At 65.8% G+C, this 57671-nt stretch carries 55 protein-coding genes and 1 pseudogene (1 of these 56 running past the window's edge); 36 read left to right on the forward strand and 20 right to left on the reverse strand.

From position 1 onward, the window contains the following. Positions 1–47 precede the first annotated feature (47 nt). Together A5740_RS28325 and A5740_RS28735 are read right to left on the reverse strand one after the other, a co-directional pair. The gene (locus A5740_RS28325) at positions 48–998 is read right to left on the reverse strand and encodes a hypothetical protein (RefSeq protein WP_076194470.1); all 951 of its coding nucleotides are present in this window, start codon (positions 996–998) and stop codon (positions 48–50) included. Between the two features lie 677 nt (positions 999–1675). Next, positions 1676–1849, reverse strand: a complete 174-nt coding sequence (locus tag A5740_RS28735) for a hypothetical protein (RefSeq protein WP_175616232.1) — start codon at positions 1847–1849, stop codon at positions 1676–1678. A 253-nt stretch (positions 1850–2102) separates the two neighbouring features. Between A5740_RS28735 and A5740_RS12525 the strand changes: the two genes are divergently transcribed. Further along, positions 2103–2330, forward strand: coding sequence for a hypothetical protein (locus A5740_RS12525; protein ID WP_076194473.1), 228 nt, complete (start codon positions 2103–2105; stop codon positions 2328–2330). Between the two features lie 166 nt (positions 2331–2496). On the opposite strand, the gene A5740_RS12530 is transcribed toward A5740_RS12525, so the two are convergent. From A5740_RS12530 to A5740_RS12550, 5 genes are all read right to left on the reverse strand, one after another. Further along, positions 2497–3012 (reverse strand): hypothetical protein, encoded by a 516-nt coding sequence (locus A5740_RS12530; protein WP_076194475.1) that lies wholly within the window; start codon positions 3010–3012, stop codon positions 2497–2499. Between the two features lie 301 nt (positions 3013–3313). Then, positions 3314–3721, reverse strand: a complete 408-nt coding sequence (locus tag A5740_RS12535; protein WP_083654090.1) for a hypothetical protein — start codon at positions 3719–3721, stop codon at positions 3314–3316. After that, positions 3718–5838, reverse strand: coding sequence for a hypothetical protein (locus A5740_RS12540; protein ID WP_139335091.1), 2121 nt, complete (start codon positions 5836–5838; stop codon positions 3718–3720). Before A5740_RS12540 ends, A5740_RS12535 begins: the two co-directional genes overlap by 4 nt. Beyond that, positions 5835–7559 carry a hypothetical protein gene (locus A5740_RS28330; RefSeq protein ID WP_139335092.1) on the reverse strand — a complete coding sequence of 575 codons (1725 nt, stop codon included), beginning with the start codon at positions 7557–7559 and terminating at the stop codon, positions 5835–5837. The genes A5740_RS12540 and A5740_RS28330 overlap by 4 nt, the downstream gene beginning before the upstream one ends. Next, positions 7556–9007, reverse strand: a complete 1452-nt coding sequence (locus A5740_RS12550) for a tyrosine-type recombinase/integrase (protein WP_076194480.1) — start codon at positions 9005–9007, stop codon at positions 7556–7558. Before A5740_RS12550 ends, A5740_RS28330 begins: the two co-directional genes overlap by 4 nt. Before the next feature lie 131 nt (positions 9008–9138). On the opposite strand from A5740_RS12550, the pseudogene A5740_RS12555 reads away from it, so the two are divergent. Then, positions 9139–9588: pseudogene (locus A5740_RS12555) on the forward strand (HNH endonuclease family protein); the annotation flags it as partial. A gap of 12 nt (positions 9589–9600) precedes the next feature. On the opposite strand, the gene A5740_RS12560 reads toward A5740_RS12555, so the two are convergent. Together A5740_RS12560 and A5740_RS12565 are read right to left on the reverse strand one after the other, a co-directional pair. Continuing rightward, positions 9601–10443, reverse strand: coding sequence for an aldo/keto reductase (locus A5740_RS12560; RefSeq protein ID WP_076194481.1), 843 nt, complete (start codon positions 10441–10443; stop codon positions 9601–9603). A 5-nt stretch (positions 10444–10448) separates the two neighbouring features. Continuing rightward, positions 10449–11276 (reverse strand): aldo/keto reductase, encoded by an 828-nt coding sequence (locus A5740_RS12565; RefSeq protein ID WP_076194483.1) that lies wholly within the window; start codon positions 11274–11276, stop codon positions 10449–10451. Positions 11277–11289: 13 nt separating this feature from the next. Between A5740_RS12565 and A5740_RS12570 the strand changes: the two genes are divergently transcribed. From A5740_RS12570 to mutM, 11 genes are all read left to right on the forward strand, one after another. Continuing rightward, positions 11290–12423, forward strand: a complete 1134-nt coding sequence (locus A5740_RS12570; protein WP_139335094.1) for an alpha/beta hydrolase — start codon at positions 11290–11292, stop codon at positions 12421–12423. Positions 12424–12450: 27 nt separating this feature from the next. Continuing rightward, complete coding sequence (locus A5740_RS12575; protein WP_076194486.1) at positions 12451–13287, forward strand: DsbA family protein; 837 nt, start codon at positions 12451–12453, stop codon at positions 13285–13287. After that, positions 13284–13907 (forward strand): vitamin K epoxide reductase family protein, encoded by a 624-nt coding sequence (locus A5740_RS12580; protein ID WP_076194488.1) that lies wholly within the window; start codon positions 13284–13286, stop codon positions 13905–13907. The genes A5740_RS12575 and A5740_RS12580 overlap by 4 nt, the downstream gene beginning before the upstream one ends. A 34-nt stretch (positions 13908–13941) precedes the next feature. Beyond that, positions 13942–17361, forward strand: a complete 3420-nt coding sequence (locus A5740_RS12585) for a pyruvate carboxylase (protein WP_076194489.1) — start codon at positions 13942–13944, stop codon at positions 17359–17361. Next, positions 17358–17912 carry a 16S rRNA (guanine(966)-N(2))-methyltransferase RsmD gene (rsmD, locus tag A5740_RS12590; protein WP_076194491.1) on the forward strand — a complete coding sequence of 185 codons (555 nt, stop codon included), beginning with the start codon at positions 17358–17360 and terminating at the stop codon, positions 17910–17912. The genes A5740_RS12585 and rsmD overlap by 4 nt, the downstream gene beginning before the upstream one ends. Before the next feature lie 36 nt (positions 17913–17948). Then, positions 17949–18425, forward strand: a complete 477-nt coding sequence (coaD, locus tag A5740_RS12595) for a pantetheine-phosphate adenylyltransferase (RefSeq protein WP_076194492.1) — start codon at positions 17949–17951, stop codon at positions 18423–18425. A gap of 86 nt (positions 18426–18511) precedes the next feature. Then, complete coding sequence (locus A5740_RS12600; RefSeq protein WP_076194697.1) at positions 18512–19078, forward strand: hemerythrin domain-containing protein; 567 nt, start codon at positions 18512–18514, stop codon at positions 19076–19078. Positions 19079–19218: 140 nt separating this feature from the next. After that, positions 19219–19956, forward strand: a complete 738-nt coding sequence (sepIVA, locus tag A5740_RS12605) for a cell division protein SepIVA (protein ID WP_076194494.1) — start codon at positions 19219–19221, stop codon at positions 19954–19956. Between the two features lie 67 nt (positions 19957–20023). Beyond that, positions 20024–20641 carry a DUF177 domain-containing protein gene (locus A5740_RS12610; RefSeq protein ID WP_076194496.1) on the forward strand — a complete coding sequence of 206 codons (618 nt, stop codon included), beginning with the start codon at positions 20024–20026 and terminating at the stop codon, positions 20639–20641. After that, entirely contained in the window at positions 20638–21378 is a 741-nt protein-coding gene (gene rnc / locus A5740_RS12615; protein ID WP_076194497.1) for a ribonuclease III, read from the forward strand. Before A5740_RS12610 ends, rnc begins: the two co-directional genes overlap by 4 nt. A gap of 6 nt (positions 21379–21384) precedes the next feature. Beyond that, positions 21385–22251 (forward strand): bifunctional DNA-formamidopyrimidine glycosylase/DNA-(apurinic or apyrimidinic site) lyase, encoded by an 867-nt coding sequence (gene mutM, locus A5740_RS12620; protein WP_076194499.1) that lies wholly within the window; start codon positions 21385–21387, stop codon positions 22249–22251. Between the two features lie 17 nt (positions 22252–22268). Here mutM and A5740_RS12625 read toward each other — a convergent pair whose 3' ends face one another. After that, on the reverse strand, positions 22269–23078 hold the full coding sequence (locus A5740_RS12625) for a hypothetical protein (protein WP_076194501.1): 810 nt from the start codon (positions 23076–23078) through the stop codon (positions 22269–22271). Positions 23079–23204: 126 nt separating this feature from the next. Between A5740_RS12625 and A5740_RS12630 the strand changes: the two genes are divergently transcribed. The 3 genes from A5740_RS12630 to smc are packed head-to-tail and all read left to right on the forward strand — an operon-like array spanning position 23205 to position 27531. Beyond that, entirely contained in the window at positions 23205–23612 is a 408-nt protein-coding gene (locus A5740_RS12630) for an OsmC family protein (protein ID WP_076194503.1), read from the forward strand. Further along, positions 23609–23917 (forward strand): acylphosphatase, encoded by a 309-nt coding sequence (locus A5740_RS12635; protein ID WP_076194504.1) that lies wholly within the window; start codon positions 23609–23611, stop codon positions 23915–23917. The genes A5740_RS12630 and A5740_RS12635 overlap by 4 nt, the downstream gene beginning before the upstream one ends. A 26-nt stretch (positions 23918–23943) precedes the next feature. Continuing rightward, positions 23944–27531 carry a chromosome segregation protein SMC gene (gene smc / locus A5740_RS12640; protein WP_076194506.1) on the forward strand — a complete coding sequence of 1196 codons (3588 nt, stop codon included), beginning with the start codon at positions 23944–23946 and terminating at the stop codon, positions 27529–27531. Here smc and A5740_RS12645 read toward each other — a convergent pair. Beyond that, positions 27518–29059 (reverse strand): PE-PPE domain-containing protein, encoded by a 1542-nt coding sequence (locus A5740_RS12645; RefSeq protein ID WP_076194507.1) that lies wholly within the window; start codon positions 29057–29059, stop codon positions 27518–27520. The two genes, smc and A5740_RS12645, sit on opposite strands and share 14 nt — an antisense overlap. A 419-nt stretch (positions 29060–29478) precedes the next feature. Between A5740_RS12645 and ftsY the strand changes: the two genes are divergently transcribed. The 6 genes from ftsY (at position 29479) to A5740_RS12675 (ending at position 38071) form a co-directional block, all read left to right on the forward strand. Next, a complete protein-coding gene (gene ftsY, locus A5740_RS12650; RefSeq protein ID WP_139335102.1) occupies positions 29479–30867 on the forward strand; it encodes a signal recognition particle-docking protein FtsY in 1389 nt (462 codons plus the stop codon). A 181-nt stretch (positions 30868–31048) separates the two neighbouring features. Continuing rightward, positions 31049–32398 (forward strand): ammonium transporter, encoded by a 1350-nt coding sequence (locus A5740_RS12655; RefSeq protein WP_076194510.1) that lies wholly within the window; start codon positions 31049–31051, stop codon positions 32396–32398. Between the two features lie 34 nt (positions 32399–32432). After that, the gene (locus tag A5740_RS12660) at positions 32433–32771 is read left to right on the forward strand and encodes a P-II family nitrogen regulator (protein WP_003881099.1); all 339 of its coding nucleotides are present in this window, start codon (positions 32433–32435) and stop codon (positions 32769–32771) included. Between the two features lie 87 nt (positions 32772–32858). After that, positions 32859–35387, forward strand: coding sequence for a [protein-PII] uridylyltransferase (locus tag A5740_RS12665; protein ID WP_076194512.1), 2529 nt, complete (start codon positions 32859–32861; stop codon positions 35385–35387). Positions 35388–35433: 46 nt separating this feature from the next. Continuing rightward, positions 35434–36999, forward strand: coding sequence for a signal recognition particle protein (gene ffh / locus A5740_RS12670; protein ID WP_076194514.1), 1566 nt, complete (start codon positions 35434–35436; stop codon positions 36997–36999). Positions 37000–37003: 4 nt separating this feature from the next. Beyond that, the gene (locus A5740_RS12675; RefSeq protein WP_076194516.1) at positions 37004–38071 is read left to right on the forward strand and encodes an amidohydrolase family protein; all 1068 of its coding nucleotides are present in this window, start codon (positions 37004–37006) and stop codon (positions 38069–38071) included. Between the two features lie 65 nt (positions 38072–38136). Here A5740_RS12675 and A5740_RS12680 read toward each other — a convergent pair whose 3' ends face one another. The 3 genes from A5740_RS12680 to A5740_RS12690 form a co-directional block, all read right to left on the reverse strand. After that, positions 38137–39642, reverse strand: a complete 1506-nt coding sequence (locus A5740_RS12680; protein WP_175616236.1) for a sulfite reductase flavoprotein subunit alpha — start codon at positions 39640–39642, stop codon at positions 38137–38139. A 138-nt stretch (positions 39643–39780) separates the two neighbouring features. Then, positions 39781–40605, reverse strand: a complete 825-nt coding sequence (locus A5740_RS12685; RefSeq protein WP_076194519.1) for a D-alanyl-D-alanine carboxypeptidase — start codon at positions 40603–40605, stop codon at positions 39781–39783. A gap of 77 nt (positions 40606–40682) precedes the next feature. Further along, positions 40683–41585 carry a D-alanyl-D-alanine carboxypeptidase family protein gene (locus tag A5740_RS12690; RefSeq protein ID WP_076194521.1) on the reverse strand — a complete coding sequence of 301 codons (903 nt, stop codon included), beginning with the start codon at positions 41583–41585 and terminating at the stop codon, positions 40683–40685. Between the two features lie 32 nt (positions 41586–41617). Between A5740_RS12690 and A5740_RS12695 the strand changes: the two genes are divergently transcribed. The 5 genes from A5740_RS12695 to trmD all read left to right on the forward strand — a co-directional run bounded on the left by A5740_RS12695 (position 41618) and on the right by trmD (position 44257). After that, entirely contained in the window at positions 41618–42049 is a 432-nt protein-coding gene (locus tag A5740_RS12695; protein WP_076194522.1) for a nuclear transport factor 2 family protein, read from the forward strand. A gap of 252 nt (positions 42050–42301) precedes the next feature. Then, complete coding sequence (gene rpsP, locus A5740_RS12700; RefSeq protein WP_076194524.1) at positions 42302–42775, forward strand: 30S ribosomal protein S16; 474 nt, start codon at positions 42302–42304, stop codon at positions 42773–42775. A gap of 8 nt (positions 42776–42783) precedes the next feature. Continuing rightward, entirely contained in the window at positions 42784–43026 is a 243-nt protein-coding gene (locus A5740_RS12705; protein WP_003881089.1) for an RNA-binding protein, read from the forward strand. Between the two features lie 10 nt (positions 43027–43036). Next, complete coding sequence (rimM, locus tag A5740_RS12710) at positions 43037–43564, forward strand: ribosome maturation factor RimM (RefSeq protein WP_076194525.1); 528 nt, start codon at positions 43037–43039, stop codon at positions 43562–43564. 15 nt (positions 43565–43579) lie between these two features. Beyond that, positions 43580–44257: a tRNA (guanosine(37)-N1)-methyltransferase TrmD gene (trmD, locus tag A5740_RS12715; protein WP_076194527.1), complete on the forward strand. Its 678-nt coding sequence runs from the start codon at positions 43580–43582 to the stop codon at positions 44255–44257. Positions 44258–44270: 13 nt separating this feature from the next. On the opposite strand, the gene A5740_RS12720 is transcribed toward trmD, so the two are convergent. Next, a complete protein-coding gene (locus A5740_RS12720) occupies positions 44271–45230 on the reverse strand; it encodes a hypothetical protein (protein ID WP_076194529.1) in 960 nt (319 codons plus the stop codon). Positions 45231–45552: 322 nt separating this feature from the next. Between A5740_RS12720 and rplS the strand changes: the two genes are divergently transcribed. The 4 genes from rplS to A5740_RS12740 all read left to right on the forward strand — a co-directional run bounded on the left by rplS (position 45553) and on the right by A5740_RS12740 (position 47891). After that, positions 45553–45894, forward strand: coding sequence for a 50S ribosomal protein L19 (rplS, locus tag A5740_RS12725; RefSeq protein WP_029372100.1), 342 nt, complete (start codon positions 45553–45555; stop codon positions 45892–45894). Positions 45895–46021: 127 nt separating this feature from the next. After that, positions 46022–46807, forward strand: a complete 786-nt coding sequence (gene lepB / locus A5740_RS12730; RefSeq protein WP_254849177.1) for a signal peptidase I — start codon at positions 46022–46024, stop codon at positions 46805–46807. A 23-nt stretch (positions 46808–46830) separates the two neighbouring features. After that, on the forward strand, positions 46831–47589 hold the full coding sequence (locus tag A5740_RS12735) for a ribonuclease HII (RefSeq protein ID WP_076194699.1): 759 nt from the start codon (positions 46831–46833) through the stop codon (positions 47587–47589). After that, positions 47586–47891: a DUF2469 domain-containing protein gene (locus tag A5740_RS12740; protein ID WP_003881082.1), complete on the forward strand. Its 306-nt coding sequence runs from the start codon at positions 47586–47588 to the stop codon at positions 47889–47891. The genes A5740_RS12735 and A5740_RS12740 overlap by 4 nt, the downstream gene beginning before the upstream one ends. An 8-nt stretch (positions 47892–47899) precedes the next feature. On the opposite strand, the gene A5740_RS12745 is transcribed toward A5740_RS12740, so the two are convergent. From A5740_RS12745 to A5740_RS12760, 4 genes are read right to left on the reverse strand one after another with little or no spacing between them, the layout of a single operon-like run. Continuing rightward, positions 47900–48604 carry a dienelactone hydrolase family protein gene (locus A5740_RS12745; protein ID WP_076194532.1) on the reverse strand — a complete coding sequence of 235 codons (705 nt, stop codon included), beginning with the start codon at positions 48602–48604 and terminating at the stop codon, positions 47900–47902. A 27-nt stretch (positions 48605–48631) separates the two neighbouring features. Beyond that, a complete protein-coding gene (locus A5740_RS12750) occupies positions 48632–50113 on the reverse strand; it encodes a YdiU family protein (RefSeq protein ID WP_076194534.1) in 1482 nt (493 codons plus the stop codon). A 19-nt stretch (positions 50114–50132) separates the two neighbouring features. After that, positions 50133–50519, reverse strand: a complete 387-nt coding sequence (locus A5740_RS12755) for a DUF2237 family protein (RefSeq protein ID WP_076194535.1) — start codon at positions 50517–50519, stop codon at positions 50133–50135. A gap of 15 nt (positions 50520–50534) precedes the next feature. Next, positions 50535–52139, reverse strand: coding sequence for a PucR family transcriptional regulator (locus tag A5740_RS12760; protein WP_076194537.1), 1605 nt, complete (start codon positions 52137–52139; stop codon positions 50535–50537). A gap of 112 nt (positions 52140–52251) precedes the next feature. Here A5740_RS12760 and A5740_RS12765 point away from each other — a divergent pair, with 112 nt between their 5' ends. Both A5740_RS12765 and A5740_RS12770 read left to right on the forward strand, forming a co-directional pair. Beyond that, positions 52252–53754 (forward strand): CoA-acylating methylmalonate-semialdehyde dehydrogenase, encoded by a 1503-nt coding sequence (locus tag A5740_RS12765; protein ID WP_076194539.1) that lies wholly within the window; start codon positions 52252–52254, stop codon positions 53752–53754. A 13-nt stretch (positions 53755–53767) separates the two neighbouring features. Next, entirely contained in the window at positions 53768–55153 is a 1386-nt protein-coding gene (locus tag A5740_RS12770; protein WP_076194540.1) for an aspartate aminotransferase family protein, read from the forward strand. Between the two features lie 57 nt (positions 55154–55210). Here A5740_RS12770 and A5740_RS12775 read toward each other — a convergent pair whose 3' ends face one another. Continuing rightward, the gene (locus A5740_RS12775; protein WP_076194700.1) at positions 55211–55498 is read right to left on the reverse strand and encodes a hypothetical protein; all 288 of its coding nucleotides are present in this window, start codon (positions 55496–55498) and stop codon (positions 55211–55213) included. A 105-nt stretch (positions 55499–55603) separates the two neighbouring features. Here A5740_RS12775 and A5740_RS12780 point away from each other — a divergent pair, with 105 nt between their 5' ends. The 3 genes from A5740_RS12780 to A5740_RS12790 all read left to right on the forward strand — a co-directional run. Next, positions 55604–56377: an HAD-IIA family hydrolase gene (locus A5740_RS12780; RefSeq protein WP_076194702.1), complete on the forward strand. Its 774-nt coding sequence runs from the start codon at positions 55604–55606 to the stop codon at positions 56375–56377. 130 nt (positions 56378–56507) lie between these two features. Then, on the forward strand, positions 56508–57233 hold the full coding sequence (locus A5740_RS12785; RefSeq protein WP_076194542.1) for a GntR family transcriptional regulator: 726 nt from the start codon (positions 56508–56510) through the stop codon (positions 57231–57233). Continuing rightward, positions 57230–57671: the 5' portion of a RidA family protein gene (locus A5740_RS12790; protein ID WP_076194544.1), read on the forward strand. It continues 20 nt past the right edge of the window; only the first 442 of its 462 coding nucleotides appear in the window; its start codon is at positions 57230–57232; its stop codon lies off the right edge, out of view. Before A5740_RS12785 ends, A5740_RS12790 begins: the two co-directional genes overlap by 4 nt.

Consider the following 57671-nt stretch of genomic DNA (forward strand, 5'->3'; position numbering starts at 1 on the left):
ACGAGCAGACATACGAACATCCTTCCAGGGGACCACGTCCCGCTATCTCAGATGTCCACTACTTCTGGGGAACCCCAACCCATCAGCCACTTGAAGCCATGCACAAACCCTGAGCCGAGCGAGTAGAAACTCTTCGCGCTGCGGGGGTGCATCACGGTGTCCAACTCGGGGTCGGGCTTTCGCGGGAGATACTCGTCCATCCAAACTTCGGCATCTTCAACAAATTTCAGAGGTCCCCCGGTCGGGCCGGTGATAGCCTCCGCGGGTAGCGCCGCTATTCTTGTCTGCCGAGCGGTCACCCGCGCGTGGCGCGTATCGAAGTTGGCCCGATCGGCTTCGGCCAGCGGATCCGTACGAGCTTTTAGAGCCTCGTCTTCGAGTTTTTCGAACTCCTTCTGCCAGCCACGCTCTGCTTTCAGGAACCCGTAGCAGCGACGAATCCGCTCCTCGGTGTCCTTCTCGTTGATTAGCCAGATCGTCTTGGCCGACGATTCCATGGCAATTCGGCATAGTGCCGCCGTCGCTGAAGTTCGGATTTGTCCCTGCGTCACGGCGAGCGCGATGACTTCTGCTGCCGCCACGAGATGCTCGCTTGCGTTCATCACGGGGTAGAGGGCTGTTGAACTAACCAGATTTGGCTCATCGTCAAGCGTGATCGAAGCGTTGTCGAGTGCGAGTCGGCTCTCGGGATGAATCGGGTTCGGCCGCAAACCCCACGCCAGGAAGTCTTTGGCTTGCTTGGCGCGCTCACCAATGAGTCCGAGGAACATCGCCCGCATGAGCCTGCGCGCGTCCTCGGGGTAGGCGGATTTCAGCTTCTCCCAATCTGTTTCCGAGAAATCAGGCCGGGGAGGGCGGCCGCCCGGTGCGGCCGGCGGCGGCATCTTGATGCCAAACTCCTCCGGACCCGGTTCTCGGTCGGCGTTCGCTTGACGACGCTGTTTCTCTCGCTCTTGCCTTCGCAGTTTTGCGGCCTTGTTGTTTCCACGCTTGGCCATCGCGCCTTCCTCCCCGTGTCTGCATTCGATGGAACCGGGCCCCTCACCAAGGCGCATGGCTCCGGATGACGGCATTGTGCCCCGTCTGCCTTGCGGAAAGGCGCGATTGTGACGGGATTGATCAAATTGGGCGGCGGTTTGACGAGGGCATTGTGGGGGGTGTCGAGCAGGACGCTGCTGTCGCGGGCTCGGTTCTTAGGTGCCCAGGATTGATGGGATCCGACCACGATGACTTCGTTTGGGTGGGTGACTTGGCAGGCGGTGCGGGTCGCGTGCTCCAGCTGGGTCGCGGCGTATCAGACTGCGGTCCTGAGGACTTCGCGGCGTTCCTTGTCGGGAATTAGTCCGCCCATTGGGGTGACCTCGCGCATTTCGATGTCGTGGCGTTCAAGTCCGGTCAGTGCGTGCCGCAGCGCTGGCAGGTCGTGGGTTTCGACGATGCGCTACCGGCAGTCCAGGTGGGCCAGATGCGGTTGTCCATGCACTCCGGCGCGGACGCGTTTGGATGTTGGCGAGAATCGTTGGTGCCCAGTTAGTTAGCGACGAAGCCGTGATGTGAGTAGCTAACTGGCGGTGCACCGCCCACGAGCGGCGTTCGGGCCGAGTGAGGTTGGCGGTGGCGGTAGCGGTGTGGCGGCCCGCGGCTATCAGGATCTCCCCACTATTCGGTACGTCCGTCACGCCAATCGCCGGATCAACCCGGTCGACGTCTCGGCAATTTCCTCGGCCAGGGCGTGAACTCGATCGGCACGGTCCATCTCGTCAACGATCGCGTCGACTGCTGCCCGAGTCTCCGGATCCGCCAGCATCTTGTTCAGGCGATCATTTCCGCGGATGAACTTCTCGGTCATTTCTACTCCCCATGGCTCTGCATGACCCACGACTCGATCGCTGCGTCGGGCCGAGTTCCGAAGCTGTTGTAGAACACCTCATCCATTTGCGCCGTGTCTGTGGCTGGGAGTGTCATAAACGCACTCCATTGAGCGTATCTACTGGTTACCAATGCTAATACCGTTGATGTGGACATCGATAGGGCCAGTTTCCCGCGGAAAACATGGCTACGGACAATGGATCGCTTGGCAGCGCGATGGGTATCGTCGTGGTGTGTCGGATTACGGCGATCTCGCCGCGACTCCTCCCGGGAGCTGGCTCCTCAAACGCCGTCCGCGACCGACGAAACCGGCAACTCTGACGAGATTCGCGCTGCCCACGCCCTATGATCTCGAATCGGTCGCTGAATCGCTGGGGCCGACGATCACCGCGCAGACCGAGTGGCCCGGCGACGCCGAGCGCCGCTACGAGGTCGAAGTCATCACCGACACCGCGCCCTGAGAGTTGTGTCACGCCGTGTACACACAACTCAGGGGATCAGCACAGTTTGTGCTCCCAGTCGGTGATCCGTTCGTTGGTGTCGGGAGTGCGGGTTAGTGATTTCCACGGATTCGATGAACCCGCTATTCCCGCACCTGCCGATACGGAGGGCCGGCGGTGACGATGGTTAGGCGGCGTCGCCGAGTTGGAGGGCTCCGAGGATGACTTCGGTGGGCCATTTCCTGGGCTGGAAGATGGCTAGTGGCGGGCCGCTGGTGGCCAGTACGTCAGACCAGTCACGCACAACGCCGTTCTCGCCCACTGTGCTTTTGAGCACGCTGCACGCGATGACTAGGTAGTTGATGTGGTCCTGCGGGTTTGCGTCGGGTTTCTCCCAGTCCCATTCCTTGTCGTTGGCCAGGCACAGTCTCATGGCCATGCAGTAGATGCCGTGGGCGATCGAGGGGTGGGTGCTGGCTGCGGGGTAGTGATGCTCGATGAGGGCGCGGTCTAACTCGGATGCTTGCACGTCATCAGGTATGTGGATGTTGTCGGGGTGCTGGGTTCGGCCCATTTCGCAGACCACGTGCTGTGGCCACGGATCGCGCGGGTACCACCCGCCGTCCATGTAGGCGCGGATGGATGCGTGGCCGTCGCCGTCGTGGACGAGGTACCAGTGGCCGAGCTGGAGTTGAGGTTTCATGTGCGGTGACCCTTTCCGACGTGGGAATTTCCCTTGAATTGCTGACGGTAGCGCCGCAGTCCGACAGAATGCCGTCGCGGCGCGTCCGGGCCACCCCAAGTTTTCGGTCGGGGTTTGTCGACGACGATTTTTTGGCCTATCGAGCCTGGTATCGCCGACATAAGCCGGATCGACCCGATACCACGCTCAACGTCATCGAACACAAGCACGCACTCCTACTTCGTTCCGCGGTGCTCACGTTCCTATCTGGCGCGGCATCCACAGCGCGGGCTTACCTGCGGCGTGTCATCGCTTAGTCCGGTCAATGAATTATTGACCGGACATTGGAGCGTTCCTTCAGCTGCTGGTTTTCAAGCGTTAAGACGTGAATAGCTCTCGCGAAAGTGTGAGCGGTTGCTTTCCAGTTCCGGGTGTCTTCACGTGCGTCGAGAAGCTTCTGCTTGAGCTCCTTTACTTCCTCTTTCGCCGCTGCGATATCGCCGACCACGGGGTTGGCTTGGTTGTCACGCAATTGGTAGAAGAGATCCTTGAGAGCAGTGTGCTTGTGCGTCAGTTGATGTCGCTTGAGCTGAGCCTCGATGGCGACAGCAGTGATCGTGAGGTCTCCGGGTTCCGCGATTGATGGCCGGCCAGCGAGCACTCTGACCATGGCGGCCAACAACTTGGCGACGCTGTCATTGTCGGCGGCGGTTGGCGCAGTCGGAGTCATTGTCCTGTCGTTTCGTGGTCGGGGTAGGCGCTGGGCGAAGGTTTGATGGCGGTGTCGTGGTGTTTATCGATGATCGTCGCGAGAGCGTCGGCGCGATCGTGCAGGCGAAGTGATAGTGGCTTCGGGGTCAGTGGACTTGTGGCCTCGCCGCGCAGGCGACTGACTTCGGTTTGTAGTCCGGCGATCTGGCGGTCCGTGCGGGCGATGTTCGGGCAATTCCGCTGGCATTTATCGAGCCTGGGCTCAAATGTGTGTGCTGAGGCCTTATCGGAGTGGCAGAGCGCTCGGCTGGGATCAAACATGCACGTCAGATAGCTCTGTGGGTTGTCGTAGAGCGTCAACGTGGTGTCGGCCTTGATCCTGCGGACGTCTTTGTCGGTGAGATATGTGCCTTCAAACCTGACGTCGCGGCTGACCAGTTCGATGAGTCGGCCGGCTGCAGGCCCTGACACTCGTGCACCATTGGTCAGTTCGCGCCGGGTTTGTTCGATGTTGTCGATTAATGCGCTGACTTCTTCTTGGTCCATTAAGGCGGCAAATCCGGCAGTCGCGAGGCCTGAATAGCCTTCGCCTTGAAGCACACTGAGATGGCCGTATTGGATAGCCAGAGCGACCGTGCCGTGCGGCAGCCGTCGTATGTGCCATGCCAGTGTGCGGCGGAAGCGCCCCAACGACACCGGACCGGCTGGATCATCGGGTATCTGGTATGCCTTCGGCAGGTCGAGGTGTTCGCAGATGGAGTTCGCGGTCTGGATGAACCGAGAGATGCGCAGTGGTGCTCGACTCGTTGAGACCGGTGTGGTGGCGTCCTTGGCGGCGGCGAACAGGACTGTGTTGTCGGGAAAGAACTGCTCGGCGGTCGCGATGGCGCGTGCCACTGGTGCGATCGTTGTCCATGACCGTTGGGTTCCGTCCGGATCGGCGCGCCCGTCTTTGCGAACGCGCTTGTAGGCGCGTCCATTGATCGTGTATCGGACGATCGTGGGGCTAATGCGCTGCCTCACACAGCAGTTGGGTTGTAATGCAAGAACCTCGTGAGGGCGCATGCCGGTGAGATAGGCAACAATGACGAGGGCTGCCCCCAAGACAGACTGCCGTAGTGCCAGCAAGTCGGCCTGGTTGATGGCATCGCACCACGGTTTTCCGTCAACTGTGGCAGTGATGGGTGTGTCGATGGGGGTCGGTGCGTCGGGATCGCCAACGAACGCGATCCCGCTTTCCTGAACCATCCGGCTCAGGTCGAGCGGACTCATGCCGCCGTGCGTAGCTGCAAGATACTGGTAGTTGAGATTGCCCGGCTGCCTCGGCGTTCCTGGCAGAGTGGTGATGCCGTTGTCTGCCCAGCTCTGAACGAGGGTCGCCGCAGCAGCCCTGCCCTGCCGTGACTTTGTTCGCGGCATCTGGTCGAGCAGCGATTGCCAATGTCGGGTCGCGGTGTGGATATCGACTGCGAAATCCATCATGTGCTGCGCCCAAAGCAGCAGTGGCGCCATGGTCGACGGGTGAATGATGGGTGTCTTGTTTTCGCTGGTTCGCTGCCGCGTGGGAACAAAGTCGCCGAGCGGTTCGTCTTCCCACGGGGGAATTTGTAGCGCATCGCTTGCCGGCAGTTCTGTTGCGTAAGCCCAGAGTTGAGTAATCGACCTCAGGAAGGTGCTTTTTGTCTGTGCGTTGTGCTCGCCGGCTTGATTGTAGAGCGCGTACGATTCGAGATCGCTTCGAGTCAGGTCACATAGGCGGTCAATGCCTTTCTCATCCAGCCATTTCGCGAATCGTAGCCAGCGGTAGGTAACGAGTTTGAGGATGCTGCCGCTGCTAGACCATTCGACTGCGCTCGCTCCCTGTTTCTCCAGCAGGATTGAGGGTGTAGGCGTGTTGATCGCCAGCCACGCGGCCCTTCGGAATGTCTCTCGGGTTCGAGCAGGGAAGGGAGCCCAAATGATCACGCCCTTACGCACTGACGGGATGCCCCCGAGCGGGGCCAGATCCCACCGATCATCGCCGAACCGCGAGACCTCGAAGCTGTTGTCCTGCACGCGTTCTGGTGCGATCGACGGATCTGTGGGGCCCACCGCCCAGGCGTCGTCTTGTCGCCGTAGTTGAATTGCTGCCGTCATTCTGCGGTGAATCCTCCTGCCAGCAGTCGGGTGATGATTTCGCGGTCGGCGCCCGTTGCTGAGGCGCGGGCAGTATTGCGTTCGGCCTCGGAGGTATGGCTCTCAAAGAGCCTGTTCAGGCGAAGAAAATGTGTCTCCCAGCGTTCGCGCCATTCGGTGGGGTCGAGTGCGCTGCTGAGTTCTAATAGCGCTTCATGGAGAAGCGTGAGCCGGGTGAGGTGGCGTGGCGTGGCGATGGCGTTGGAACAACCCAGGCATGCCAGAAACGATTCGGTGCATCGATCACCGGTCGCCGGGTGATGCTCGTAATCGGTGCATGCTGCGACGACGGTATCGGAGTTGCCTGAACGAATATCGTCATCGACTTGATCTTCGGCCAAGATGCGCAGCTTTACGACCGTCTCGGCGTGAGATAGCGCGTCGTTCAGGCCCGTCTCGATGACGTCCCGCGCCCGCTCATGGGTTGCCCGGTCATTGCGGACGTAGGTGTCCAGGTGCGTCTTTCGTGAGTTCTGCGTAGGTGTCCGGTCGAACAAGACCTGCCGGGTGCGCCGCAGCTTTTGTAGGGAAACCTCGTATAACTCCGGCGGCAACGCCTCCTTCTGGCTTTCCCGGAGCTGCTTGGGCACACCGAACCGGAATCGTGCTTGAGGCGAATAGTTCGTCCGATTGCCGTAGACAATCAACCGATCCGTCGGATTGCCTTGGTGCTGCAACACCGCACGAGCTGGTTCAGTAGCGCTGATGATCCAGGTCAGTGCTCGGCCCACGTCGCTGGTGGAAAGCACGGTTGTGGTTGAATATTTCTGGACGCCGCGGCGCGGTTTGTACAGCGTCACTGTGTATACGCGGGCGTCCTCGCCTGCGCCGACACTGTTGTCTGGCAACACTAATCGGTGGATGACCGAGCTGTTCCACCCGGCGTCGGTTGCCAACAGCACGGCCGCTGCCCACGCCTCCTGTGGCGTGAGGAAAAGGGAGCGCTGCAGCAGGCGAAGTTGCCGCCGCTTTCCGACATACGCGCCCAACGCCTGATACGACTTCGTCGTGCTCACGTCGCCAGTTTCGAAGACTTCGATCAGCGCATCAGCTCGAGCCTGTGCGTCTGGGCGCAGTCCCAGCCCCTTCCGGTGATCGAGAAGCAGTTCGTAGTTCGCCGAAATCCGTTGTGCAGCAGTATGTACTGTTTTTCGGGCCAGTCGGCGGATCCGCCGATAGGTCGCTTTGTCGTACGACTCTCGGAGAGGTGTGGAGGGCGACCACACTCGGCGCGCCATCGCCTCGACAAGGGCCTGAGATCTACCGGGCGCATGGGTAAGCACTGCGCGGACGACGCGGACGGCGATAGACCCCCCGGGGGTCATGCTGCCACCGTGGTGCAGCACCCACGAATTCCATATCGCCACATCGACGTCGGCAACCGACTTCGGTTCATACCCGTTGGTATCGAGCCATCTCAGAAATGAGCTGATCAACTGGTACCCAGTCTGAACGGTATAGATTGACCGCCAGCGGCCTCGTGGGCCGTTGAGCTCAACCATCCCAGCGAGCAAGTCAGACCTCAATCGTTCTGCCCCGGGCAGCTTCTCAAGAGTGACCACGAGCCGTTCAGTGCCGTCCTCATTGACGGCGGTGAACGTCAGGCCGCTTCGTAGGTGCGAGTTGCGGGAGGTGAAGTCTGGCGGTGGGAGCAGATCCGCTCGTCGCGTGCGGCGCGTCACGGCGCGACCTGCACATCGAGGACCCGTGAGTCGATTCGTGACAGCCCACTCAACGCCCGTTCCAGGTCAGGGCCGTCGATTAGGGATCGCAGACGAACTCCGTTGAGAGGAGCGAGATAGAATTCTTGCGTGGTGGTAATGCTTGCGTGTCCCAGCAAGTCACGCACCATTTCCCAAGCCTCCCGGTAACGCTCCGCGTCGTAATCGGTGACGTTGTCGGTCCCATTGCGGTCATCGATTGATTTGTGCAGCGCTATCAGCATGAATAGTGCGAACGAATGTCGAAGGCTGTGTGGACTCAGCCGTGGCGACTGGGCATTCCGGTCCACTCTGCCGGTGACCCGTGCCTGCTTGAACTGTTCCTCGACTCGGTTGTTTGCCGTCTTCAGCACATCAGTCCACGAGTCTTTGACCATAGGCGTTCCGGCTTCGTTGAGCCACAACCACAATGGCTCACGGCCCTGCCCAGTATCGACGTACATGCTCTGCCGTTGGTGAATGTTGACGTTGTCGTGGTCATGCCAACTGCCGCCGTACTTGTACCGCACTTGATGGGTGGTGATTTTTATGTCCGATACCTCGATGGTGAGCAGGCTGTCGTAAATGCCTCGCCGGCGCGCGCGCTCGACGCCAGCTCGACGAGCCGTCGCGATGTAGCTGTCGACGAGTGATGATGCATCGTCTAGCAAGTACCACCGTCGAGCTCGACCACCTTTGGCGATCGCCGCGGCCAACGGAGCCTCATTGAATCCTCCGGATATGCCTCTCGTTGGCAGCTCGGGAAGTAGAAGAGAACTTGCCTCGGTGATGCGCAGTCCCGAGCCGTACAGCAACTCGACCAAAGCCCTGTTCCGCAGTGAAGTTCGCCCCCGAAACGAATCTTGCCGAATTCCGTCGATGGAGTAGCCGTCGATGCCGACATCGCGCCACAACCGGAAAGAGCGGGGAGTCAACCACTTCGTTCGCCCGCGGACAACGTTTTTCGAGCGCACAGATCTCGCTTGCACTGATCGGCCACGAGCATCGATATGAATCGATTCGCGCTCGACCGGGTTGTACGCAACGTGACCGCGGCTGTTATGCGAACCCCAACGGTAGAGCAGGGATATGGCAGCCAATTCGCGATTAGCCTTCGAGCCGCTAACAGCCTGTTCGTTCAAGTCGCTACGTGAGCGCCACAGCCAAAAGGCGCTGACATCATCGGCGGTGGCTTGCGACCAGTCCTTGCTTCGGGAAGCAAGGTATTCGATCCAGAGCCGAAGATCCTGGGCGTACGATTGCTTAGTCGATAGCCGCAGCCGGGAGAAATGCGGAGACAAGGAGAATTGGCACAACCGGATATCGCAACTTCCATCGGGGCCGATCAGTATTGGGGTTCCGGTAGGAACACCGTGAGCAATCTCGAGCTGATCAATGTGCGCAAACTCGTCTACCAACGGATGAAACATTGCGGGCGGTCCACTGCGTGAGCGAGCCCAGCTCAGCAACCACTCGGGGGACGAGCTGGTCGGCTGTGTCACGGACATTGAACTTAGCCCGTCGGCCGCAGAACGCAGCTGCAACACGCTGACATCCCGAGGAACCTCAGAACGACATCCTCGACCGTGACCTCGTCGACAAGACATTCGTGGCGATCAAGCGGTGCCCGACGGCGGTGGCAACCGGAACTCTGCACGACCCGTATACCAATGCGGTGGTGTCGTTCGTGCGCGGCAACCAGACCGGTGCCGCGGTGCAGATCGACCACATCGTGCCGTTGGCGTTGGCGTGGGACCTCGGCGCGCGGAACTGGCCCGATGATCTGCGGCTGCGGTTCGCCAACGACCCGGCCAATCTGCTCGCGGTCGCCGGTAAACCCAACCAGGACAAGGGTGATCAGGAACCGGCCCACTGGATGCCGCCCAACGGTGCCTTCCACTGCCAGTACGCGATGCAGTTCATCGCGGTCCTGCGGGGGTACGGACTTGCGCTGGACGAGCCGTCGGTGCCGGTGCTGCGCGAGGCGGCGGGCACCTGCCCGACGGGGTGAGCGACGTCGGAGCTAGCCGGTGAAGGTCGCCGGGTCGGGACGGAACCGGGTGCCATTATCGAGACCGTCGAGGCTGTCCATCTGCTCGTCGGTCAGCTCGAAGCCGAACACGTCGAAATTGGAGGAGATCCGCTCCGGCTTCGTCGACCGGAAGATCACCGAGTTGCCCAGTTGGATGCTCCACCGGATCAGCACCTGGGCCGGCGTCGTGCCGTGGGCGTCGGCGATCGCGGTGACGGCGGGATTGTCCAGCAGGGCGCCGACCCCGAGCGGGCTGTAGGCCTGCGTGGTGATGTTGTACTGGGCGTTGCCCGCCCGCCACGCACTCTGGTTGAGCAGCGGATGCAATTCGATCTGGTTGACCGCGGGCGTCACGAACGTGAGTTCCACGATCGTGGACAGGTTTTCGGGGCTGAAGTTGGCCACGCCGGTGGAGCGGGCCAGGCCCTCCTGCTTGAGGGCCATCAGCCCGCCCCAGCTGTCGACGTACTTGCCGGTGTCGGTGCCCGGCCAATGGATCAGGTACAGATCCACGTAATCCAGCCCGAGTCGCTCCAGGCTGGCCTTGCCGGCGTTCTGGGAGGACTGGAATCCGTAATCGGGGATGGCCAGTTTGGTGGTGACGTAGATGTCCTCGCGCGGAATACCCGACGCCGCGATGGCTCGGCCGACACCGGCCTCGTTGCCGTAGGCGGCCGCGGTGTCGATCAACCGGTGGCCGGCCTCAAGTGCGGCAGACACCGCCGCTTCTGCCTCGGAATCCGAGAGTCCGCCGACGCCCAGGCCCACGACAGGGATCGTGCGGTCGTCGTTGAGCGTGACCGTGGGGAGCGCAGCCCCGTCCGAGGGTGTCATGTCACCTATCCTGTGAAGTTGAAGGTTCGTGGATCGGGTCCCAGTCGTGTGCCTGTGTCCAACGAGGCGATGGACGACATGTTCGCTTCGGTCAGATCGAAATCGAACACGTCGAAATTGCTCACTATCCGATCTGGGTTCACCGACTTGGGGATGACGATATTACCCAGTTGTATATGCCACCTAATCAGTACCTGGGCCGGGGTTTTACCGTGCTGCTCGGCAACGCCGGTGACCACCGGATCGGCAAGCAACGATCCCTGCCCCAGCGGGCTCCAGGCCTCGGTGGCGATGCCCAGCTTGGCGTGGACTTCGCGGAGGTCGTGTTGGGGCAGCAGCGGATGCAGCTCGATCTGATTGACCGCCGGCACGATGCCTGTCGCGTCGATCAGCACGTCGAGATGCTCGGGTTCGAAGTTGCTCACCCCGATGGACCTGACCCGGCCCTGGTCGTGCAGGTGGGCGAAGGCTTTGAAAGTGTCGACGTAGGCGCTGTTCGCGGGTACCGGCCAGTGGATGAGATAGAGGTCCAGATAATCCACACCGAGCCGGTCGAGGCTCGCGTCGAAGGCAGCCAGCGCGGCGTCATATCCCTGGTCGCTGTTCCACAGCTTGGTCACCAGGAACACGTCCTCACGGGCAACACCAGAGTTGCGCAGGCCGGCACCGACCTCGGTTTCATTGCGGTAGGCGGCGGCAGTGTCGATATGCCGATAACCGGCCTGCAGTGCCGCGGTCACTGCGCGTTCAGTGTCTTCGGCAGGGGTCTGCCATACCCCCAAACCGACTTGCGGTATCGAATTACCGTCGTTGAGCGTGACACGAGGATTCACAGAGGGAGCAGCCATGACTGAAAGTCTGCCAGGCGAGGCGGCGCTGGAGAGGCAGGACGGCCACCAGCCTCGAGCCACTCAGGTGTGGCTCGAGCGGGCCACCAAGGTGTCCCTGGCCGCGATCCCACGGATGCCCGATCGACACAAGCGTCTGCTGCTCGGCGGGAGAACGGTGACGGTCGACGGCAACACGCTGGACACCACGCTGCAGTTCACCCTGGCCCTGCAACATGCCTCCGGGACCGGCAGCCTGGTCGCCGATCACAGCCCCGAGACCGGCGTTGCGTACTCGCGGGCGGCGTTACGCGCCACCGCGGCCATGATGAACCCCCGCATCGATGCCGATGTGACCGACATTTCGATACCTGGGCCGGCCGGGCCCATGAAGGCCCGGCGGTACGTCCCGGACGGCACCGGCGCCTCGACGACGTCGGCGATGCTCCTCTACTTCCACGGCGGCGGATTTGTCCTCGGTGACCTCGACACCCACGACAGCCTGTGCCGGTTGATCTGCCGCGACGGCGGCATCCAGGTGGTCTCGGTCGATTACCGGCTCGCCCCCGAACACAAGGCACCGGCCGCCGTGGACGACGCCTACGCCGCCTACCGCTGGGCGCTGGACCACGCCCCGGGCCTGGGGGCCACGCAGATCGTCGTCGGCGGCGACAGCGCGGGAGGCAATCTGGCTGCCTCGGTGGCCCAGCAGGCCCGCGATTCCGAACTGCCGCTGCCCGCACTGCAACTGCTGCTCTACCCGGTCACCGACTGGTCCAGCGATACCCGGTCCAAGACGCTGTTCGGTGACGGGTACTTCCTGACCGAACGCGATATGCACTGGTTCGCCGAGCACTACCTCGACGGCGCCGAGGTGGCGGCCTCGGATCCTCTGGTGTCACCCCTGCTCAGCGAGGATCTGTCCGACTTGCCGCCCGCTCTGGTCATCACCGCCGGCTTCGATCCACTACGCGACGAGGGCATCAGGTACGCCAAGGCGCTGCAGGATGCCGGTGTGGTGGTGGATCTCCGCGAAGAACGGTCGATGATCCATGCGTTCGCCAATTTCTTCCCCCTCGGCGGCGGCAGCGTCACTGCCACGAGCGCGATGATCTCAGCGCTGCGCGCACATCTCAGCCACGCCGAAAGGTGACCTGGCCTCGCCGGTACGCTGGTCGGCGTGGCCAAACCGAAGAAGACCGCGAAGTACGACCTCAAGGCGGCTGACCGCAAGCGCAACCTGTGGGTTCAGATCGGACTGACAGCCGTGGTGGTGCTGTTCGCGGTCGGTCTCGTGCTCTACATCGTGATGACCGGACACAAGCGGCCGGCGTCGGGTGAAGCCCGCGCGGTCCACGTGGCCGCACCGAACGTGATCACCCAGGAAGGAACGTCTGATCCCAAGGTGACGATCAGTCTCTACGAGGACTTCCTGTGCCCGGCCTGCGGCCATCTGGAGCAGCTCTTCGGCCCGACCATCAACAAGCTGATCGACGCCGGGGCCGTCGCCGTCGACTACCACATGGTGGCGATCCTCGACAAGGCCGGCAACGGCTACTCCTCGCGCGCCGGTGGTGCCGCGTACTGCATCGCCGACGAGTCCGTCGACGCGTTCCGCCGCTTCCACTCCGCGCTCTACACCCCTGGAATCCAGCCGGAGGAAGGCAGCGGCGTCTACCCGGACAACGCCCGGATCATCGAGCTCGCCCGCCAGGCCGGTGCCGGCGGTGACGTGCCCGACTGCATCAACAAGGGCCGCTACGTCGAGATGGTGCAGGGCATGGCCGCGGCCACCGGTATCAACTCGACCCCGACCGTTCAGATCAACGGTGAGGAATACCAGCCCAGCACTCCCGACGCGCTGATCGCGAAGGTTCGGGAGATCGTGGGCGACCTGCCCGAATTGAAGGGTCCCGCACCCGCCCCGGCTGCCCCGGCTGCACCCGCACCGGCCGCGCCCGCGGCTCCGGCACCCGCAGCGCCCGCACCTGCTTCACCGGCGCCGGCCCACCCATGAGCGACACCGCGTCGGAGCTCGACGAACCGGTAACCGAGAACGCGGCGGGACCGGCAGTCGGCCGCGCCGGCGCGGTCTGGATCCTGATTGCCGGTGTGCTGGGCCTGGCCGCGGCGCTGGCGCTGACGATCGAGAAGATCGAGCTGCTGATCGATCCGTCGTACGTCCCGTCCTGCAGCATCAATCCCGTCATCTCGTGCGGCTCGGTGATGACCACGCCGCAGGCGTCGGTGTTCGGTTTCCCCAACTCGCTGATCGGTGTCGTGGCCTTCAGCGTCGCCCTGGTCACCGGCGTACTGGCCGTCGCGGGAGTTCGGCTGCCCCGGTGGTACTGGGGGGGATTGGCCTTCGGCAGCCTGCTCGGTGCCGTCATGGTGCACTGGCTGATCTTCCAGAGCCTGTACCGCATCGGTGCGCTGTGCCCGTACTGCATGGTGGTGTGGTCGGTGACCATCCCGCTGTTCGTGGTGACGACTTCCATCGCCCTGCGACCACTGCATACGAGCGCGGTCGCCCGGACGATCTACCAGTGGCGCTGGTCGATCGTGACGCTCTGGTTCACCTCACTTGTCCTGTTGATCCTGGTGCGATTCTGGGAATATTGGTCAACGCTGCTGTAACACTCCAGAAATAACTCGGCGGTTAGGTCTATCCGTGATTTCCAAGCTGTTGGTCGCCAATCGTGGCGAGATCGCTATTCGTGCGTTTCGTGCTGCATATGAGTTGGGCATTGCGACGGTGGCGGTGTATCCGTATGAGGATCGCAATTCGTTGCACCGGTTGAAGGCTGATGAGTCGTATCAGATCGGTGAGGTCGGTCATCCGGTTCGGGCATATCTGTCGGTGGACGAGATCATCCGGGTGGCTCGGCATTCGGGGGCCGATGCGATTTATCCGGGGTATGGGTTTTTGTCGGAGAACCCGGAGTTGGCATCGGCGTGTGCCGAAGCCGGGATCACGTTTGTGGGTCCAGCGGCACGGGTGTTGGAGCTGACGGGTAACAAGTCGCGGGCGATCGAGGCGGCGCGGGCTGCGGGCCTGCCGGTGTTGGCGTCCTCGGCGCCGTCGTCGTCGGTGGATGAATTGGTCGCTGCGGCAAGGGATATGGAGTTTCCGCTGTTCGTCAAGGCGGTCTCGGGTGGTGGCGGGCGCGGGATGCGCCGGGTCACCGACCCCGATGCGCTGGCCGAGGCGGTGGAGGCGGCTTCGCGCGAGGCGGAGTCGGCGTTCGGTGATCCGCAGGTGTACCTGGAGCAGGCGGTGATCAATCCGCGCCATATCGAGGTGCAGATCCTGGCCGACACTGCCGGCAACGTGATGCACCTGTTCGAGCGGGATTGCAGTGTCCAGCGGCGGCATCAGAAGGTGATCGAGCTGGCGCCGGCGCCGAATCTGGATCCGCAGTTGCGGGAACGGATTTGCGCTGATGCGGTGGCGTTCGCCCGTCAGATCGGGTACAGCTGTGCCGGCACGATCGAGTTCCTGCTCGACGAGCGTGGGCATCATGTGTTCATCGAGTGCAATCCGCGGATTCAGGTGGAGCACACGGTGACCGAGGAGATCACCGATGTGGATCTGGTGGGTTCGCAGTTGCGGATCGCGGCGGGGGAGACCCTGGCCGATCTTGGGCTGAGTCAGGACACGCTGGTGATCCGGGGCGCTGCGATGCAGTGCCGGATCACCACCGAGGATCCGGCCAACGGGTTCCGGCCGGACACCGGCCGCATCACTGCCTACCGGTCACCCGGTGGTGCCGGGGTGCGGCTGGATGGTGGCACCGTTGTCGGGGCCGAGGTGTTGGCGCATTTCGATTCGATGTTGGTGAAGCTGACGTGTCGGGGTAGGGATTTCTCCACCGCGGTGTCGCGGGCGCGGCGGGCGTTGGCGGAGTTCCGGATTCGTGGTGTGTCGACGAACATCCCGTTCTTGCAGGCGGTGATCGAGGATCCGGATTTCCGGGCTGGACGGGTCAACACCTCGTTCATCGACGACCGTCCACAGTTGTTGACCGCGCACACCCCGGCCGACCGCGGCACCAAGATCTTGAATTATCTGGCCGATGTGACGGTGAACAAACCCAACGGTGAACGCCCCTCGGCGGTGTATCCGCAGGACAAGCTGCCGGATTTGGACTTGTCGTCGGTGCCGGCGCCCGGTTCCAAGCAGCGGCTGCTGCAGCTGGGCCCCGAGGGGTTCGCGGCCTGGATGCGCGATTCCAAGGCGGTCGGGGTCACCGACACCACGTTCCGTGATGCCCATCAGTCGTTGTTGGCCACCCGCTTGCGCTCCACCGGGCTGTTGAAAGTGGCGCCGTATGTGGCGCGGATGATGCCGCAGTTGCTCTCCATCGAGTGCTGGGGTGGGGCTACTTACGATGTGGCGCTGCGGTTTTTGAAGGAAGACCCATGGGAGCGGCTGGCCGCGCTGCGTGAGGCGGTGCCCAACATCTGTCTGCAGATGCTGCTGCGGGGGCGCAACACCGTGGGCTACACCCCGTATCCGGAACTGGTCACGAGCGCGTTCGTGGATGAGGCCACCCGGACCGGGATCGATATTTTCCGGATCTTCGATGCCCTGAACAACATCGAGTCGATGCGCCCGGCGATCGATGCGGTGCGTGAAACCGGCACGGCGATCGCCGAGGTGGCGATGTCCTACACCGGGGATCTGTCGGACCCGGGCGAGACGCTCTACACGCTGGATTATTACCTGCGCCTGGCTGAGCAGATCGTCGATGCGGGGGCGCATGTGTTGGCGATCAAGGACATGGCCGGGTTGTTGCGTCCGCATTCGGCGCACACCCTGGTTTCGGCGTTGCGGAGCCGGTTCGATCTCCCGGTGCATGTGCACACCCACGACACCCCCGGTGGGCAGTTGGCGACGTATCTGGCGGCCTGGCAGGCCGGAGCGTCGGCGGTCGATGGGGCCGCGGCACCGTTGGCAGGCACGACCAGTCAGCCCGCGCTGTCCTCGATCGTGGCCGCCGCGGCGCACACCGAATACGACAGCGGGCTGGATTTGGGCGCGGTGTGTGAGTTGGAGCCGTACTGGGAGGCGCTGCGAAAGGTCTATGCGCCCTTCGAGTCTGGTTTGCCGGCGCCGACGGGGCGGGTGTACACCCACGAGATCCCGGGTGGGCAGTTGTCGAATCTGCGACAGCAGGCGATCGCGTTGGGGTTGGGGGACCGGTTCGAAGACGTCGAGAACGCCTACGCCGGGGCTGATGCGTTGCTGGGTCGATTGATCAAGGTGACTCCCTCGAGCAAGGTGGTCGGCGATCTGGCGTTGGCGTTGGTGGGTGCGGGGGTGAGCGCCCAGGAGTTCGCCGAGGATCCTGCCCGCTATGACATTCCTGACAGTGTGATCGGGTTTTTGCGTGGGGAGTTGGGGGAGCCGGCCGGTGGTTGGCCAGAACCGTTCCGCACCAAGGCTCTTGAAGGTCGGGGGCCGGCCAGGCCGGTCCAGGAGCTTTCGGCTGAGGATGAGGCATTGTTGGCTGCGCCGGGCCCCAAGCGCCAAGCAGCGTTGAACCGGTTGCTGTTCCCGGCCCCGACCAAGGAATTCGAGGCCCACCGTGAGGAGTACGGCGACACCTCCGGTCTGAGTGCCAACCAGTTCTTCTACGGTCTGCGCTACGGCGAGGAGCATCGTGTCGAATTGGAGCGTGGGGTGCAGTTGCTGATCGGCTTGGAGGCCATCTCCGATGCCGACGAGCGCGGTATGCGCACCGTGATGTGCATCCTCAACGGACAGTTGCGTCCGATCACCGTGCGTGACCGCAGCATCGCCAGCGAGGTCCCGGCCGCCGAGAAGGCCGACCGCACCAATCCCGACCATGTGGCCGCCCCGTTCGCCGGGGTGGTCACCGTCGGAGTTGCGGCCGGGGACACCGTGGAGGCCGGCGACACCATCGCCACCATCGAGGCGATGAAGATGGAAGCCGCCATCACCGCACCCAAAGCCGGAACCGTGCAACGCGTCGCGGTGGCCGCCACCGCACAGGTCGAAGGCGGAGACCTCCTCGTGGTGGTGGGTTCGGCGGGCCGCAGCGAAGCGGCCGGGGGATCGAACTGACCCGCATCATCGCGGGGGCACACGGTGGGCGCCGTATTGCGGTGCCTCGGAAGGGAACCCGTCCGACATCCGACCGTGTTCGCGAAGCCGTGTTCAATTCGCTCACCACGCGGTTGGACTTCGCCGGACTGTCGGTGCTCGATCTGTACGCCGGGTCGGGTGCGCTCGGACTGGAAGCACTTTCGCGTGGTGCGGCTTCGGCGATCTTCGTCGAGGCCGATCAACGCGCTGCCGCCGTCATCGCCGAAAACATTGCGGCACTGGGCTTGCGTGCGGCCACGGTGCGCCGGGGCAGCGTCGAGACGGTGCTCGCCGCGGGCAATGCGCGGCCGATGGATCTGGTGTTCGCCGACCCGCCCTATGACCTCGACGACGCTGCGGTCGACGCGATGCTCACCGTCTTGGTCGACGGCGGCTGGGTGGCTGCCGGAAGTTTCGTGCTGGTGGAGCGACGCTCGTCGAGCCGGCCGGTGACCTGGCCGGCGGGCTGGGACGTACTGAGTGCCCGGCGCTACGGGGACACCCGTGTCGAACTCGCCGAGGTGGGCTAGACCCCGCGGATGCGGCTGCCTGTACCGTCGTGACTCATGAGTGGCGCGGTATGCCCCGGCTCCTTCGACCCGGTCACCCTTGGTCATGTCGACGTCTTCGAGCGTGCGGCGGCGCAGTTCGACGAGGTCGTGGTGGCGGTTCTGGTGAACCCCAACAAAAAGGGCATGTTCGACGTCGACGAGCGGATGGCGATGATCGCCGAATCGACCGCGCACCTGCCGAACCTCCGGGTCGAGTCCGGTCAGGGTCTGGTGGTCGACTTCGTCAAGGCACATGGTCTGACCGCGATCGTCAAGGGCCTGCGCACCGGCACCGACTTCGAGTACGAGCTGCAGATGGCCCAGATGAACAAGCACGTCGCCGGCGTCGACACCTTCTTCGTGGCCACCACGCCGCGGTATTCGTTCGTGTCGTCGTCGTTGGCCAAAGAGGTCGCCTCTCTCGGCGGTGACGTGTCGGAGCTGTTGCCCGAGCCCGTCAATCGCCGGCTCCGGGAAAAGCTGGGCGGTTAGCCTCCCCGCGACGGCGGGTACTTGATGTCCGAGGCGCTCAGCCCATGCGCCGTGACATCGAAACCCCGATCCGCGGGAGGTCCGCCGTGCCGAACACATTCGTTCAATCCACCGACGACGTCGTGAAGTTTCTCAAAGACCAGCACAACCTGATCAAGGATCTGTTCGAGGAAGTCTTCTCCGCCTCCACCGTCGAGGCTCGGGAGAAGGCCTTCGTCGAACTACGCCAGTTGCTGGCGGTCCACGAGACGGCCGAGGAGATGGTCGTGCATCCGCGGGTGCGTCGGGAACTGGCCGCCGGGGACGAGATCGTCGATGCCCGGTTGCGCGAGGAGCACGCCGCCAAGGAGCAACTCGCCAAGCTGGAAAGCATGGACATGGATTCCGATGGTTTCCTCACCGAGCTCGCGAAGTTCCGGGATGCCGTGATCGATCATGCCGAGCACGAGGAAAACGACGAGTTCGACAAGTTGCATCGCAAGCTCGACGCCGACGAGCTCGAGCGGATGGTCAAGGCCGTCAAGGCCGCCGAGTCGATCGCACCCACGCGGCCACATCCGGGTGTCGAATCGGCGGGGCTGAACTTCGCTGTCGGGCCGTTCGCGTCGATGCTCGACCGGGCACGCGATCTGATCGGTGCAGCCTTGAGGTGAGCGGCGTCGCGAGTCGCGCGTTCGACGTGATGACGCTCACGCAGGCCAACAGCCAGGGCGACACACCGATTGTGCTCCCCAGTCACAGGCGTAACACCAGGCACACTGGTCACTAACAACGAGGCCTGGAGGGTTTTGCCGTGTACCGAGTTTTTGAAGCGCTCGACGAGCTCGGCGCGATTGTCGAAGAAGCGCGTGGTGTGCCGATGACCGCCGGTTGTGTGGTGCCGCGCGGCGATGTGCTCGAGTTGATCGACGACATCAAGGACGCGATCCCCGGCGAGCTCGACGATGCCCAGGACGTGCTCGATGCCCGCGATTCGCTGTTGCGGGAAGCCAAGGAACATTCCGAATCGGTGATGTCCAAGGTCAACGCCGACGCTGACGGCATGCTCAACCACGCCCGCAGCGAGGCCGACCGACTGCTCGCCGACGCCAAGGCGCAGGCCGACCGGATGGTTGCCGAAGCCCGTGCGCACAGCGAGCGCATGGTCGGCGAGGCGCGTGAGGAGGCCGCGCGACTTGCCGCCGTGGCGAAGCGCGAGTACGAGGCCAGCACGGGACGCGCCAAGGCCGAAGCCGACCGGCTGATCGAGAACGGCAACCTGTCGTACGAGAAGGCGGTCCAGGAGGGCATCAAGGAGCAGCAGCGCCTGGTGTCGCAGACCGAGATCGTGGCCACCGCGACGGCCGAGGCCACCCGCCTCATCGACTCCGCGCACGCCGAGGCCGACCGGTTGCGTGGTGAGTGCGACATCTACGTCGACAGCAAACTCGCCGAGTTCGAGGACTTCCTCAACGGCACGCTGCGCTCCGTCGGTCGCGGTCGTCACCAGCTACGCACCACCGCCGGTACACACGACTACGCCACTCGCTGACCACCTTCCCGGATTGTCGGTGCGCACTGCGTCATGGCGCGTACTGACGCCGCCGTAGGATTGAGTCATGGCGACGGGTGCGAAATCGGGTGGACGGGGGGCAGCTGGACGGCACGGTGACCCTCGGTCGCCTCTGGTGATCGATGTCGCGCGGCTGGGCCGGCGACCCGGTTCGTTTCTGACTCATCGCGACACGGTGCCCAGTCCCGTACGGATCGGGGCGGAGCTGGTGGCCATCGCGCAGGGCGCTCCTCTGGAACTGGACCTGCAGTTGCAGTCGGTGTCCGAAGGTGTCCTGGTCACCGGCACGGTGTCGGCGCCCACGGTCGGAGAGTGCGCGCGGTGCCTGACCGAACTCACCGGTGACGTCGAAATCGACCTCACCGAGTTGTACGCCTACCCGGACAGCGCCACCGACGAGACGACCGAGTCCGACGAGGTGAGCCGGGTGGGATCGGCCGGTCAGGCCGACACGGTCGACCTGGAGCAACCCATCATCGACGCGGTCGGGCTGGCGTTGCCCTTTTCGCCGCTGTGCCGTGCCGACTGCCCTGGCCTGTGCCCGGACTGCGGAGTCGCGTTGGCCACCGCAGAGCCCGACCACCATCACGACAAGATCGACCCGCGTTGGGCGAAGCTGGCCGCGATGATGCCCGACGACGAGCATCCTGGGGACCAGAAGTGAGCGATTCGCACGCGGCACTTCTGGAGTCTCTTGGCGTCGACCTTCCCACCGAACTTCTCACCATCGCGTTGACCCACCGCAGCTTTTCCTACGAGAACGGCGGCCTGCCGACCAATGAGCGGCTGGAATTTCTCGGCGACGCGGTGCTGGGATTGACGATCACCGAGGAGCTCTACCACCGCCACCCCGAACGTTCAGAAGGCGATCTGGCCAAACTGCGGGCCAGCATCGTCAACACCCAGGCACTGGCCGACGTCGGCCGCGGTCTGACCGACAGCGGATTGGGCAGCCACCTGTTGCTGGGCAAGGGTGAGGAAAACTCCGGTGGGGCCGACAAGTCCAGCATTCTCGCCGACGGGGTCGAATCCCTTCTCGGGGCAATCTATTTGGAGCACGGCCTGACAACCGCCCGGGCGGTGATCCTGCGGCTGTTCGGCCAGTTGCTCGACACCGCCCCCACGCTGGGAGCCGGCCTGGACTGGAAGAGCAGCCTGCAGGAGCTGACCGCCTCACGAGGCCTCGGTGCACCCAGCTATGTGGTGACCTCCACCGGACCTGACCACGACAAAGAATTCTCGGCGGTCGTGGTGGTGGCCGACGTCGAATACGGCAGGGGCATGGGGCGGAACAAGAAAGAGGCCGAACTCAAAGCCGCCGCCGCGGCCTGGAACGCGTTGGACAAAGCCATCGACAATCCCATCGACAAAGCCATCGGCAATGCCCTCGACAATGCGTGACAACCGATGCCAGAACTCCCCGAGGTAGAGGTCGTCCGCCGCGGCTTGGCCGAATACGTTGCGGGCAAATCGATTTCGGCGGTACGCGTGCATCACCCGCGCGCCGTGCGCCGTCACGAGGCCGGCCCCGCCGACCTGACCGCCCGGCTGTTGGGCTCCAGGATCACCGGGACCGGGCGCCGCGGTAAGTACCTCTGGTTGGACCTGGCCGACGAGGACAGCGAGGACGCCACCGAGGCGTTGGTGGTGCACCTGGGGATGAGCGGGCAGATGCTGCTGGGCCCGATCCGCGACGACCGGCACCTGCGCATCGCCGCGCTGCTCGACGACGGCACCGCGCTGAGCTTCGTCGACCAACGCACGTTCGGTGGCTGGCAGCTGGCCGATCTGGTGACGGTGGACGGCACCACCGTGCCGCAGCCGGTCGCGCATGTGGCACGTGATCCGCTGGACCCGCTGTTCGACCGCGACAAAGTGGTGGACGTGCTGCGTCGCAAGCATTCCGAGATCAAGCGGCAGCTGCTCGATCAGACGGTGGTCTCGGGCATCGGCAACATCTACGCCGACGAGGCGCTGTGGCGCACCAAGGTCAACGGCGCCAGAACCGCAGCCCTGCTGACGCGCCGAAAGCTGGGCGAGATACTCGACTCTGCCGCGGCGGTGATGACCGACGCGCTCAGCGCTGGCGGCACGTCATTCGATTCGCTGTATGTCAACGTCAACGGCGAATCGGGTTACTTCGAGCGATCCCTGGACGCCTACGGCCGCGAAGGTGAACCGTGCCGGCGGTGCGGTGCGGTGATGCGCCGCGACAAATTCATGAACCGGTCATCGTTCTACTGCCCGAAGTGTCAGCCCCGCCCCCGGGGCTGACACCGTCGCGCGGTTCGTCACGGCATGCTGGGCATGCCTGGCATGTCGGACATGCACAGCGTCCAGGAGCCGCCTTCCTTACGCAGGTACAACTTGCCCGGGCCGGCGCTGCTCGAGATGTCGACGACAGCCTTGTTGCCGTTGACCGTGATCTTGGTGATCTCCGCCGATCCGCTGGGATCGGTGCTGTGCGGAATGTCGATCGCGTCCAGCCCACCGAGCTTCTCGAACAGGTCCTGATCGGCCTGGCAGAAGTAGGGCAGCGCGTCCTTGAGGTCACTGGTGCTCGTCATCACCTCGTCGAGGAATTCCCGCACCTCTTTCTCGGCGTCGCTCTCACCCGAGCCCGACGAGCCGCGGGACTGTGACGAACCGCCGGCCGTGGTCCGGCTTCCGCCCGAATCCGAATCACCGCTCAACGCGAAGATGGTGATACCGCCGACGAGGATCAACACGACCAGTACGACGCCGCCGATGAGCAACCATTTGTTGTTGCCGCCGCTCGGCGGATTGGGGGACGGATAGCCGTATGGCTGTTGCGGCGCACCGTACGGCTGCTGAGGTGCCCCGTAGGGCGAGCCGTAAGGCTGCTGGGGTGCGCCGTACGGGGAGCCGTAGGGCTGCTGAGGCTGTTGCGGAGCGCCGTACGGGGAGCCGTAGGGCTGCTGAGGCTGCTGAGGCCCTCCGTAGGGGGCTCCATAGGGTTGTTCGGGACCCCCGGCCGGGTTCGGATAGCCCTGGGGTCCGCCTTGCGGCGGATACGGCTGCTGCCACGGGCCTGGAGGACCCGACGGCGGGGTGGGCTGATTGCTCGGTGGGTAGGTCACGGTGCTCCTCAGCGAAGTCGGTGTGTCGAGTCTATCGTCGCGGCCCGGCTGCGCGGGGCGGCGAACCCGTGGTATAGGCCATCACCGCTGGACGGACCGGGTATCGGGACGTGTAGAAATGCTCCCATGACCGAACTCTGGGTTGACCGCACCGGGGTGCGCCGCTACGTCGGGCGCAGCTCCCGCGGCGCGGAGGTGCTCGTCGGCAGTGAGGACGTCGAGGGCGTGTTCACCCCGGGCGAGTTGCTGAAGATCGCTCTCGCCGCGTGCAGCGGAATGGCCAGTGATCAACCGCTACGCCGTCGCCTCGGTGATGACTATCCGGCGACGATCCGGGTGTCCGGGCCGGCCGACCGGGAGCAGGAGCGCTATCCGCTGCTGGACGAGAAGCTCGAGATCGATGTGTCGAGCCTTTCGGAGGCCGAGGTGGCCCGGCTGCTGACCGTGGTGGAGCGGGCCATCGATCAGGTCTGCACCGTGGGCCGCACCCTCAAGTCGGGCACCGAGGTCAAATTCGAGGTCGAAACGCGATGACCGGGCCGGAACTCCCGGCCGGCGGGGCCGACGCCGAGGTGCGGTTGAGCGCCTGGGTACACGGTCGCGTGCAGGGCGTGGGGTTCCGGTGGTGGACGCGGTCGCGGGCACTGGAGCTCGGCTTGACCGGGTTTGCCTCGAATCGGCCCGACGGCCGGGTCCATGTGGTGGCTCAGGGGCCCCGTGACAAGTGTCAGCGATTGCTCGACCTGCTGGGAAGCGGTCAGACCCCGGGCTCGGTCGACAACGTCGTCGCAGATTGGGCTGAAGCCGACGCCCCGATGGCGGGGTTTCACGAACGGTAGCCGACTCGGCGGTAGGGTAAATCGCCGTGCACCTCAAGAGTCTGACGTTGAAGGGCTTCAAGTCCTTCGCCTCACCGACGACTCTGCGCTTCGAGCCCGGGATCACCTGCGTCGTCGGCCCGAACGGCTCGGGCAAGTCGAATGTGGTCGACGCCTTGACCTGGGTGATGGGCGAGCAGGGCGCCAAGACCCTGCGCGGCGGCAAGATGGAGGACGTCATCTTCGCCGGCACGTCCTCGCGGGCGCCGCTGGGGCGCGCCGAGGTGACGTTGACCATCGACAACTCCGACAACGCGCTGCCGATCGAGTACTCCGAGGTGTCGATCACCCGCCGGGTGTTCCGCGACGGCGCGGGTGAATACGAGATCAACGGCAGCAGTTGCCGATTGATGGACGTCCAGGAGCTGTTGAGCGACTCCGGCATCGGCCGGGAGATGCACGTCATCGTCGGCCAGGGCAAGCTCTCGGAGATCCTGGAGTCGCGCCCCGAGGATCGGCGCGCCTTCATCGAAGAGGCCGCGGGTGTCCTCAAGCACCGCAAGCGCAAGGAAAAAGCGGTCCGCAAGCTCGACTCGATGGCGGCGAACCTGGCCCGGTTGACGGACCTCACTACTGAGCTTCGGAGACAGCTCAAGCCGCTGGGCCGCCAGGCCGAGATGGCGCGTCGCGCCGCCACCATCCAGGCCGATCTGCGGGACGCCCGGCTCCGGCTGGCTGCCGATGACCTGGTGAGACGGCAGGTCGAGTTCCACAACACGAACCAGGCCGAGACGACGCTGCGCCGCGAGCATGACGAGGCGACGACCAGGCTGGAGACCGCGACTGTCGAACTGCAGGCGCACGAGGCTGCGGTGGCAGAACTGACCCGTCGTGCCGAGGCCGCCCAACAGACCTGGTTTCGAGCGTCGGCGCTGGCCGAGCGGGTGAGCGCCACCGTGCGCATCGCGACCGACCGGGCGCAGCTGTTCGAGGCCGAGGCCGAGGTGTCCACCGGGCAGGACCCCGAAGCGCTGGAAGCCGAGGCCGACGAGGTCGCCGAGCTTGAGATGGAGTTGCTCGGCGAGTTGGAAGAGTCGCGCATCGTCTTGGAGAGCGCGCGCGCGGAGCTGTCCGAACGCGAGCAGCTGGCGGCCGAGGCCGAGCGTGCGCATCTGGCCGCGGCCCGCGCCGAGGCTGACCGCCGGGAGGGATTGGCCCGGTTGGCCGGCCAGGTCGACACGATGCGCACCCGGGTCGAGTCGATCGACGAGGGTGTCATGCGGTTGTCGGTCAACATCGAGGAGGCTGCCGCCAAAGCCCAACAGGCGCAAGCGGAATTCGAGACCGTGCAGAGCCGGGTCGGCGAACTCGACGCCGGAGAGGTCGGTCTCGACGAGCAGCACGACCGCTCGGTGGCCGCGTTGAAGCTCGCCGATGAACGGGTGGCGGAACTGCAGGCTGCCGAGCGCGCGGCAGAACGACAGGTGGCCTCGCTGCACGCTCGTATCGAGGCGTTGTCGGTCAGCCTGGATCGGCGTGACGGTGCTGCCTGGTTGCAGAAAAATCACAGTGGCGCAGGACTTTTCGGCACCATCGGCGAGTACCTGAAGGTACAACCGGGTCACGAGGTGGCGGTGGCGACGGTGCTCGGGGCGGCCGCAGACGCATTGGCCGCCGAGGATTTCGGGGTGGCCGCGGCCGCGGTCGCCGCGCTGAAGGAATCCGATGGTGGTCGGGCGGCCCTGCTGTTGGGGGACTGGAAGATCAACGGGACCGCACCATCAGGTGCGCTTCCCGACGGGGCGATGTGGGCCAACGACGTGGTCACCGTTCCCGAACGGCTCCGCGGCGCGATCACCGCGATGCTGGCCGGCGTGGCCGTGGTGTCCGACCTGCGCGCCGGTGTGCACCTGGTGTCGGAGCGGCCCGATCTGCGGGCCGTGACCGCCGAGGGCGACCTTGTCGGCGCGGGTTGGATCAGCGGCGGATCCGACCGTAAGCCGTCGACGCTGGAGATCAGCTCGGAGATCGACAAGGCCCGACGCGAATTGGATGGCGCCGAGCGGCAGACCGGCGAACTGGCGGCCGCGCTGTCGGGTGCGTTGGCCGAGCAGGCCGCCCGTCAGGAGTCCGCCGAAGAGGCGATGGCCGCGCTGAACGAGTCCGACGCGGCGATCTCGGCGATCTATGAGCAACTGGGACGGTTGGGGCAGGAATCCCGGGTCGCCGGCGACGAGTGGCAACGGTTGATCCGCCAGCGCGATGAGCTCGAGGCCGGACGCACCAAGACGGTCGAGGAACTCACCGAACTCGAGTCGCGGCTGCACAATGCCGAGCAGCTCCCGACGTTCGAGGCCGAGCCGGTGGACCGGCAGGCGTCGATGGCCGCCGCGGAGGCGGCCCGTTCGGTCGAGGTGGAGGCCCGCCTGGCGGTACGCACCGCTGAGGAGCGGGCCAATGCGGTTCGCGGACGCGCGGATTCGCTGCGCCGGGCTGCCGCGGCCGAGCGTGAGGCCCGGGTTCGCGCCCAACGGGCCCGCGAAGCCCGTGAGCATGCGGCGCGGGTGGCCGCCGCGGTGTCGGAGTCGGGACGCATTGTGGCCCAACGGCTCAGCGGCGTGGTGGCGGTGGCCTCACAGATGCGCGACGAGCTGGCGACCGAGCGTCAAATGCGCGCCACGGCGCTGTCCCAGGTGCGTGAGACGGTCAACGAACTCAATGCGAGGATCACCGCGCTCACCGATTCCCTGCACCGCGACGAGATGGCCAAAGCGCAAGCGGCACTTCGTATCGAGCAGCTTGAGGCACAGGTGCTGGAGCAGTTCGGGATGCCCGCTGCGGATCTGGTCGCCGAATACGGACCGCAGGTTCCGCTGCCGCCCAGCGAGCTGGAGATGGCCGAGTACGAGCAGGCTCGTGAGCGGGGTGAGCAGGTCACCGCGCCGGCGCCGATGCCGTTCGACCGCCCGACCCAGGAACGTCGGGCCAAGAAGGCCGAACGGGAACTCTCGGAGTTGGGCCGGGTCAATCCGCTTGCGCTGGAGGAGTTCGCGGCGCTGGAGGAGCGCTACAACTTCCTGTCGACGCAACTGGAGGACGTGAAGGCGGCCCGCAGCGATCTGCTCGATGTCATCGCCGACGTGGACACCCGCATCCTGCAGGTGTTCACCGAGGCTTATGTCGATGTCGAGCGCGAGTTCGAGCAGGTGTTCTCCACGCTGTTCCCCGGCGGAGAGGGCAGGTTGCTGCTCACGAACCCGGCGGACATGCTGACCACCGGCATCGAGGTCGAGGCTCGACCGCCCGGCAAGAAGATCAAGCGGCTCTCCTTGCTGTCCGGCGGCGAGAAGTCGTTGACCGCGGTGGCGATGTTGGTGGCGATCTTCCGGGCCCGGCCGTCCCCGTTCTATGTGATGGACGAGGTGGAGGCCGCACTCGACGACGTCAACCTGCGGCGGCTGATCAGCCTGTTCGAGCAGCTGCGGGAGAAGTCGCAGCTGATCGTGATCACCCATCAGAAGCCGACCATGGAGGTCGCCGACGCGCTCTACGGCGTGACGATGCGCGGTGACGGCATCACCACGGTGATCTCCCAGCGGATGCGCGGGCAGGAATTGGCGGTCAACTCGAGCTGACGCCGGTCGATGCCCGGCCACGCGATACGTCGGACTTCCCGGTGCGATGCGCATGGCGTGGTTTGCTTTGCGGTGCTGAGCCTTTGGTGGCGCTCGCCCGGGCTGCGTTCGCATCGCCCTCGTCGGTGCGGTGGGCCCGGCGGGGTCGGCGCGCGTCATCCGAGGGCGCCGCGTCGTCGGCGACATCGGCTGTCTTCTCGTGGGTGAGGGAGTGGCGCAAGGGCTTTGGGCTTCGTTCGGATGTCGCCTTCGCATCCGTGCCACTCGGCTCAGGCGTCTGTTCCGCTACCGGTGGGGTTCCCGGCGCGGCGACCGTGTCGTCCCGGCTGGGCTGCGTGAGGGCGTGGTCGTCGGTGGCCAGACGTAGCCCGCGCAGGTGCGGTCGAACCTGGCGCGGCAGCGCGTCGGGCGGCGTCGCGGTATCGGTTGCGGTCTTGGCGGATGTCGAGTTGGCCGGCGGCGCGGGGCTTTCCGGGTGGTGCACGCTGTCGCGGTCGACGTCGATACCCAGACCGGCGAGCGCGTCGTGTACCCCGTCGTCGGCCGCCGCGGTCAGATCGGACTTGAGTTTGTCCCAATCGATGTCGGCGATCAGCCCGGCCCGGGTCGGCACGCCCATGTGCTCGGGCGTGCGGTCATAGGCGAGGTCGATCAAAACGCGCAGCGTCGGCTCGACGAGGTCCAGTGCCGGGTCGAGAATCCCGATGTCACGCAACGGCTGCAGCAGCGGCAGATGTTCGGTATGCACCAGGTAATAGGTGGTGTGGCCGGAGGTATAGGACTGGTATGTGCTCGGATCGTCCAGGTTCACCACTGATGAGCCGTAATTCGGGTGCAGGTAGACGTACCCCATCATCGCGTTGAGATCGGCCAGGAGATTGAGCGGGTACTTCGGGAAATCGGCGATCAGGTCGTATTCGCGGGCCACGTCGATCGTCGAGTAGTCGTCATCGGGAGTGGCCCCATCGAAGCTGACGCCCAGAATCGGAATGTACAGCCCGTCGAACCGGGCCAGGATTCCGCCGTTGGGCCGGTTGGGATTGGCGACCAACACGAACGACAGTTCGTCGGCCGACGGTACGGTCGCGCCTTGCGCCCGCAGGTCGGCCAGGTTCCGCTTCTCCCGGGTGGCGATGTTGGCGCTCTGCGAGTAGCCGACGACGATCTTCTCGCCTGGTGTCGCCAGCACGGCGTTGTTGAGGCTGAGCACGCCTCGGGCCACCGAGGTGTCGAAGGTGGCATCACCCAGATCGGTGGCCGGCCAGAACTCCTCGGGTGTGGACACCCACTGCAAATCGTCCTCGTCCAGATGGCGGTCCGACAGATAGGTGGTGTTCACCTCATCCACATAGGTCCCGTCGCCCCATTGATGAGGATCACCCAACGCCTTCATCCCGGTCCCACCCATGATGAGTGCGGTGGCGGTCAGCTGGACCAGTGTGGTCATGCTCGCGGTCACCGCAAGCCCGATGGTGCCGATCAGCGCGACGACCGCCAGCGCCAACCCCCGAAGCAGACGCACGTGCATTTTGGCCCTCCCGTTCCGCGAACATTCCGAGGGAACGACCGCTCGCCGGCCATGGCTGAAGTCTTTCCCGACCCAGGTGGATCGTGAACCACACGCGGTGTGGTTGTCAGCAAATTCGAAAAAGAATCGCTGCCGATCTTGAAACAAGTGTGAAATGCGGTTTCTGGTGCCAGGTCGTTGAATGACAGCTAAGCCGTGGGGCGGACCTACGGCTGGCGTGAACCTATTGGCGCAATGGGGCTGTTGGTCGAAATGTACTCCGCGGTACGTACACGTACCATCGGTTCTGGCAATCTGCTGCGGCGGTGTCCTGGACGTGGACGGAAGGCACCGAGATTCTGTTCGTCCGCCGCCGCCGAATGGGGCCGGTCGTTGCCGGGCGGATGCCCTGAGACAATGTCGACGTGTCAGATGGTGCGTTGTTGGGTGTCTGGATCGCCATTGCGGTCGTCGCTGTTCTCGTCGTCATTGCGCTGACCGTCGGATTGGTGCGGTACCGACGGCGACGGATCAGCCTGTCGGAAGACAGTGCGGCGAAACAGATCGACCGCTCCGGGGGGTATACCGCCTCCTCGGGGATCACATTCAGCCAATCGGCCACGCCGACCGCTGAGCGGATCGACACCAGCGGGCTGCCCGCAGTCGGTGACGACGCCACCATTCCGCGGGACGCCCCCCGGCGCACGATCTCCGACGTACAGCTGCCCGAGCCGCCGGCCGCGACCGCCCCACCCGAGGCGCCCGCTGCGGCTGAGGAGCCGATTGCACCGGAAGCCCCCGAAGCACCGGAAGTCCCCGAAGCCCCCGAGGCGCCGGAGGTCCCGGAAACGCCCGCCGCCTCGTCGGCCGAGGCGACGGATGCCGTTGCCGCCGAGGTCGAGGCCATCGCCCCGGCCGAAGGCCGGATGGACCGGCTGCGCGGCCGGCTCGCCAAGTCCCAGAATGCGTTGGGCCGCAGCATGCTCGGGCTCCTCGGCGGCGGTGATCTCGATGAGGATTCATGGGAGGCGGTCGAGGACACCCTGTTGATCGCCGATCTGGGACCCGTGGTCACCGAATCTGTGGTGGAGGCGTTGCGGGAGCGGATGGCCAGCAAGGGTGTCCGCAGTGAGGCCGAAGCGCGTGCGGTGTTGCGCGAAGTGCTGATGTCCGAGTTGCGGCCGGAGTTCGACCGCTCGATCAAGGCGCTTCCGCACGCCGACAAGCCCTCGGTGTTGTTGGTCGTGGGGGTCAACGGCACCGGCAAGACCACCACGGTCGGCAAGCTGGCCCGGGTGCTGGTCGCCGACGGCCGACGCGTCGTGTTGGGTGCCGCCGACACCTTCCGCGCTGCTGCCGCCGACCAGTTGCAGACGTGGGCTGCCCGCGTCGGCGCCGAGGTGGTGCGCGGTGCCGAAGGTGCCGACCCGGCCTCGGTGGCGTTCGACGCCGTCGACGAGGGCATCAAGGCCGGCGCCGACGTCGTCGTCGTCGACACCGCGGGCCGCCTTCACACGAAAACCGGTCTGATGGATGAGCTGGGCAAGGTCAAGCGGGTCGTGGAGAAGCGTGCCGCCGTCGACGAGGTCCTGCTGGTGCTGGATGCCACGATCGGCCAGAACAGCTTGCCCCAGGCCAAGGTGTTCGCCGAAGTCGTCGACATCACCGGGGTGGTGTTGACCAAGCTCGACGGCACCGCCAAGGGCGGCATCGTGTTCCGGGTTCAGCAGGAACTCGGTGTGCCGGTCAAGCTCGTCGGGCTCGGAGAAGGCCCGGACGATCTCGCTCCCTTCGAGCCGGCGGCCTTCGTCGACGCCTTGTTGGGCTGAGGAGACTCCTGAGTTCCCGACGCGTCCATACCGGGCGTGAGTTTCGGGAAACATGAAGGTAACGGGGATCCGGATTGCGTTCACTTCGACGAAACGCATCCGCATCACTGATGAAACGGCACACAACGAATCTCATCGGGAGCCGATCTTTCGGCGCACTTCCCAAGGAGGTTCACACAAAGTGGTCTTAGCCCTACCTGACGAATCGTTCGCCGCATTCGACAGCGGCGATACGGCCTGGGTGCTCGCAAGCGCCGCCCTGGTGTTGCTGATGACGCCGGCCCTGGCGTTCTTCTACGGCGGCCTCTCCCGGCAGAAGTCTGTGCTCAACATGATGATGATGTCCTTCGGAGCCTTGGGTGTCGTCAGCGTCATCTACGTCCTGTGGGGCTACTCGATGTCGTTCGCGTCGGCCCACACCGGCGGATCGGACGTCGGCGGAGTCTTCGACAATCCCTTCTCACTGTTCGGCCTGACGCAGCTGCTCGAGACGCGCGAGATCGGCGGTCAGGAACTGCACGTCATCGGAGGGTTCGGCTCGGTCCCGGCGATCGTGTGGGTGGCCTTCCAACTCACCTTCGCGGTGATCACGGTCGCGCTGATCAGTGGTGCGCTGGCCGAGCGCGTCAAGTTCGGCACCTGGCTGGCATTCGCGGGAATCTGGGTCACCCTGGTGTACTTCCCTCTGGCCCACATGGTTTGGGGTGGCGGTCTGCTGTCGAACAACGAACGGGGCTTCGCCTCCTGGCTGTTCGGGACGACCGTGGGGGAGGACGGCACGGCCACCGCAACGGTGGCGCCCATCGATTTCGCCGGTGGCACCGTGGTGCACATCAACGCAGGTATGGCCGCCTTGGTGCTGGCGATCCTGGTGGGCAAGCGCCGCGGCTTCGGCAAGATGGCCTTCCGTCCGCACAACATTCCGTGGGTGATGCTCGGCGCGGCGCTGCTGTGGTTCGGCTGGTTCGGGTTCAACGTCGGTTCCGAGGGGGCCGCCGATGCCACCGCCGGCCTGGTGTGGATCAACACCACGTCGGCGACCGCCGCCGCGATGTTGGGCTGGTTGGTGGTCGAGCGCATCCGTGACGGACATCCGACCAGTGTCGGTGCCGCCTCGGGCATCGTCGCCGGTCTGGTTGCCATCACGCCGGCCTGTGGAGCGCTCAGCCCGATCGGGTCGCTGGTCCTCGGCGCCGTCGCCGGTGCGCTGTCCGCTCTGGCCATCGGCCTGAAATACAAGCTCGGTTACGATGATTCACTCGACGTCGTCGGCGTTCACCTCGTCGCCGGTCTGTGGGGCACCATCGCCATCGGCTTCTTCGCCACCGAAACGGGCCTGTTCTACGGCGGCGGTGTCAGGCAATTGGTGGTCCAGATCGTGATTGCCGTCGTGGCAACCGTATTCACCGCGGTCATGACTGCCATCATTGCGTTGGCCCTCAAACCGCTGGGCTGGCGTGTCACGGAAGAAGATGAGGCCACCGGTATCGATGAGACCGAGCACGCGGAAACGGCTTACGAGCTCGCCTGATCGGGAACAATTGGCCACCGAAGGGATGGAATTTATGAAGCTGATTACTGCGATCGTCAAGCCGTTCACGCTGGAAGATGTCAAGACCGGTCTGGAGCAGACGGGCATTCTCGGAATGACCGTCAGCGAGGTACAGGGTTACGGGCGGCAGAAGGGGCACACCGAGGTCTACCGGGGCGCCGAATACTCGGTCGATTTCGTGCCGAAGGTCCGGGTGGAGGTCGTCGTCGACGATTCCGCGGTCGACAAGGTGGTCGATGTCATCGTGCAGGCCGCCCGTACCGGCAAGATCGGCGACGGGAAGGTCTGGGTCAGTCCAGTTGACACCGTGGTCCGGGTCCGCACCGGGGAACGCGGCGCCGACGCACTGTAGCGGCGGTCGGTCGAACAGCTGATCGACCGAGTCTCCCGGCCGAACCGAGTGGGCGTTGGTGGGTAGTCGGCCGGGGGAGGAGTCCAAATGACAGAGCAGAAACCAGAATCCACCCGCGATTGGCTGCGTGAGGAGCCGGTCGGTACCGGAGCCCCCCTCGGGGAGGCGCCGGCCGGCTCGCCACGCCCCGCCAACGACCTGGCGGCAGCCACCCAACAGTTGCTCAACGGGGGATCGCGTCACCTGGACGCGGCGGAACTGCGCGACGCGTTGCTCGATCTCCACGAGTTCTGGCTCACCACAAAGGCCGCCGAGATCGGTATCACGGCCTCCAGCGGGTTTGCCATCGTGGCGACCGGAGGCCTGGGGCGCGGCGAGATGTTGCCGTACTCCGATCTGGATCTGATGCTGTTGCACGACAACATGCCACTGGCCGTGGTTTCCGAAGTGGCCGAGCAGCTCTGGTATCCGTTGTGGGACGCCAATATTCGAATCGACCACAGTGTCCGTACCGTGCCCGAGGCGCTCAAAGTCGCCGGTGAGGACATCGCGGTGGGCCTGGCCATGCTCGACGCGCGGCACATCGCCGGTGATGCCGACCTGTCGGCGCTGCTGGTGGGCGGTGCGCGTCGACAGTGGCGGATCGGGATCGCTTCGCGGTTCGACGAACTCATCGACCATGCGCAGGGGCGGTGGCAGCGCAGCGGCCAGATCGCCCACCGGGCCGAACCCGATCTCAAGTCCGGCCGGGGTGGTCTGCGTGACGTCCAACTGCTCAACGCGCTCGCGATAGCCCAACTGGCCGATGTGTATCCGAGCCGCGCCCTGGCCTCACCGACCGGCACGCTGGGCGGTGCGCACCTGGCACTGCTGAATGTTCGGACCGAACTGCACCGCGCCTCCGGACGCGGTCGAGAAACCCTGTTGGCCCAGCACGCCGACGAGATCGGGGCAGCCCTGCGGATCGGGGATCGCTTCGACCTGGCCCGCATGCTCTCGGACGCCGCGCGCACCGTGAGCTATTACGTCGACGCCGGTATCCGCACGGCCGCCAATGCCTTACCGCGCCGGGGCTTTGCGGCGCTGCGACGGCCGGTGCGGCGCCCCCTCGACGAAGGGGTGATCGAATACGCCGGTGAGGTGATCCTGGCCCGCGACGCCCGCCCGGAACGCGACCCGGGACTGATCCTGCGCGTCGCCGCGGCGTCGGCCGGTACCGGCCTGCCGATGGCCGTCTCCACGTTGAGTCGGCTGGCCGAAACCGCCCCGGAACTGCGCACCCCCTGGCCGCGTCAGGCGCTCAAGGACCTTCTGGTGTTGCTGGCTTCGGGGCCGGCCGCGGTCGCCACGATCGAGGCCCTGGACCGCACCGGCCTGTGGGGACGGCTGTTCCCGGAATGGGGTGCGGTGCGCGACCTGCCGCCCCGCGATGTGGTGCACATCTGGACGGTTGACCGTCATCTGGTCGAAACAGTCTCGCGGGCAAGCGCATTCACCACCCGGGTGTCGCGTCCGGATCTCTTGCTGCTGGGTGCGCTGTGCCATGACATCGGCAAGGGTCGCGGTGGCGACCACAGTGTCATCGGTGCCGAGCTGGCCACCCAGATCGGCACCCGGCTGGGATTGTGGCCGTCGGATATCGAGGTCCTGTCCAAGATGGTTCGATACCATCTGCTGCTGCCCGATACCGCGACCCGACGAGACCTGCAGGACCCCAAGACGATTGACGCGGTCGCTGATGCGCTCGGCGGCGACATGGTGCTGTTGGAGCTGCTGAACGTCCTGGCCGAAGCCGATTCACTGGCCACCGGCCCCGGCGTGTGGGGCGACTGGAAAGCCTCGCTGATCGGCGACCTGGTGCGCCGGTGCCGGTTGGTGATGGCCGGCGAGCCCCTGCCGCAGCCTGACCCCATCGAACCGCGGTTCCTGGCGCTGGCGGCTGATGTCGGTGTCCACGTGGAGCTCACCCCGGCCGACTCCCCACACATCTACAGCGTGACGATGATCGCCCCCGACCGGCGGGGTCTGCTGTCGAAAGCGGCCGGTGTGTTGGCGTTGCACTCGCTGCGGGTCCACTCGGCGTCGGTCAACAGTCACGAGGGCTCGGCGATCAACACCTTCGTGGTGTCCCCGCACTTCGGTGCACCGCCGGCGGCGGAACTGCTGCGCCAGCAGTTCATTCTCGCGCTCAACGGCGACCTGGACGTGATGGACGCACTCGACCGGCGCGATCGCGAGGCAGCCCGATATCCGACCACCCGCGCCGGGGAGATTCTCGCCGCCGTGCCGGCCAACCACGTGCCGGCGCAGCCGCGCATTCTGTGGTCGCCCGGCGGCGAGCCGGAGGAGCTGATCGTGCAGATCCGCACCATCGACCGCTCGGGTCTGCTGGCCCGGCTGACCGCGGTGTTCGAAACCGACGGCGTGGACGTGGCCTGGGCGAAGGTGACGACGCTGGGGTCCTCGGTGATCGATGTGTTCTGCATCACCGCACCCACGCTCGCGGCGGGTGACACCGGTCTCGGCGCCCTGCGCGAGGAATTGGAACGCGACATGCTCGCGATCCTGCCCGCGCCGCCGCCCAAACCGGCCACGCCCGCCGAACAGGCCGGTTGAGGGCGGGCCGACGTCCGCCCAACCCGCCGACCGTTAGGCTTACCACGTGTTTGAAAGCCTGTCTGACCGGTTGACCGGAGCCCTGCAGGGCCTACGCGGCAAGGGGCGGTTGACCGACGCCGATATCGACGCCACGGCGCGCGAGATCCGGTTGGCCCTGCTGGAGGCCGACGTCTCGCTGCCGGTGGTGCGCGCGTTCGTCGCGCGGATCAAGGACCGCGCCAAAGGCGCCGAGGTCTCCGCTGCGCTGAACCCCGCGCAACAGGTGGTCAAGATCGTCAACGAGGAGCTGATCGGCATCCTCGGCGGTCAGACTCGTCAACTGGCCTTCGCCAAGAACCCGCCGACGGTCATCATGCTGGCCGGCCTGCAAGGTGCCGGTAAGACGACGCTGGCGGGCAAGCTGGCGAAGTGGCTCAAGGGTCTGGGGCACAGCCCGCTGCTGGTGGCGTGTGACCTGCAGCGGCCCGGTGCGGTCCACCAGCTGCAGATCGTCGGTGAGCGCGCCGGGGTGTCGGTGTTCGCGCCGCATCCGGGCACCTCCGTCGAGGGTCTTGAGCAGGCCGGTCAAGGGGACCCGGTGGCGGTCGCGTCGGCCGGCCTGGCCGAGGCGAAGGCCAAACACTTCGACGTGGTCCTCGTCGACACCGCCGGCCGGCTGGGCATCGACGAGGAACTGATGGGACAGGCCGCGGCCATCCGCGACGCCGTGAAACCCGACGAGACCCTGTTCGTGCTCGACGCGATGATCGGCCAGGACGCCGTCGCCACCGCCGAGGCGTTCCGCGAGGGCGTCGGCTTCACCGGCGTCGTACTGACCAAGCTCGACGGCGATGCGCGCGGTGGTGCGGCGCTGTCGGTCCGCGAGATCACCGGCGTACCGATCCTGTTCGCCTCGGCAGGGGAGAAGCTCGAAGACTTCGATGTCTTCCACCCCGACCGGATGGCCAGCCGGATCCTGGGCATGGGCGACGTGCTCACCCTCATCGAACAGGCCGAACAGGTCTTCGATCAGCAGAAGGCCGAGGAGGCCGCAGCCAAGATCGGTTCGGGAGAGCTGACCCTGGAGGACTTCCTCGAGCAGATGCTGGCGATCCGCAAGATGGGTCCGATCGGCAACCTGCTGGGCATGCTCCCCGGCGCCGGCCAGATGAAGGACGCGTTGGCCGCGGTCGACGACAGCCAGCTCGACCGGGTGCAGGCGATCATCCGCGGGATGACCCCTGCCGAGCGGGCCGATCCGAAGATCATCAATGCCTCGCGCCGGCTGCGCATCGCCAACGGCTCGGGCGTCAGCGTCTCCGAGGTGAACCAGCTCGTCGACCGGTTCTTCGACGCCCGCAAGATGATGTCGCAGATGGCCGGCCAGATGGGGATGCCGTTCGGCCGCAAGGGTTCGACCCGCAAGGCGGCGAAGGGCAAGAACAAGCAGGCCGGCAAGAAGAAGGGCCGTCAGCCAGGGAAAGGTCCGACCCCGCCGAGAAACCCGTTGGGTGCCGGGCTGCCCGCCGGATTCCCCGATTTGTCCAACATGCCCAAGGGGCTGGACGAGTTGCCGCCCGGGCTGGCCGATTTCGACCTGTCGAAGCTGAAGTTCCCCGGCCAGAACTAGTCTGATGAGCGCGCTGCACATTCGTGGCCGGGGCCTCCCGGACGGCGACGAGGTGCAATGGTGGATTCATCAGGGTGTGCTGTCGGCCGAACCGATTGCCAACGCCGACACCGTCTTTGACGGCGGCTGGATCATCCCCGGCCTGGTCGACGCGCACTGCCATGTCGGTCTCGGACCCGGTGGTGCAGTGTCGCTGGACGAGTCGGTGGAGCAGGCGCAGACCGAGCGCGACGCGGGCGCGCTGTTGCTGCGCGATGCCGGTTCACCGGTGGACACCCGCAGCTTCGACGACCGCGAGGACCTGCCGCGCATCATCCGGGCCGGGCGGCATCTGGCCCGCCCCAAACGATATTCGCCCGGCTTGCCGATCGACATCGAGGACGAGTCGCAACTGCCCGCCGCGGTGGCCGAGCAGGCCCGGTGGGGCGACGGCTGGGTGAAACTGGTCGGCGACTGGATCGACCGCAGCGTCGGCGACCTCGCCCCGCTGTGGTCCGACGAGATCCTCAAGTCCGCGATCGATGCGGCCCATGCCGAGGGTGCGCGCGTCACCGCGCACGTGTTCGGCGAGGACGCCCTGCCGGGCCTCATCAATGCCGGAATCGACTGCATCGAGCACGGCACCGGGATCACCGACGACACCATCGAATTGATGCTCGAGCACGGCACGGCTCTGGTGCCCACCCTGATCAACATCGACAACTTCCCGGGTATCGCCGATGCGGCCGGCAAGTACCCGACGTATGCCAAACACATGCGCGACCTCTACGCGTCCTGCCGCGACCGCGTCGGCGCCGCCTACGCCGCCGGGGTACCGGTGTTCGCGGGCACCGACGCCGGCGGCATGGTCGCCCATGGTCGTATCGCCGACGAGATCGAGGCGCTCAAGGGCATCGGTATGAGCCCGACGGCGGCCCTGGGGGCGGCCAGTTGGGACGCCCGGGCGTGGTTGGGCCGGCCCGCCCTCGAACATGGCGCGTCGGCGGATCTCGTCTGCTACACCGAGGATCCGCGGCACGGCGGCGTCAGCCATCCGGCTCTGGTGATCCTGCGCGGCCGGGTCTGGCGTTGAGCGTGCGCTGACGGCGCAGAAGTGCGAGTAGGGGGCGCCGTCACCGCAGCGTCAGCGGCCGTAACTCAGTACACGTCGCGCAGATAGCGGTGGTTCTTGATGAGGTCGTTGACGTAAGCGTGCGCGGCCTCGGCATCCATTCGGCCACTCTCGCCGACGATCTCGTGCAGCGCGGCGTCCACGTCCTTGGCCATGTGGTCGGCGTCACCGCAGACATACAGGTACGCGCCGTCCTGCAGCCAGGCGAACAACTCTGCCGCGTTCTCCCGCATCCGCTGCTGCACATAAATTTTCGCCTCCTGATCGCGGGAGAACGCCACGTCGAGCCGGGTCAGTGTGCCCGCGTCCCGGAAAGCTTCCAGTTCCGGCCCGTACAGAAAGTCGGTGGCGCGGCGACGATCCCCGAAGAACAGCCAGGACCGTCCCCGTGCGGCGGCGGCCTGCCGCTCCTGCAGGAACGCCCGGAAGGGCGCGATGCCGGTACCCGGACCGATCATGATGATCGGCACGTCGCCGGACGGCAGCCGGAAATGATGGTTGGGGCGTAGGTGCACTCGAACCGTCTGCGTGCGCTCGGCCAGATACGTCGAGGCCACGCCACCGTGTCGGCGGGCGGCGCCGGCGTACCGCACGGTGGCCACGGTCAGGTGGATGTTTTCGGGATGCAGCAGTGGGCTGGAGGCGATCGAATAGTCGCGGAACTGCAAGGGGCGCAACGTATCGACCACCTCGTCGACGGTCAGGCCAGCGCGTCTGATCAGATCGAGGACGTCCTCGCCGTAGGCGGCGGCGCCCGCCAGGTCCTGCAGTGCCCGCGACGGCGTGCGGATCTCCAGCCGTTCGGACAGCAGCACGCCCAGGGTTTCGTCGGCGTCGGCGACTCGGTGCCCCGGTCCCACCTGGAGTGCATCGAGGATCGCTGAAACCAGATCCGGATCGTTGGTGGGATGGACGGCCAGCGAATCGCCGGCCTGATAGGTGATGCCGGAACCGGTCAGGTCGAGCTCGTAGTGTCGTACTTCCTTGTCGGATTCCGGTGCGGTGAGCAGGCGATTGACGACCAGGGGAGCGGTGACCAGCCGGTTGCGCTCCTGGCTGCGGTGAGCGGGATCGGCCGCGGCGGTTTCGACGGCAGTGACCGGTGCGGTGGTGGGACCGGACTGGGCGGCGGTCAGTTGTTTGACCAGATCGGTGGTCCAGGCCGCGGCCGGCTCTTCGTAGTACCCGTCGACGTCGACGCGGTCGGCCAGCCGGATGGCGCCGAGCTCTTCGAGCCGCGCATCGAGCAGTTTGCCTGCCTGGCAGAACAATTCATAGGACGTGTCCCCGAGCGCCAGTACCGCGAAACTCAGGTGCTCCAGGCGCGCGGTCGAGGCGCTGATCGCCTCCCAGAACAACGTGGCGGTGTCGGGAAACTCGCCGTCGCCGAAGGTGGAGGTGACGACGATGAAATGCGTTGCGGTGTTCAGTTGGTCGAGTTCGACCTGGTTGAGTTCGACGGCCTCGGCGGGAATTCCGGCCGCGGTCGTCGCCTCGGCGAACGTCATTGCGGCATCTTCGGCGTTGCCCATGTCGGTGCCGTAGGCGACCACCAATGAGAACTCAAGGTCGGACACAACGGCTCCCCTCGGTCACGCGCGGACTCATACGCGAATTTAGGGTGACCTTAGTTCGTCACGAGTCCCGGTGGGGCCCCACCTTTTCTGGATTCAGTGGGAGAAGCCGTAATCGAACAAGTCGATTGCCTGGGGATAGAGATCGCCGGTGCCGTACATCTGCACCACCACCAGTCGGCGGTTACCTCGTTGCGCCGCACCCACATACGTCTTCCGGGCCAGGTCTGTGTAGCCGGTCTTGCCGGCGATGTCACCGGGATAGCGGGCCAGCAATTGGTTCTGGTTGGTCAGGGTCCGGCCCGGGAACTCGGCCGACGGCTGGCGCATGATCTGTGCGATCAGCGGATAGGTCAGCGCGGCGCGCAGGATCACCGCGAGATCGTGCGGGGTGGTGACGGTTTCCCAGCCGGGCCCGTCGAGCCCGGACGGCGAGGACGCTCGGGTGTTGCGGGCCCCGACACTGGCCGCTTTGCGGTTCATCGCCGCCACTGCGGCGCGTTGACCGCCGAGCATGTCGGCGAGCATGTTCGCCGCGTCGTTGCCCGACACCATGAGCAGGGCTTCCAGGAGTTGGCGGGTCGTGTAGGGCTGCCCCGGGGTGAGGCCGACGCACGAGCATTCGACCTTCGTGTGTGACTGGTTGGCCCGGGCGAAATTGTCCGGTCGCAGGTGATCGAGCACCACCATCGCCAGCAGCGGTTTGATCGTGCTGGCCGGGGCGTAGGTGCCGTAGGGATCTTTGGCGGCCAGAACCTGGCCGGTGTCCAGGTCGGCCACCAGCCAGGCCTTGGCCGGTCCGTCGGGAATCTGGGCGCCGGCGGGTTGAACCTCCGGCGCTGCGGCGGCTGGGACCGCGATCGTGGCGGCGGTCAGCGCCGTGCCGAGGCCGAGCGCGAGCGTCACGAGCAGTCTTCGCACGAGCGCCGACCTTACGGAGCCAAGGACTCGGCCAGCGCGCGGTCAGGTTTCCTTCAGGTATCGGACCGGGCTGGGCGCTACAACGACCCGATGCTGGCCGAGCGGTCCTGGGAGAAACCCCAATCCAGCAGCGCGGCAGCCTGATCCCAGTAGGTCGGACCGCCCTCCTTGACCAGCCCGTACATCATCACGACCTCGAGGCGGCGGCCGTCGCGGGCTGCGGCGCCCACGAAGGTCTTGCGGGCGATGTCGGTGAAACCCGTCTTGCCGCCGAGGGCACCTGGATAGCGGTGCAACAGCTCGTCCTGGTTGACCAGCACGCGCTGTCCGCTCTTGGTGGGGAACGTGGTCGACGGCAGCGCGGTGATCTCGGCGAAAATCGGGTTGGCCATCGCCCCGCGGAAGATCAGCGCCATGTCGTGCGGGGTCGACCAGAACGGCATCCCGGGCCCGTCCAGCCCGGACGGGGTCGCGACGTGGGTGTTGTGCGCGCCGAGCGCCACGGCTTTGGCGTTCATCTTCGCGACGGCCGCATCCGGTCCGCCGACCATGCGGGCCAGGGTGTTGGCGGCGTCGTTGCCGGACGCCAGCAGCGCCGCCTCCAGCAGCTGACGTGCGGTGTAGGTCTGTCCGGGGACGACGCCGGCACAGTTGCACTCGACCTTGGTGTCGGCTTCATCGGCCACGATCGTCGCGTCCAGCGGCACTTCGTCGAGGATCACCTGGGCCAGCAGGGTCTTGATCGTGCTGGCCGGGGCGTAACGGGTGTTCTCGTTGCGCGCGGCCAGCACCTGACCGGAATCCAGATCGGCGACCACCCAGCCTTGCGCCGGCCCGTTCGGGATGGGGGACACCCCGACCTGCTGCACCTCGGCATCGGCCCTGGCAGCGGGCGCTGTGCCGATCACCGACGAAAGCGGGACCAGTGCGACGGCAATTGCGGCCGATGCTCCGACAGAGAACCTGACGAACCTCCCCATGGCAGGTGAGACTAATCGTGTTGAATCGAGACATGTTGAGCCTGGCCGAAATTTCGGACCGCCTGGAGATTCAGCAATTGCTGATCGACTACTCCACGGCGATCGACCGTCGACTGTTCGATGACCTCGATGCGGTGTTCACGCCCGACGCCTACATCGACTACCGGGCCATGGGCGGCATCGACGGCCACTACCCCGAGGTGAAGGCCTGGCTGGCCGAGGTGCTGCCGAACTTTCCGGCGTATGCCCACATGCTCGGCAACTTCGATGTCCGGATCAAATACGACCCGGCGGGCGACACCGCGTCGTCTCGCACGATCTGCTTCAACCCGATGGTGCTGCCGGGGCTGGAGCAACAGGTGTTGTTCTGCGGGCTGTGGTACGAGGACGAGTTCGTGCGGACCGACGACGGATGGCGGATGAGTCGCCGCGTCGAGACCAAGTGTTTCGACAAGGTGGTCTGACCGTCGCACTCCGCGCGCCTGACGCGCCCAGTGGCCAGTTGTGACACGCAACCGGCGGGACGTTGTGCGATAACTGGCCATTCGAGCTGGATTTGGGCTGGTCGGCATCGTTCTGGCACAATTGGCGGCTGTCTGCCGTGCGACTCGTTCGATGCGCTGCGCGGCGGTCACACACGTAAGGCAAAACCGGATCGGGCAATTCCGCCCGCATCGCCGAATTGCAGCGTGACACTCAAGGAGAAGTGCTTAACCATGGCTGTCAAGATCAAGCTCACCCGGCTTGGCAAGATCCGCAACCCCCAGTACCGCATCGCCGTCGCCGACGCGCGCACCCGCCGCGAAGGCCGCTCCATCGAGGTCATCGGCCGCTACCACCCCAAGGAAGAGCCGAGCCTGATCGAGATCGATTCGGAGCGCGCGCAGTACTGGCTGGGTGTCGGCGCGCAGCCCACCGAGCCGGTGCTGGCTCTGCTGAAGATCACCGGTGACTGGCAGAAGTTCAAGGGCCTGCCGGGCGCCGAGGGCACGCTGAAGGTCAAGGAGCCCAAGCCGTCCAAGCTGGACCTGTTCAACGCGGCGCTGGCCGAGGCCGAGAGCGGCACCGGCGCTGCGGCTGTCACGCCCAAGAAGAAGAAGGCTCCCAAGAAGGACGAAGCCGCCGAGGGCGCCGCTGCCGAGGCCCCGGCTGCCGAGGCCGCTGCCGACGAAGCCGCAAGCGAGAGCTGAGCATCGCGGTGAGTTCTGTCGTGGTCGACGCCGTCGAGCACCTGGTCCGCGGCATCGTGGACAATCCCGACGACGTACGCGTCGACATGGTCACCAGCCGCCGTGGGCGGACCGTCGAGGTGCACGTGCACCCCGATGACCTGGGCAAGGTCATCGGCCGCGGCGGCCGCACCGCCACCGCACTGCGCACCCTGGTCGCGGGCATCGGTGGGCGCGGTATCCGCGTCGACGTGGTGGACACCGACCAGTAGCGTCGGATCCATGGACCTGGTTGTCGGGCGGGTTGTCAAAGCTCACGGCATAACCGGTGAGGTCGTTGTCGAGGTTCGTACCGACGATCCCGATGCCCGGTTCACCCCCGGTGTGGCACTTCGCGGCCGCACCAAGGGGGGTGCCGAGCGTACTTTCTCCGTCGAGTCGGTGCGCGACCATGCCGGCCGCCTGCTGATTCGGCTGGCAGGCGTCGCCGACCGCAATGCGGCCGACGCGTTGCGTGGCACGGTGTTCGTCGTCGATACCGCAGACCTGCCCGCGATCGATGATCCCGACGAGTTCTATGACCATGAACTCGAAGGTCTGCGGGTCGTCACGGTCGACGGCACCGCGGTAGGAGTGGTTCGCGAGGTGCTGCACACCGCGGCCGGAGAACTGTTGTCGGTCAAGGCCGATGCCGATGGCCGCGAAGTGCTGGTTCCGTTCGTCAGCGCCATCGTCACCTCGGTGTCCCGCGAAACCGGCACCGTCGTCATCGATCCCCCCGACGGTCTGCTGAACCTGGACCAGGTCTGACGAGGGTGCGCAACTGTGCACATTGACGTCATCACGATCTTCCCGGCCTACCTCGATCCCATCCGGCAGTCGTTGCCGGGCAAGGCGATTGAGGCCGGCATCCTTTCCCTGGCCGTGCATGACCTGCGGAACTGGACGCATGACGTGCACCGTTCGGTGGACGATTCGCCGTACGGCGGGGGTCCCGGCATGGTCATGAAGGCTCCGGTGTGGGGCGATGCGCTCGACGAAATCTGTTCTGAGGACACACTTCTGGTCGTGCCGACGCCGGCGGGCCGGCTGTTCACCCAGGCGACTGCCGAGCGGTGGAGCGCTGAATCGCACCTGGTGTTCGCCTGTGGGCGGTACGAGGGGATCGACCAGCGGGTGGCCGATGACGCCGCTGCCCGGATGCGGGTCGAAGAGGTCTCCATCGGTGACTACGTGCTCAACGGCGGCGAGTCGGCCGCGCTGGTCATGATCGAGGCAGTGGTCCGGCTGATGCCGGAGGTCTTGGGCAATCCTGCGTCGCACCAACAGGATTCCCATTCCGACGGCCTGCTCGAAGGGCCCAGCTATACCCGTCCGCAGAGTTGGCGCGGGCTCGAGGTGCCCGATGTGCTGCTGTCCGGGGACCACGCCAAGGTGGCGGCCTGGCGCCGTGAGCAATCGTTGCAACGCACGCGCGAGCGCAGGCCGGACCTGCTCGACTGATCTCCTGACGAGCCTAGATCCGGCCGCCGGGGAACATCGTCTTGACGGCATCGGTGATGGTGTCGCGTGCGGTCGTGGCGTTGGTGGGCTGTAGTGAACCGATCACCATGATGAAGCGCCGGTCCGGACCGACCACACCGGTCGACAGGTGCATCCAGTCCGAGCCGATACAGCACATCCAACCCTGCTTGACCGCGACGGGCTCGGCGAAAAGCCCGTCGGGGATGCCGAACCGTTGGGGGTAGGTGCCGTCCGGCTGCGTGCCGTCGATCGCCTCGGGAGTCGATTGGGCCAGGTTGGACAGGATGACATTGGCCTGTTCCGCGGGTAGGCCGCCGCTGCCGTTCATCAGCATGTCGTAGTAGCGGACCAGATCGGCGGCGGTGCTGATGGTGTTCCACCAATGTCCGTCGTTCGGTGGCTGGGTCGAACCCAAGCCGTACCGGGCGGCGACCCGCTCGACGATCGCGTGGCCGCCGCTGCGGTACCAGAACACCTCGGCGGCACTGTCGTCCGATGACCGCAGCATCACGTCGAGGTTGTCGCGGTCCTCTGGACTCAGGACGGTCTGACCTTTGGCCTCCTGTAACAGCAGATCGTCGGCGATGAAGAGTTTGACCACCGAGGCGATCGCGATCGTCGTCTCGTTTCCGTTGGAGACCAGCTGACCGGTGTTGCGGTCGAGGACCAGCACGGTGATGTCGGCACCGGCGTCGGCGGCATTTTCGGTGGCCTGCTGGGCGCGGTCCGCAAGGCCTTGGAACGAGGGCGCGGGTTCGCCGGGGGACGCCTCGGGCAGGGGTGCCATGTTGCCCTGGGGTGCGACGACGGTCAGCTGTGGCGCGGCGGAATCGTACGGGGGAGTGCCGTACACCCGGGCTTCGCAGCCGGTGACTGCCACGCCGGCGATCGCCACGATTGCGCTCACGCCGGTTGCGCCCGCCACCGTGAGTCTCGACGGCCGCCGTCGCATGGTCCTCCTTGAACCGTCGATACCAACTGATGGGCTTGTCGCACCGGCAGATCAGTGGCTGCAGCCTAACTGTTCGCAGCGCTGGGCGCGTGGTCAGTCCGCCTCGCAGTATGCTTGCCCAGTGCTGGGGAGGCTCACGCAGACTCGCCGGATTTCACGGTATGGGGACCTGTCTGGCACAATTGAGCAGTTGTCTGCGTAGGACTGGGCCGGCTTGCCCGCGTTCCGCTGCGAGATACACCCCGATACACCCGAAAATAGCTTCGGCTGCGCGGTTTGTGCGCGCACGGCCGGAGCCGCGAACAACAAGGAAGTGTCACCGATGAACACGCTGGACTTCGTCGATCAGGCGTCGCTGCGCGACGACATCCCGACCTTCAGCCCCGGCGACACCGTCAACGTGCACGTGAAGGTGATCGAGGGCTCCAAGGAGCGCATCCAGGTTTTCAAGGGCGTCGTGATCCGTCGCCAGGGTGGCGGCATCCGCGAGACCTTCACCGTGCGCAAGGAAAGCTACGGCGTCGGCGTCGAGCGGACCTTCCCGGTGCATTCGCCCAACATCGATCACATCGATGTCGTGACCCGCGGTGACGTGCGTCGCGCCAAGCTCTACTACCTGCGTGAACTGCGCGGTAAGAAGGCGAAGATCAAGGAAAAGCGCTGAGCGCGCTGCTCCGCCTGACGAAGCTCTCGTCGCGGGACCGGTCACGACGCTCGCTACTGTGGTGCCTGTGACCGGACCCACCGACTCCGCCGACGCGTCCTCGGAGGGCGGCCTCGACTCCGATTCGATCGCGGCGGCGCCTGCCGCCGACGAATCGCCGGAAGAAGAGTCTCCCAAGAACAAGCACTCCACCGCGCGCGAGATCGCCATCCTGGCCGGCATCGCCCTGGTGCTCTATTACGTGACGCTGACGTTCATTGCGCGTCCGTACCTGATTCCGTCGGAGTCCATGGAGCCGACGCTGCACGGCTGTCCTGGCTGTGTCGGTGACCGGATCATGGTCGACAAGCTCACCTACCGGTTCTCCGAGCCGGAGCCCGGTGACGTCGTCGTGTTCAAGGGTCCGCCGTCGTGGAACATCGGTTACAAGTCGATCCGCTCGGACAACACCGCCATCCGCTGGGCGCAGAATGCCCTCTCGTTCGTCGGTTTCGTGCCGCCTGACGAGAATGATCTGGTCAAAAGGGTGATCGCGGTGGGCGGGCAGACCGTGGAGTGCCGGGCCGACACCGGTCTGACAGTCAACGGTAAGCGGCTGAACGAGCCCTATCTCGATCCGGCCACCATGATGGCCGACCCGAACGTCTATCCGTGCCTGGGCAATGAATTCGGCCCGGTCACCGTGCCGTCGGACCGGCTGTGGGTGATGGGTGACAACCGGACCCACTCGGCCGATTCGCGGGTGCACTGCAGCAACCTGCCCGCCGATGCGCGCGAGGGACTGTTGTGTACCGGTGATCCGATGGCCGGCACGGTTCCGGTGGAGAATGTAATCGGAAAGGCACGGTTCATCGCCTGGCCGCCGTCCCGATGGGGCGGCATCAACGGCGCGAACCCGCAGACCGACTCCTAGGGAGCTGCCCTGTGCCGCCAGTGGTGAAGACGTCATGGCCGCCTCGAACGGTGATCCGCAGGTCATCAGGCCTGCGCACCCTGGAATCCGCGCTGTACCGCAACGGTCTCGGCCCGGTCGCCGGGGTGGACGAGGTGGGACGCGGCGCCTGCGCCGGCCCGTTGGTGGTGGCGGCCTGCGTGCTGGGGCCGAATCGGATGGACAGCCTGGCCTCCCTCGACGATTCCAAGAAGCTGGGGCCCGCAGAGCGGGAGCGGCTGTTTCCCCTGATCCGCCGCTACGCCCTCGCCTATCACGTGGTGTTCATCCCCTCGGCCGAGGTGGATCGCCTCGGTGTCCACGTGGCCAATATCGAGGGCATGCGCCGCGCGGTGGCGGGTTTGTCCCTGCGGCCGGGATATGTGCTGTGTGATGGGTTCCGGGTGCCGGGGTTGGCGGCGCCGTCCCTGCCCGTGATCGGGGGCGACGCCGCCGCGGCCTGCATCGCGGCTGCCAGCGTGCTGGCCAAGGTCAGCCGCGATCGGCTGATGGTCGACATGGAGCAACACCACCCTGGTTACGGGTTCGCCGAGCACAAGGGCTACAGCACACCGGCGCACTCCGCGGCGTTGACGGAGTTGGGGCCGTGTGTGGAGCACCGCTACTCGTATGTCAACGTGCGGCGGGCCGCAGAGACGGCTGGGTTGCGGCGCGATATGGCACCAATGCGGCATGCTGAAGTGGCGTACGCAAAGATGGGCGACAAGGCATCAGTACAACCAGAAGGACTGCACACCAGATGAGCGCCGAGGATCTCGAGAAGTACGAAACCGAGATGGAGCTCTCGCTGTACCGCGAATACAAGGACATCGTCGGGCAGTTCAGCTACGTCGTGGAGACCGAGCGTCGGTTCTACCTGGCCAACAGCGTGGAGCTGATCCCGCGGAACTCCGAGGGCGAGGTGTATTTCGAGTTGCGGCTCGCCGATGCCTGGGTGTGGGACATGTACCGACCGGCCCGGTTCGTCAAGCAGGTGCGGGTCATCACCTTCAAGGACGTGAACATCGAAGAGGTGGAGAAGCCGGAACTGCGGTTGCCGGAGTAGCGGCCGGCTCAGCCCGCTTGTGCCGTGAGATGTTCACCGAAGAAGGCGAACACCCGGGACCACGCATCGGCGGTGGCGGCCTCGTTGTAGCCGAAACCGGTGATCCGTAGAAATGGTTGCCCCGGTAGTTGATTGGCGAAGCTGTGTCCAGCGTCGGGATAGACCTTGATGTCGGCGGCGATGTTCTTGTCGTCGACGACGCGCTGCAATCGGTCCGGGGCACCGATGCCCATCGGGTCGCGACGCCCGAAGCTGGCCACGATCGGGCATGAAGCGTCCAAGGTCTGGTCGAGCCGTCGCGGCAGCGGTGTGCCGTAGAACGGTGCTGACGCGGCAAACCCTTTGGGGCCCATGAGGAGTGCGAACTGTCCGCCCATGCAGAACCCGGCGATGCCGATGGTGCCGGTGCACTGGGGGTGCGCGCGCAGGTGGTCTCGGGCGGCCAGGATGTCGTCGAGCGCCCGGCCACGCTGGGTCAGCAGATCGCGGAACACCCGCGTGATACATCTGGCCCGGCCGCCGCGGGAGTAGAGGTTCGGGGTGAGCGCGAGATAGCCGGCGGCCGCCACGCGTTCGGAGATCGCCTCGTTGTCGGGGCCGTAGCCGATCGCATCGTGGATGATCACCACACCTGGCCAGGGCCCCGCGCCGGCGGGGATGCCGAGCAGGGCGTCGATCGGGCCGGCCGGGGTGTCCAGGGTGATCGTCGTCACCGACCGAGGGTAACCGCTCCTGGGCAGTCAGGTTCCGCAGAACGTGCGGTAGGTCCCGAAGTCGGGGGGTGCGGGTGCGGCATGGCGTTCGAGACCGGGGCGCTGCCGGTACGGGGACGCGACGGCTCCGAGCAGGTCGTGCAGGGGGTGGAGATCGCCGTCGGCGGTGGCTGCGTCGAGCGCTTCCTCGACGAGGTGGTTGCGGGGAATGTAGAGCGGGTTGACCCGGTCCATCGCCTCGGCGTCGGGATGCAGTGCCAGCCAGCGCCGGCGCCAGCCGTCGAACCCCGGGTCGTCGAACTCCGGCTGGTCGAACAGCGGCTCGGCCGCACCGCGGGCGATGCCGGCCAGCGCACGCCACGATGAGGTGTAGTCGATTCGGTGCTGTTGAAGCAGCGTCAGGAATTCCTCGACGAGGGGTTTCGCAATGGTGTCGTCGGTGTCGGCAGGCAGTCCGAGCTTGGCTCGCATGCCGGCCATCCACTTGCTGTCGAATTGTGGGCCGAAGCCGTGCAATGCCTCGGTGGCCAGTTCGACCGCGCGCTCGGAGTCGTCGGTAAACAGGGGTAACAAGGCCTCGGCGAAGCGGGCCAGGTTCCAGGCCGCCACCGTGGGCTGGTTGCCGTAGGCGTAGCGGCCGCCGTGGTCGATCGAGCTGAATACCGTTGCCGGATCGAAGGTTTCCATGAAGGCGCAGGGCCCGTAGTCGATGGTCTCCCCGGAGATCGTCATGTTGTCGGTGTTCATCACACCGTGCACGAATCCGACCAGCATCCACTGCGCGAGCAGGTCGGCCTGTGCCGAGACGACCGCTTCGTACAACGCCAGGTACGGATTCTCGGCCTCGGCCGCTTGGGGGTGGTGCCGCGCGATGGCGTGGTCGGCCAGCCGGCGCAGCAGCCCGAGGTCTCCGGTGGCCTGGGTATGGGCGAAGGCGTACTGGAAGCTGCCGACGCGCAGGTGGCTGGCGGCGATCCGGGCCAGTACCGCGCCGGGCAGCAACGTCTCGCGCCGGACTTCCCGCCCGGTGGCCACCACGGCCAGCGAACGGGTGGTGGGGATGCCCATGGCGTGCATCGCCTCGCTGACGATGTACTCGCGCAGCATGGGTCCGACGGCGGCCAGGCCGTCGCCGCCGCGAGCGAACGGAGTGCGCCCCGAGCCCTTGAGGTGAAGGTCGCGGAGCTGACCCTCGGGGCCGACGAATTCTCCCAGCAGCAGTGCGCGGCCGTCGCCGAGGCGAGGCACGTATCCGCCGAACTGATGGCCGGCATACGCCTGCGCCACCGGGGTGGCCCCGGCAGGGACGATGGTGCCCACCAGCAGGCCGAGGCCCTCAGGGCTGCCCAACCAGGCGGCGTCGAGTCCGAGCTCATCGGCCAGCGGCTCGTTGAGTACCAACAATCGTGGCACCGGGGCAGTCTCGGCTTGCCACGCGACAGCCATCTCGGGCAGAGCCTGGGCGAAGCGGTTGTCCAGGGCGACGGTCGAGTCGGGGGCGACGCTCACTCTTCGAGCCTACGGAGCGTCAGAGGCTGCCCAGGTCGTCGGGCACATCGACGGCGTACTGCTGAAGGACCTCGAGGGGAATCAGCTCCAAGGTGCGTTCGTGGGTGGCGGCCAACACGACCGGGGCGGCCTGGCCGTCTTGATGGGCCCGCAGCCAGTTGGCCGCCGTGACGCACCAGCGGTCTCCGGGCGCCAGGCCGGGGAAGCGGAAGTGTGGTGCCGGGGTCGACAGGTCATTGCCGATGGACTGCTGATGGGCCAGGAATTCGGCGGTCACCACGGCGCAGATGGTGTGCCGGCCGGCATCGGCGTCGCCGGTCGAGCAGCACCCGTCGCGGTAGAAGCCGGTGAGCGGGTCGGTGCTGCACTCTTCGAGCGGTCCGCCGAGGACATTGCGATCTGCCATCGCCCAAGTATGAGGTCAGCGTGGCGGCGCCGGGGTCGCACTGCGCTGTGCGTCGAGGATCAGCAGTGCCACGTGCAGCGACGTCATCGATTCTCCGTCATCGAGGTTGACCCCGAGGCGACGTTCGATCGAGGACAGCCGGCTGTAGAGCGCCGGGCGGCTCATGTGGAGCCGTTTGGCCAGCGCCGACTTGTTGCCGGCGAGCTCCAGGTAGCCGCGCAACACGGCCACGTCGTCACTGCCGTGCTCGGCATCGTGGATCAGCAGGTCCTTGAGTTCGGTTTCGGCGAACGTCTGAACCCGCGGATCGTCGAGCAACAACGTGATCAGTCCGCGCAGCCGGACGTCGGAGGCACGCACGAATGGGCGCGGCAGATCCGACATGGACGCCGCCACCTCGGCGACGTGGGCCGCTTCGCGTAGGCCGTGGACCGCGTCGGCGAACGCGCCGGCGGTGCTGCCGACGGCGATGACGACCTTGTCGGCGTCACCGCCGCGGGCGATGGCCTCACGCCAGCCCTCGGCCAGCCGGCTCAACGTGGTGTCGACGCCGGCCCCGCGCCGCGGATTCATGGCCAGCACCAGACCGATCTCACCGTCCCGGCGAATTGAGCAGATCGCGCTGTGCCCTTGGGATTTCACGCTGTGGGTGACCGCGTCGAGGATGCGGATGTTGCGGCGCTGGGTGCTGACGGGATCGAGTCGGTCCGGTGGTGCGCCGACCCGGACGGTGGCCGGGAGGTAGGACCCGGCGGCACGCAGGCCCAGCGCCAGCGCCCGGGCATCGGCCTCGCGGTCGTCGGCGATCCGGCCGCCCAACACGTCGTCGATCAGCCCGCTCTGCGCCTGGTGTTCGAGTCCCGACCGCCCCCGCTCGGCCATCCGGTGCAGGGCCAGTGCCTGCGCGGCCCGTTCCAGCACCATCTTGGTTTTGGCCGGGGCGGCCGGGGCGTGCGGAACGATGAGTCGCCCCCATTCCTCGGTGCGCGGCCCGACGGCGGTGGTTGCCCACGGCTCGGTCATCGCCCGGGACCGACGTTGCCAGTCGGTGAGCACGGTGGTGGCCGCCTCGCCGCGCGGAGAGATCGCCAGCACCTGCCGGGACAGGTCCTCCAGTACCACCGACTCGTCGGTCATCTCGGCGGCTGCGCGCACGATGTCGGCCATCGACGGGCGTTTCATGCTGAGCTCGGTGAAGGTCTGGTGGGTGCGGTGGGCGAACTCGAGTTCCTCGTACTGGTCGGCGACGATCAGCCGGTGCACCGCCTCGGTGACCTCGACGAACTTCGTCTCCCGGTGCAGCACCACCAGCGCCAGACCGAGCGTCTGGGCCATGTTGCCGACGCTGGCCGGAAGCGATTGGATGCGGGTGCCGAGTTCCACCACCACTCCGACGACGCCCGCTCGCTGCATCCGGCGCAGGTAGTCCCGCGGCGCAGCCGACAACGCCGCGCCGGTGGTGAGCACCAACTCACCGCCCTGCAGCAGACCGGCGAGGTCGGGCATGTCGCTGACGTGGACCCAGCGCACCGGGCGGTCCAGTTGCTGGGCGCTGAGCACCTCGGGTTCGCCGGCCTGCACCACCGGCAGCCCGACGATGTCGCGGACGGTTGGGATCATTTTACAAAGTGTAATAAATCTGGAGTTCTGCCTTACGGGATGTTTGGCTGCATGACGCCGTTGCCGGCCCAGAGTAATAGCAGTACTCACCGCCATAGGAAGGTTCGCAACCATGAGCAATGTCATTCAGCACTGGCGCGACGGCAAGGTATTTGCCGGCAGCTCCTCTGCCACCGCTCCGGTGACCAATCCGGCGACCGGTGCGGTCACCGGCGAGCTCGCGTTGGCCAGTGTCGATGACGCACGCGCCGTGATCGACGCCGCGGTCGCGGCGTTCCCGGCCTGGCGTGATGCCTCGCTGACCAAGCGCACGTCGGTACTGTTCGCCTTTCGCGAGCTGCTCAACGCCCGCAAGGAAGAACTGGCCGCCATCATCACCAGCGAGCACGGCAAGGTGCTCTCCGATGCGCTCGGCGAGGTGAGCCGGGGCCTGGAGGTTGTCGAATACGCTTGCGGTATCCCGAATCTGGTCAAGGGCGGATTCACCGAAAACGCCTCGACCAAGGTCGACGTGCACTCGGTGCTGCAGCCGCTGGGGCCGGTCGCCATCATCTCGCCGTTCAACTTCCCGGCCATGGTGCCGATGTGGTTCTTCCCGATCGCCATCGCTGCGGGCAACACCGTGGTGCTCAAGCCGTCGGAGAAGGATCCCAGCGCCTCGCTGTGGATGGCTGAGCTCTGGAAGGAAGCCGGCCTGCCCGACGGTGTGTTCAACGTGCTGCAGGGCGACAAGACCGCGGTCGACGAGCTGCTGACCAACCCCAAGATCAAGGCGGTGTCCTTCGTCGGCTCCACCCCGATCGCGCAGTACGTGTACGCCACCGCCACCGCGGCCGGCAAGCGGGTGCAGGCGCTGGGCGGGGCCAAGAACCACGCGGTGATCCTGCCGGATGCCGATCTGGATCTGGCCGCCGATGCGATGATCAACGCCGGTTTCGGTTCGGCCGGCGAGCGCTGCATGGCCGTGTCGGCCTGTGTGGCCGTCGGCCCGATCGCCGACGACCTGGTGGCCAAGATCGCCGAGCGCGCCACCACCATCAAAACCGGTGACGGAACCAAGGATTCGGACATGGGCCCGCTGGTCACCAAGGCCCACCGGGACAAGGTGGCGGCCTACATCGACGCCGGCGAGGCCGACGGGGCCAAGGTTGTGGTCGACGGCCGCACCGTGCTCGACGGGGCCGGCCAGAGAGATCCGGCGGGCTTCTGGCTGGGCCCGACCCTGCTGGACAACGTCACCACCGACATGAGCGTCTACACCGACGAGATCTTCGGCCCGGTGCTCGCGGTACTGCGGGTGGAGACCTACGACGAGGCCCTCGAACTGATCAACAACAACCCCTACGGCAACGGCACCGCGATCTTCACCAACGACGGTGGGGCCGCGCGGCGCTTCCAGAACGAGGTCGAGGTGGGCATGGTCGGCATCAACGTGCCGATCCCGGTTCCCATGTCCTACTACAGCTTTGGCGGATGGAAGGCCTCGCTGTTCGGCGACAGCCACGCCCACGGCGCCGAAGGGGTGCACTTCTTCACCCGCACCAAGGCCATCACCACCCGCTGGCTGGACCCCAGCCACGGCGGCATCAACCTCGGCTTCCCCGAGAACAAGTGAGAGAATTCCAGCCATGACTGTGACTCAAGAGTCTGCCGTGCTGCCCAACGGGTTGACCGTCGAGGCGGCCAAGGCCGAGGCCGCGCGCGCCTACGAACTCGACCGCGCGCACGTGTTCCACTCCTGGTCGGCGCAGGAGGAGATCTCGCCGATGACCGTCACCGCCGCCCAGGGGTCCTACCTGTGGGACGGCGACGGTAACCGGCTGCTGGACTTCTCCAGCCAGCTGGTCAACACCAACATCGGCCACCAGCACCCGAAAGTGGTTGCCGCCGTTGCCGAACAGGCCGCCAAGCTGTGCACGGTGGCCCCGCAGTACGCGAACCTGGCCCGCTCGGAGGCGGCCCGGCTGATCGCCGAGCGCACCCCCGGTGAACTGAACAAGGTGTTCTTCACCAACGGCGGTGCCGACGCGGTCGAGCATGCGGTGCGGATGGCCCGGCTGCACACCGGTCGCTACAAGGTGCTGTCCCGCTACCGCGCCTACCACGGCGGCACCGACACCGCGATCAACCTGACCGGTGACCCGCGCCGCTGGCCGAACGACCGCGGCAACGCCGGCATCGTGCACTTCAACGGGCCGTTCCTGTACCGCTCGTCGTTCTACGCCGAGACCGAGGAACAGGAATCGCAGCGCGCGCTGGAGTACCTCGACAAGCTGATCCAGATGGAGGGCCCGTCCACCATCGCCGCGATCATCCTGGAGTCGATCCCGGGCACCGCGGGCATCATGGTGCCCCCGCCGGGATACATGGCCGGGGTGCGGGAGATCTGCGACCGTTACGGCATCGTGTTCATCGCCGACGAGGTGATGGCCGGCTTCGGTCGCAGCGGAAAGTGGTTCTCCATCGAGCATTTCGATGTGGTTCCGGACCTGATGACGTTCGCCAAGGGCGTGAACTCCGGTTACGTCCCGCTCGGCGGGGTGGCGATCAGCCCGGCCATCTACGAGACGTTCGCGCATCGGTCCTACCCGGGTGGGCTGACCTACTCCGGGCACCCGCTGGCCACCGCGGCCGCCGTCGCCACCATCAACGCGATGGCCGACGAGGGCATGGTCGAGAACGCGGCCAAGATCGGTGCCGAGGTGCTCGGACCCGGCCTGGCCGAGTTGGCGGCCAAGCACCGCAGCGTCGGTGAGGTGCGCGGCATGGGTGTCTTCTGGGCCGTCGAGCTCGTGGCCAACCAGGAGACCCGCGAGCCGCTGGCGCCTTACGGTGGTTCCAGCCCGGCGATGAACGCGGTGATCGGCGCGTGCAAGGCCAACGGTCTGCTGCCGTTCGCCAACTTCAACCGCATCCACGTGGTGCCGCCGTGCAACGTCTCGGCGGAGGAGGCCCGTGAGGGTCTGGCGATCCTGGACAAAGCGCTCGACGTCGCGGATCAGCACGCCAACTGATCACTGCTCGAACGATGGCCCGGCCCTGCGGTTTTCGCAGTGCCGGGCCGTCGGCGTTCAGTGGCCGCGGTTGCCCTCGATGATCAGGTTCTTGATCTCGGCGAGGTGCTCATCGACCGAACGCAGGCGGGCGCGGGTCTCCTGACGGAAATCGGTGAGTTCGCGCTCGACCGAGCTGAGGCGCCCTTCGACCGCCGTGAGGCGCCCATTCGTCGATGTCAGGCTCAGCCCGTGGTCGCGCTGATTGGCGCCGAGCGCATTGACCGCTGCAAGCACGGCGCGGTAGTCGAAGCGATCCGCCTCCAACGCAGCGACGCGAGCCTCGAGATCATCCAACGCGGCCATCGCCCCATCGTAAGAGCGGGCGGAGGTGCCGGCCATGCCATCGCCACACTCGGTGGATAACTCCGTTGGCCCGTGATCCGCGGCGCGAATTGGGACACTGGACCGGTGCGTTCACCTGCCCAGTGCTGGCTCACCGACATGGACGGCGTCCTGGTGCGCGAGGAACACGCGCTACCAGGCGCCGCGGAATTCCTGCAGACCCTGACCGACAAGCAGCGGCCATTCCTGGTGCTGACAAACAACTCGATCTTCACGCCACGGGATCTGGCCGCTCGGCTGGCCCGCTCGGGACTGCTTGTGCCGGAGACGGCGATCTGGACCTCGGCCCTGGCCACCGCGGCGTTCCTGGCCGATCAGCAACCGGGCGGCTCGGCGTATGTGATCGGTGAGGCCGGTTTGACCACTGCGCTGCACGAATCGGGCTACACCCTGACCGATATCGATCCCGATTATGTGGTGCTGGGGGAGACCCGCACGTATTCGTTCGAAGCGATCACCAAGGCGATCCGGCTGATCCTCGGCGGCGCCCGGTTCATCGCCACCAATCCCGACGTCACCGGTCCCTCGGCGGAAGGCCCGTTGCCCGCCACCGGTTCGGTCGCGGCGATGATCACCAGGGCCACCGGCCGTGAACCGTATTTCGTCGGCAAGCCCAACCCGATGATGTTCCGCAGCGCGCTCAACCGGATCGAGGCGCACTCGGAGAACACCGTGATGGTGGGCGACCGGATGGACACCGATGTGGTGGCCGGTATCGAGGCAGGCTTGGACACCATCCTGGTGCTCACCGGCTCCACCACGGTTGCCGACATCGAGCGCTATCCGTTCCGGCCCAGCCGCGTGTTGCCGTCGATCGCCGAGGCAATCCAACTGATCTGACGCTCGACGGCCATTGCCGGAGGATGCTGTGGCGCGGTCACAAAACGGCAACGGCCGCGAATTGGCAACGAAATAACACTGCGGGCCGCTGATCGCATAGAGTATCCAATATTAGCGAAAGCGAGAACCGATGCCACCGCGAACAGCCACCCGGCGCACAGCCGCAGCATCCGATACCGCCACGGGAGCGCGCTCGGACTTCGTCCGACCCAAGACCGCCCAGCAGGCTGTGGCCGAGGCGCTGCGTCGGGACATCACCAGTGGCAAGCTCGCACCCGGCAGCTGGATCGTGCAGGAGAGCCTCGCCGAACAATTCGGCATGTCCCGGATACCGGTACGCGAGGCGCTGAAAACGCTTGAGGCCGAGGAATACATCACCTACGTGCCGCACAGTGGGTACCGCGTCGCCCAGCTCGGGCTCGACGAACTCGTCGAGGTGTTCCGGATCCGCGACATCCTCGAAGCCGAACTCATCCGCGATGCCATGCCGGCCGTCACCGATGAGCTGATCGGTGCGATGCGCGAGCAGATGGCCGTGATGGACCAAGCGGCCGCCGACGGTGACCTGATCGCGGTGGGGCTGGCCAACCGGCAGTTCCATTTCCTGACCTTCGAGGCCAGCCGGATGGCCCGCACCAAGCGCATCGTCACCCAACTGTGGAACACCGCCGATGCCTATCGGCCGATGTATGCCCACCTGATGGACCTCGAGCAGGTCAACAGTGAACATGTGCTGCTGGTCGAGGCAATGGCCGCCCGTGACATCGACCGCGTGGTCGCGCTGAATCATCAGCACCGCATGCACGCCATTGCTCATCTGCACACGGTGTTCGGAGACGCGGAACCCGGCGAATGAGTGCCCGGGAACGCTTGGCGGAGTTGGGAATCGACCTTCCTGCGCCGGCGCAGCCGAAGGGGTCGTACTTTCCGAGCCGTCGATGTGGTGACCAGCTGTGGATCTCGGGGACGACCGCGCGGCGGCCCGAGGATCCGGGCGCGGTCGGGGTGGTCGGTGCTGATGTCACGGCCGAACAGGCGACTGTGCAGGCGCGGCTGGCGGCGCTCAATCTTGTCGCGGCGCTCGATGCGGCCGTCGGCTTGGATGCCGTGACCGCCCTGGTGCATCTACGTGGTTTTGTGCGCGCCACCTCCGAGTTCGATGCGCACCCTGGAGTAATCGACGGGGCGTCGACACTGCTGCTGGATGTGTTCGGCGAGGAGTGCGGGGTCCATGCCCGCACCGCGATCGGGGTGGCATCGTTGCCGGGCGGCGCGTGTGTGGAGCTCGAACTCG

The sequence above is a fragment of the Mycobacterium sp. GA-1841 genome (assembly GCF_001954135.1).
Taxonomy (GTDB): domain Bacteria; phylum Actinomycetota; class Actinomycetes; order Mycobacteriales; family Mycobacteriaceae; genus Mycobacterium.

Excerpts from the sequence above, each read along its gene's own strand:
- A5740_RS28325 (WP_076194470.1), bottom strand. The coding sequence starts at position 998 with ATGGCCAAGCGTGGAAACAACAAGGCCGCAAAACTGCGAAGGCAAGAG.
- A5740_RS28735 (WP_175616232.1), bottom strand. The coding sequence starts at position 1,849 with ATGACCGAGAAGTTCATCCGCGGAAATGATCGCCTGAACAAGATGCTG.
- A5740_RS12530 (WP_076194475.1), bottom strand. The coding sequence starts at position 3,012 with ATGAAACCTCAACTCCAGCTCGGCCACTGGTACCTCGTCCACGACGGC.
- A5740_RS12535 (WP_083654090.1), bottom strand. The coding sequence starts at position 3,721 with ATGACTCCGACTGCGCCAACCGCCGCCGACAATGACAGCGTCGCCAAG.
- A5740_RS12540 (WP_139335091.1), bottom strand. The coding sequence starts at position 5,838 with ATGACGGCAGCAATTCAACTACGGCGACAAGACGACGCCTGGGCGGTG.
- A5740_RS12550 (WP_076194480.1), bottom strand. The coding sequence starts at position 9,007 with ATGTTTCATCCGTTGGTAGACGAGTTTGCGCACATTGATCAGCTCGAG.
- A5740_RS12560 (WP_076194481.1), bottom strand. The coding sequence starts at position 10,443 with ATGACACCCTCGGACGGGGCTGCGCTCCCCACGGTCACGCTCAACGAC.
- A5740_RS12570 (WP_139335094.1), top strand. The coding sequence starts at position 11,290 with ATGACTGAAAGTCTGCCAGGCGAGGCGGCGCTGGAGAGGCAGGACGGC.
- A5740_RS12580 (WP_076194488.1), top strand. The coding sequence starts at position 13,284 with ATGAGCGACACCGCGTCGGAGCTCGACGAACCGGTAACCGAGAACGCG.
- coaD (WP_076194492.1), top strand. The coding sequence starts at position 17,949 with ATGAGTGGCGCGGTATGCCCCGGCTCCTTCGACCCGGTCACCCTTGGT.
- A5740_RS12610 (WP_076194496.1), top strand. The coding sequence starts at position 20,024 with ATGGCGACGGGTGCGAAATCGGGTGGACGGGGGGCAGCTGGACGGCAC.
- mutM (WP_076194499.1), top strand. The coding sequence starts at position 21,385 with ATGCCAGAACTCCCCGAGGTAGAGGTCGTCCGCCGCGGCTTGGCCGAA.
- A5740_RS12630 (WP_076194503.1), top strand. The coding sequence starts at position 23,205 with ATGACCGAACTCTGGGTTGACCGCACCGGGGTGCGCCGCTACGTCGGG.
- A5740_RS12635 (WP_076194504.1), top strand. The coding sequence starts at position 23,609 with ATGACCGGGCCGGAACTCCCGGCCGGCGGGGCCGACGCCGAGGTGCGG.
- A5740_RS12645 (WP_076194507.1), bottom strand. The coding sequence starts at position 29,059 with ATGCACGTGCGTCTGCTTCGGGGGTTGGCGCTGGCGGTCGTCGCGCTG.
- A5740_RS12660 (WP_003881099.1), top strand. The coding sequence starts at position 32,433 with ATGAAGCTGATTACTGCGATCGTCAAGCCGTTCACGCTGGAAGATGTC.
- A5740_RS12665 (WP_076194512.1), top strand. The coding sequence starts at position 32,859 with ATGACAGAGCAGAAACCAGAATCCACCCGCGATTGGCTGCGTGAGGAG.
- A5740_RS12675 (WP_076194516.1), top strand. The coding sequence starts at position 37,004 with ATGAGCGCGCTGCACATTCGTGGCCGGGGCCTCCCGGACGGCGACGAG.
- A5740_RS12680 (WP_175616236.1), bottom strand. The coding sequence starts at position 39,642 with ATGGGCAACGCCGAAGATGCCGCAATGACGTTCGCCGAGGCGACGACC.
- A5740_RS12690 (WP_076194521.1), bottom strand. The coding sequence starts at position 41,585 with ATGGGGAGGTTCGTCAGGTTCTCTGTCGGAGCATCGGCCGCAATTGCC.
- A5740_RS12695 (WP_076194522.1), top strand. The coding sequence starts at position 41,618 with ATGTTGAGCCTGGCCGAAATTTCGGACCGCCTGGAGATTCAGCAATTG.
- rpsP (WP_076194524.1), top strand. The coding sequence starts at position 42,302 with ATGGCTGTCAAGATCAAGCTCACCCGGCTTGGCAAGATCCGCAACCCC.
- rimM (WP_076194525.1), top strand. The coding sequence starts at position 43,037 with ATGGACCTGGTTGTCGGGCGGGTTGTCAAAGCTCACGGCATAACCGGT.
- A5740_RS12720 (WP_076194529.1), bottom strand. The coding sequence starts at position 45,230 with ATGCGACGGCGGCCGTCGAGACTCACGGTGGCGGGCGCAACCGGCGTG.
- rplS (WP_029372100.1), top strand. The coding sequence starts at position 45,553 with ATGAACACGCTGGACTTCGTCGATCAGGCGTCGCTGCGCGACGACATC.
- A5740_RS12740 (WP_003881082.1), top strand. The coding sequence starts at position 47,586 with ATGAGCGCCGAGGATCTCGAGAAGTACGAAACCGAGATGGAGCTCTCG.
- A5740_RS12755 (WP_076194535.1), bottom strand. The coding sequence starts at position 50,519 with ATGGCAGATCGCAATGTCCTCGGCGGACCGCTCGAAGAGTGCAGCACC.
- A5740_RS12760 (WP_076194537.1), bottom strand. The coding sequence starts at position 52,139 with ATGATCCCAACCGTCCGCGACATCGTCGGGCTGCCGGTGGTGCAGGCC.
- A5740_RS12765 (WP_076194539.1), top strand. The coding sequence starts at position 52,252 with ATGAGCAATGTCATTCAGCACTGGCGCGACGGCAAGGTATTTGCCGGC.
- A5740_RS12770 (WP_076194540.1), top strand. The coding sequence starts at position 53,768 with ATGACTGTGACTCAAGAGTCTGCCGTGCTGCCCAACGGGTTGACCGTC.
- A5740_RS12775 (WP_076194700.1), bottom strand. The coding sequence starts at position 55,498 with ATGGCCGCGTTGGATGATCTCGAGGCTCGCGTCGCTGCGTTGGAGGCG.
- A5740_RS12785 (WP_076194542.1), top strand. The coding sequence starts at position 56,508 with ATGCCACCGCGAACAGCCACCCGGCGCACAGCCGCAGCATCCGATACC.